Annotated in this window: 48 protein-coding genes and 2 riboswitches (2 of these 50 running past the window's edge); of the genes, 13 read left to right on the forward strand and 35 right to left on the reverse strand. The window is 48.7% G+C overall.

What is annotated here, in order from left to right; translation table 11 throughout:
- The 3 genes in view from IEW26_RS05440 to IEW26_RS05450 are tightly spaced (at most 17 nt apart) and all read right to left on the reverse strand, a layout consistent with a single transcriptional unit that may run on beyond the window.
- On the reverse strand, window positions 1-144 hold the 5' portion of the coding sequence (locus tag IEW26_RS05440; RefSeq protein ID WP_229729666.1) for a response regulator. The gene continues 1,116 nt to the left of window position 1, outside the view; 144 of the gene's 1,260 nt are visible here — the first part of the coding sequence; it begins with the start codon at window positions 142-144; its stop codon lies off the left edge, out of view.
- Window positions 145-161: 17 nt separating this feature from the next.
- Window positions 162-2,138: a cache domain-containing sensor histidine kinase gene (locus IEW26_RS05445; protein WP_373288432.1), complete on the reverse strand. Its 1,977-nt coding sequence runs from the start codon at window positions 2,136-2,138 to the stop codon at window positions 162-164.
- Window positions 2,119-3,126, reverse strand: a complete 1,008-nt coding sequence (locus IEW26_RS05450) for a substrate-binding domain-containing protein (protein WP_188591549.1) — start codon at window positions 3,124-3,126, stop codon at window positions 2,119-2,121. The genes IEW26_RS05445 and IEW26_RS05450 overlap by 20 nt, the downstream gene beginning before the upstream one ends.
- A 372-nt stretch (window positions 3,127-3,498) precedes the next feature.
- Here IEW26_RS05450 and IEW26_RS05455 point away from each other — a divergent pair, with 372 nt between their 5' ends.
- Window positions 3,499-4,095: a LysE family translocator gene (locus IEW26_RS05455; protein ID WP_188591550.1), complete on the forward strand. Its 597-nt coding sequence runs from the start codon at window positions 3,499-3,501 to the stop codon at window positions 4,093-4,095.
- Between the two features lie 18 nt (window positions 4,096-4,113).
- Window positions 4,114-4,893 carry an AraC family transcriptional regulator gene (locus tag IEW26_RS05460; protein WP_188591551.1) on the forward strand — a complete coding sequence of 260 codons (780 nt, stop codon included), beginning with the start codon at window positions 4,114-4,116 and terminating at the stop codon, window positions 4,891-4,893.
- 123 nt (window positions 4,894-5,016) lie between these two features.
- On the opposite strand, the gene IEW26_RS05465 is transcribed toward IEW26_RS05460, so the two are convergent.
- On the reverse strand, window positions 5,017-5,592 hold the full coding sequence (locus tag IEW26_RS05465) for an LPXTG cell wall anchor domain-containing protein (protein ID WP_188591552.1): 576 nt from the start codon (window positions 5,590-5,592) through the stop codon (window positions 5,017-5,019).
- A gap of 170 nt (window positions 5,593-5,762) precedes the next feature.
- Here IEW26_RS05465 and IEW26_RS05470 point away from each other — a divergent pair, with 170 nt between their 5' ends.
- A complete protein-coding gene (locus IEW26_RS05470; RefSeq protein WP_229729667.1) occupies window positions 5,763-6,431 on the forward strand; it encodes a phosphatase PAP2 family protein in 669 nt (222 codons plus the stop codon).
- A gap of 90 nt (window positions 6,432-6,521) precedes the next feature.
- On the opposite strand, the gene IEW26_RS05475 is transcribed toward IEW26_RS05470, so the two are convergent.
- Window positions 6,522-7,955: a glycoside hydrolase family 1 protein gene (locus IEW26_RS05475; protein ID WP_111270081.1), complete on the reverse strand. Its 1,434-nt coding sequence runs from the start codon at window positions 7,953-7,955 to the stop codon at window positions 6,522-6,524.
- Between the two features lie 133 nt (window positions 7,956-8,088).
- On the opposite strand from IEW26_RS05475, the gene IEW26_RS05480 reads away from it, so the two are divergent.
- The 3 genes from IEW26_RS05480 (at window position 8,089) to IEW26_RS05490 (ending at window position 10,777) form a co-directional block, all read left to right on the forward strand.
- The gene (locus tag IEW26_RS05480) at window positions 8,089-9,081 is read left to right on the forward strand and encodes a helix-turn-helix transcriptional regulator (protein WP_229729668.1); all 993 of its coding nucleotides are present in this window, start codon (window positions 8,089-8,091) and stop codon (window positions 9,079-9,081) included.
- 167 nt (window positions 9,082-9,248) lie between these two features.
- Entirely contained in the window at window positions 9,249-10,067 is an 819-nt protein-coding gene (locus tag IEW26_RS05485; protein WP_188591553.1) for a class I SAM-dependent methyltransferase, read from the forward strand.
- 32 nt (window positions 10,068-10,099) lie between these two features.
- Window positions 10,100-10,777 carry a hypothetical protein gene (locus tag IEW26_RS05490; protein WP_188591554.1) on the forward strand — a complete coding sequence of 226 codons (678 nt, stop codon included), beginning with the start codon at window positions 10,100-10,102 and terminating at the stop codon, window positions 10,775-10,777.
- A 104-nt stretch (window positions 10,778-10,881) separates the two neighbouring features.
- On the opposite strand, the gene IEW26_RS05495 is transcribed toward IEW26_RS05490, so the two are convergent.
- The 3 genes from IEW26_RS05495 to IEW26_RS05505 all read right to left on the reverse strand — a co-directional run bounded on the left by IEW26_RS05495 (window position 10,882) and on the right by IEW26_RS05505 (window position 14,603).
- Window positions 10,882-11,676, reverse strand: coding sequence for a hypothetical protein (locus IEW26_RS05495; protein ID WP_145406126.1), 795 nt, complete (start codon window positions 11,674-11,676; stop codon window positions 10,882-10,884).
- Between the two features lie 209 nt (window positions 11,677-11,885).
- Window positions 11,886-12,305, reverse strand: coding sequence for a hypothetical protein (locus IEW26_RS05500; protein WP_188591555.1), 420 nt, complete (start codon window positions 12,303-12,305; stop codon window positions 11,886-11,888).
- 1,014 nt (window positions 12,306-13,319) lie between these two features.
- Window positions 13,320-14,603 (reverse strand): XRE family transcriptional regulator, encoded by a 1,284-nt coding sequence (locus IEW26_RS05505; protein ID WP_188591556.1) that lies wholly within the window; start codon window positions 14,601-14,603, stop codon window positions 13,320-13,322.
- A gap of 354 nt (window positions 14,604-14,957) precedes the next feature.
- Here IEW26_RS05505 and fabV point away from each other — a divergent pair, with 354 nt between their 5' ends.
- The gene (gene fabV, locus IEW26_RS05510) at window positions 14,958-16,154 is read left to right on the forward strand and encodes an enoyl-ACP reductase FabV (protein WP_188591557.1); all 1,197 of its coding nucleotides are present in this window, start codon (window positions 14,958-14,960) and stop codon (window positions 16,152-16,154) included.
- Between the two features lie 102 nt (window positions 16,155-16,256).
- On the opposite strand, the gene brfA is transcribed toward fabV, so the two are convergent.
- Together brfA and IEW26_RS05520 are read right to left on the reverse strand one after the other, a co-directional pair.
- Window positions 16,257-16,502, reverse strand: coding sequence for a ribosome rescue factor BrfA (gene brfA / locus IEW26_RS05515; RefSeq protein ID WP_188591558.1), 246 nt, complete (start codon window positions 16,500-16,502; stop codon window positions 16,257-16,259).
- A 155-nt stretch (window positions 16,503-16,657) separates the two neighbouring features.
- Window positions 16,658-17,248, reverse strand: a complete 591-nt coding sequence (locus IEW26_RS05520) for a restriction endonuclease (RefSeq protein WP_145406121.1) — start codon at window positions 17,246-17,248, stop codon at window positions 16,658-16,660.
- Between the two features lie 249 nt (window positions 17,249-17,497).
- Between IEW26_RS05520 and IEW26_RS05525 the strand changes: the two genes are divergently transcribed.
- Window positions 17,498-18,769, forward strand: coding sequence for a hypothetical protein (locus tag IEW26_RS05525; protein ID WP_188591559.1), 1,272 nt, complete (start codon window positions 17,498-17,500; stop codon window positions 18,767-18,769).
- A 77-nt stretch (window positions 18,770-18,846) separates the two neighbouring features.
- Here IEW26_RS05525 and msrA read toward each other — a convergent pair whose 3' ends face one another.
- The 7 genes from msrA to IEW26_RS05560 all read right to left on the reverse strand — a co-directional run bounded on the left by msrA (window position 18,847) and on the right by IEW26_RS05560 (window position 24,928).
- Complete coding sequence (gene msrA, locus IEW26_RS05530) at window positions 18,847-19,377, reverse strand: peptide-methionine (S)-S-oxide reductase MsrA (protein WP_268237022.1); 531 nt, start codon at window positions 19,375-19,377, stop codon at window positions 18,847-18,849.
- 12 nt (window positions 19,378-19,389) lie between these two features.
- Window positions 19,390-19,623: a hypothetical protein gene (locus IEW26_RS05535; protein WP_229729669.1), complete on the reverse strand. Its 234-nt coding sequence runs from the start codon at window positions 19,621-19,623 to the stop codon at window positions 19,390-19,392.
- Between the two features lie 22 nt (window positions 19,624-19,645).
- Window positions 19,646-19,903, reverse strand: coding sequence for a GlsB/YeaQ/YmgE family stress response membrane protein (locus IEW26_RS05540; protein ID WP_145406117.1), 258 nt, complete (start codon window positions 19,901-19,903; stop codon window positions 19,646-19,648).
- Window positions 19,904-20,220: 317 nt separating this feature from the next.
- Window positions 20,221-21,534: an AAA family ATPase gene (locus IEW26_RS05545; RefSeq protein ID WP_188591562.1), complete on the reverse strand. Its 1,314-nt coding sequence runs from the start codon at window positions 21,532-21,534 to the stop codon at window positions 20,221-20,223.
- Window positions 21,534-22,997 (reverse strand): RtcB family protein, encoded by a 1,464-nt coding sequence (locus IEW26_RS05550; protein ID WP_188591563.1) that lies wholly within the window; start codon window positions 22,995-22,997, stop codon window positions 21,534-21,536. The genes IEW26_RS05545 and IEW26_RS05550 overlap by 1 nt, the downstream gene beginning before the upstream one ends.
- Before the next feature lie 523 nt (window positions 22,998-23,520).
- Window positions 23,521-24,339, reverse strand: a complete 819-nt coding sequence (locus tag IEW26_RS05555; protein ID WP_188591564.1) for a TerC family protein — start codon at window positions 24,337-24,339, stop codon at window positions 23,521-23,523.
- 274 nt (window positions 24,340-24,613) lie between these two features.
- Entirely contained in the window at window positions 24,614-24,928 is a 315-nt protein-coding gene (locus IEW26_RS05560; RefSeq protein ID WP_188591565.1) for a DUF3817 domain-containing protein, read from the reverse strand.
- A 223-nt stretch (window positions 24,929-25,151) separates the two neighbouring features.
- Between IEW26_RS05560 and IEW26_RS05565 the strand changes: the two genes are divergently transcribed.
- On the forward strand, window positions 25,152-26,255 hold the full coding sequence (locus IEW26_RS05565; RefSeq protein ID WP_188591566.1) for a glycosyltransferase family 4 protein: 1,104 nt from the start codon (window positions 25,152-25,154) through the stop codon (window positions 26,253-26,255).
- 24 nt (window positions 26,256-26,279) lie between these two features.
- Here IEW26_RS05565 and IEW26_RS05570 read toward each other — a convergent pair whose 3' ends face one another.
- The 12 genes from IEW26_RS05570 to IEW26_RS05625 form a co-directional block, all read right to left on the reverse strand.
- A complete protein-coding gene (locus IEW26_RS05570; RefSeq protein ID WP_188591567.1) occupies window positions 26,280-26,642 on the reverse strand; it encodes an HIRAN domain-containing protein in 363 nt (120 codons plus the stop codon).
- 37 nt (window positions 26,643-26,679) lie between these two features.
- Window positions 26,680-27,651 carry a helix-turn-helix transcriptional regulator gene (locus IEW26_RS05575; protein WP_145406114.1) on the reverse strand — a complete coding sequence of 324 codons (972 nt, stop codon included), beginning with the start codon at window positions 27,649-27,651 and terminating at the stop codon, window positions 26,680-26,682.
- Between the two features lie 312 nt (window positions 27,652-27,963).
- Window positions 27,964-28,485, reverse strand: coding sequence for a hypothetical protein (locus tag IEW26_RS05580; RefSeq protein WP_188591568.1), 522 nt, complete (start codon window positions 28,483-28,485; stop codon window positions 27,964-27,966).
- A 230-nt stretch (window positions 28,486-28,715) separates the two neighbouring features.
- Window positions 28,716-29,351, reverse strand: a complete 636-nt coding sequence (locus tag IEW26_RS05585) for a 50S ribosomal protein L25 (RefSeq protein WP_111270097.1) — start codon at window positions 29,349-29,351, stop codon at window positions 28,716-28,718.
- A 233-nt stretch (window positions 29,352-29,584) separates the two neighbouring features.
- Window positions 29,585-32,464, reverse strand: coding sequence for a type I pullulanase (pulA, locus tag IEW26_RS05590; protein ID WP_188591701.1), 2,880 nt, complete (start codon window positions 32,462-32,464; stop codon window positions 29,585-29,587).
- A 363-nt stretch (window positions 32,465-32,827) separates the two neighbouring features.
- The gene (gene pulA, locus IEW26_RS05595; RefSeq protein ID WP_229729670.1) at window positions 32,828-34,924 is read right to left on the reverse strand and encodes a type I pullulanase; all 2,097 of its coding nucleotides are present in this window, start codon (window positions 34,922-34,924) and stop codon (window positions 32,828-32,830) included.
- 162 nt (window positions 34,925-35,086) lie between these two features.
- Entirely contained in the window at window positions 35,087-36,619 is a 1,533-nt protein-coding gene (locus IEW26_RS05600; RefSeq protein ID WP_188591570.1) for an extracellular solute-binding protein, read from the reverse strand.
- Between the two features lie 123 nt (window positions 36,620-36,742).
- Window positions 36,743-37,846 carry a glycoside hydrolase family 88/105 protein gene (locus IEW26_RS05605; RefSeq protein ID WP_188591571.1) on the reverse strand — a complete coding sequence of 368 codons (1,104 nt, stop codon included), beginning with the start codon at window positions 37,844-37,846 and terminating at the stop codon, window positions 36,743-36,745.
- Window positions 37,847-37,869: 23 nt separating this feature from the next.
- Entirely contained in the window at window positions 37,870-39,369 is a 1,500-nt protein-coding gene (locus IEW26_RS05610) for an extracellular solute-binding protein (protein ID WP_111270101.1), read from the reverse strand.
- A 122-nt stretch (window positions 39,370-39,491) separates the two neighbouring features.
- Window positions 39,492-40,364 (reverse strand): carbohydrate ABC transporter permease, encoded by an 873-nt coding sequence (locus IEW26_RS05615; protein WP_111270102.1) that lies wholly within the window; start codon window positions 40,362-40,364, stop codon window positions 39,492-39,494.
- Window positions 40,365-40,409: 45 nt separating this feature from the next.
- On the reverse strand, window positions 40,410-41,363 hold the full coding sequence (locus IEW26_RS05620) for an ABC transporter permease (RefSeq protein ID WP_188591572.1): 954 nt from the start codon (window positions 41,361-41,363) through the stop codon (window positions 40,410-40,412).
- Between the two features lie 294 nt (window positions 41,364-41,657).
- Window positions 41,658-44,000: a helix-turn-helix domain-containing protein gene (locus IEW26_RS05625; protein ID WP_186323196.1), complete on the reverse strand. Its 2,343-nt coding sequence runs from the start codon at window positions 43,998-44,000 to the stop codon at window positions 41,658-41,660.
- Between the two features lie 511 nt (window positions 44,001-44,511).
- On the opposite strand from IEW26_RS05625, the gene IEW26_RS05630 reads away from it, so the two are divergent.
- A complete protein-coding gene (locus IEW26_RS05630) occupies window positions 44,512-46,737 on the forward strand; it encodes an endonuclease MutS2 (RefSeq protein WP_188591573.1) in 2,226 nt (741 codons plus the stop codon).
- A gap of 445 nt (window positions 46,738-47,182) precedes the next feature.
- Entirely contained in the window at window positions 47,183-47,428 is a 246-nt protein-coding gene (locus IEW26_RS05635) for a cysteine-rich CWC family protein (protein WP_111270105.1), read from the forward strand.
- A gap of 742 nt (window positions 47,429-48,170) precedes the next feature.
- Here IEW26_RS05635 and IEW26_RS05640 read toward each other — a convergent pair.
- The 6 genes from IEW26_RS05640 to gcvH form a co-directional block, all read right to left on the reverse strand.
- Entirely contained in the window at window positions 48,171-48,317 is a 147-nt protein-coding gene (locus tag IEW26_RS05640; RefSeq protein WP_188591574.1) for a hypothetical protein, read from the reverse strand.
- A 16-nt stretch (window positions 48,318-48,333) separates the two neighbouring features.
- The gene (locus IEW26_RS05645; RefSeq protein ID WP_188591575.1) at window positions 48,334-49,479 is read right to left on the reverse strand and encodes a mannitol-1-phosphate 5-dehydrogenase; all 1,146 of its coding nucleotides are present in this window, start codon (window positions 49,477-49,479) and stop codon (window positions 48,334-48,336) included.
- Window positions 49,476-49,910, reverse strand: a complete 435-nt coding sequence (locus tag IEW26_RS05650) for a PTS mannitol transporter subunit IIA (protein ID WP_145406106.1) — start codon at window positions 49,908-49,910, stop codon at window positions 49,476-49,478. The genes IEW26_RS05645 and IEW26_RS05650 overlap by 4 nt, the downstream gene beginning before the upstream one ends.
- A 1-nt stretch (window position 49,911) precedes the next feature.
- Window positions 49,912-52,017, reverse strand: coding sequence for a BglG family transcription antiterminator (locus IEW26_RS05655; RefSeq protein WP_188591576.1), 2,106 nt, complete (start codon window positions 52,015-52,017; stop codon window positions 49,912-49,914).
- A gap of 65 nt (window positions 52,018-52,082) precedes the next feature.
- A complete protein-coding gene (locus IEW26_RS05660; RefSeq protein WP_188591577.1) occupies window positions 52,083-53,546 on the reverse strand; it encodes a PTS mannitol transporter subunit IIBC in 1,464 nt (487 codons plus the stop codon).
- A gap of 441 nt (window positions 53,547-53,987) precedes the next feature.
- Complete coding sequence (gene gcvH, locus IEW26_RS05665; protein WP_188591578.1) at window positions 53,988-54,377, reverse strand: glycine cleavage system protein GcvH; 390 nt, start codon at window positions 54,375-54,377, stop codon at window positions 53,988-53,990.
- Window positions 54,378-54,722: 345 nt separating this feature from the next.
- Window positions 54,723-54,846, forward strand: a riboswitch (glycine riboswitch).
- Between the two features lie 3 nt (window positions 54,847-54,849).
- Window positions 54,850-54,950: riboswitch (glycine riboswitch) on the forward strand.
- Window positions 54,951-55,179: 229 nt separating this feature from the next.
- Here gcvH and gcvT point away from each other — a divergent pair.
- Both gcvT and gcvPA read left to right on the forward strand, forming a co-directional pair.
- On the forward strand, window positions 55,180-56,322 hold the full coding sequence (gene gcvT / locus IEW26_RS05670; RefSeq protein WP_188591579.1) for a glycine cleavage system aminomethyltransferase GcvT: 1,143 nt from the start codon (window positions 55,180-55,182) through the stop codon (window positions 56,320-56,322).
- On the forward strand, window positions 56,319-57,671 hold the 5' portion of the coding sequence (gcvPA, locus tag IEW26_RS05675) for an aminomethyl-transferring glycine dehydrogenase subunit GcvPA (protein ID WP_188591580.1). The gene runs 6 nt beyond the window's last position; only the first 1,353 of its 1,359 coding nucleotides appear in the window; it begins with the start codon at window positions 56,319-56,321; its stop codon lies off the right edge, out of view. The genes gcvT and gcvPA overlap by 4 nt, the downstream gene beginning before the upstream one ends.

Below are 57,671 nucleotides of genomic sequence, written 5' to 3' on the forward strand. Positions count from 1 at the left end.
CTCGGCTTCGCCGACCACCTGCATGCCAAGCGCAGCCCAATCCATGGCCTCCCGTATGCCTTCCCGAATAATCGGCTCATCGTCTGCAATCAGCACACGATACAGCGTATCCGCTGCATTTACGGGTGTTTTTATATCATCCACGACCTTGTTCACTCCTTTTACTGTCGCTCCTGGTTATCTTCTCGCTTAGCTGGGGGAAGCACAACTGCTGGCAGCTCCCGCATGAGGGGATGAACAATCGTAACACGGGTTCCCGCACCAGGGCTGCTATGCAGCGTAATACCGTAATCCCTTCCAAACGCCAGCCTTAACCGTGCCTGCACATTCAGCATGCCGTAACTTTTCCCCGTCCATTCCGGCGAACTCGATTCCAGGCTTTCCATGGGCATATCCAGCAGCTGCAGCATCTCGGTCAGCCGTTCGCTGCTCATGCCCGCACCATCATCCTGAATCGTCAGATGCAGCCTGCCATGCTCTATTTTTCCCTCTATCCCGATATGGCCCGGGCCTCGTCTACCCTTGATGCCATGGTATATGGCATTTTCCACCAGCGGCTGGAGCAGCAGCTTCAGTACATACAGGCCCTGTATTTCTTCAGGCACGTTTAACGTATATTGAAGACGGTCACGATATCTTGTCTGTTGTATCTGCAAATAACTGTGGATATGCTCCAGTTCAGAGCGGAGCGGAATATAGTCCTGTCCCTTGCTGAGTCCGATACGGAACAGGCGGGACAACGCAGCAACCATATCCGACACACCATCTGCCCCTTCCTTACGAGCCATCCAGTGAATGGTATCCAGCGTATTATATAGAAAATGAGGCTTGATATGCTCCTGCAAGCTGCGCATCTCCGCATCACGCTTCTGCCGTTCCCGCAGCTCATTCAGCGAGATCAGCTGACGAATCTGGCTGAGCATGCGGTTAAAGCTGTTTCCCAGCATACCGATCTCATCCGTACGATCACTCCAGCGGCCTGCACTGAGGTTGCCTGTCTCCGCTCTGCGCATATAAGACATCAGCCGGAAAATCGGCTGGGCAATCGAGCGGGAGAACCACAAGGATGCGCTCAGACCAAACAAACATACAACGAAGACAAAGCTGACCACATAAAACTGAATCTGCCTCACCTCGGTTATCGAATCTTTGGTTGGAAATACCCCGACTGTTCTCCAGCCCGTAAAGGTAGATGACTGGTACATGAACAATAATGTCTCGCCCTCCACCACCTGAGTAAATGTTCCGCTTTCTCCCGCCGCAAACCAGTTTGTCGGGATATGATCAATTAGCGGATGTTCCGGCTTGTACACACTCCTTCCCGCAGCATCTGTAACCATAACATAACCGGATTTCCCGAGAGTGACATTACGTGCTGCCTGCGACACAGACCTGAGCTTGAGATCAATCAGCACTGCACCCTTCACCAGTCCGGTCGTCTCATCCGTAATCGAGCGGGCAACAGATACAATCTCATCCTCCTTATATCGCACATGTGTTGTCATATTACGCTCCCGCGGCTGACCCAGCACCGTAAAAATACCTGGTTGTGCCGCGGCTCGTTTATACCATTCCTCCCGGGTCAGATTGACCGCGGTTCGCGGATACATATCATTACTGACGTAATCCCCTTTCCCGTTCACCAGCACGATGCCAGCAATTTCAGGATATAACGTTGTGAAGCCCTGCAAAGTCTGCTTCATGCCATACAAGCGATCCTGATCAGACTCTGCATCCCCTTTACCCATGAATGGTTTGTTGCTGTTGAGTCGATCCCCGTCTCCGGCAAGCTTCTCATCCATAAAAGCATCCACATCGGGTTCAAACGCAATCAGATAGGTCATATTTTGCAAATTTTCCATCTTGGTGTTCAACGCTTCATTCACCTTGCCAATCAGCTGCATCGTATGTCCCTCGACCTGCCGCTCCACCACCCGTTCTACCGTCCAGTTGACGAGCAGGCCCAACCCTACAGATGGCACGATCGCAAAAAGCAAAAACAGCAGCATCAGCTGATACCGCAACGGCATATTGCGTAAACGCAAACGGCGGACATACTCTCCGGCTGCAGATCGCCACGTTCTGCGAATTCCGAAGTTATTCTCAACTTCATGATCGTTATTTGGCATAATAATCATCCACATTCGAACGTGTCACTACGGAAATCCCCGTATCCACCGTAACTGGCAGCGGCGCGTTTTCCCCGGAAGACGATGGCGCAGGCACGGTCAAGTGATGGTGCAGATGGAACAGGTATTGAAGCGACCAATATCCCATGTTCCAGGTTCCCTGAGCAATCGTGGCGGATATCGTCCCGTTTTTGATGAGATCCAGCGTTGCTTTGTTGGTGTCAAAAGTAATAATATGCAGCTTCTGTGCATTCCCTGCATTCTGAACAGCTTCTCCAGCCCCGGCCCCTCCCGTTGCCTCGGTTACAAATATGCCCGCAAGCTTCGGATGCGCCTTCATCATACGCAGCGTCTCGTCCCGGGATTTTAGTGTATCCCCATGTCCATCTGCGACTTCAACAACATGCATCAAAGGGTAACGCTGCTGAATGGTTTCGCGGAATCCTTTTGTACGTTCCTCATGGTTTTGCTGTCCCGGGGACGTTAATACACCCACTTCTCCTTCTCGGCCCAGCAGCTCGGCCATTTTATCCGCTGCCGTTACGCCCGCCTTGTAATTATCTGTTCCGAGAAAAGAATACGCCTGACTGCCCGGGGCATCCGAATCGAACAGAATAACAGGAATATCTGCCTCCACCGCTTTGTTAATGGCTGGAATTAACGACTTCGGGTCAATCGCTGATATGGCTATACCCGCAGGTTTACGCGCAATCGCCTGCTCAATCACCGTTGTCTGCTCCTTCGCGTCATATCGTGTAGCCCCGCGATATTCGACGGTTACTCCAAGCGCATCCGCAGCATCCTCAAACCCCTTCAAGGGACTTTTCCAATATTCCAGCCCCGACTGGAACGTAATCATCATGTACGTCTCGCCCAGATCACCGCGCAGGCCGCGATTCTCCCACGAGCTGTTCACCCGACTGGTATATTCAAACCTCAATACATACAGAGCAAACGCCGCAATCAATACAACATAGACCAGCAGCATTTTTTTCATCTCGTTCACTTCCTCAAGTGTTCTATATCTATTACCCCTCACTTCGTTATAGATTGTAAACGCAATCATTCAAAAAGGGAACCTCTCTGCAATAATGTACTATAAACGAACGCCTGCTTCGCCGTATGATTACGAAAATGATTGTGAAATTTAAAATCTATTTAATTTGAACTACTCTTTTACACGTTAACGGAGAGGACAGAAAAAACCTGAAAAAGCGGAGCGGTCGCCTTTATCACCGGATTTTCCCCTTTAGAAAGGGGAATCAAAAAAATCTGGGGATAACAGCGATTGGAAGGTTATTCTGTCATCGGAGTGGTGTGTGTAAAATCTTTAGTTGAAATTAAGATATCATCCAAGAAGGAGCTCAAGATGAATATACTATCTTTTTTAATCTACTGTATCGTTGTCACCTTCACCCCCGGCCCCGCCAATATTGTCATTCTCTCTTCCACCCAGAAGGTAGGCGCGCGCCGTACCATGCCCTATGTATGGGGAGCTACGCTGGCGTTTGGTCTGCTGCTGACCGCTTCTGCTTTTCTGAACCAGGTACTCGCAGACGTTCTGCCGGGAATATTACGGTTCATGAAGGTCATTGGCAGCATCTACATGCTGTATCTCGCTTATCAGGTCTATCGCATGGGCTCTACCGAGGCTGCTCCACAGGCCATTTTAGGCTTCTGGAACGGATTGATGATGCAGTTTGTGAATCCCAAGGTGGTGCTGTTTACGTTTACCGTCATTCCGGCCTATGTACTTCCTTATGTCGCTGCAGAATCGTGGTCTGCGTTTGCATATGTTATGCTGATTACATGTATCGGATTTTTGGCGTATTCGAGCTGGGTCGTGTTCGGCTCCGTTTTTCGCTCCTTGCTGAATCGGTACCAGCGGACATGCAGTGTGCTGATGGCTCTTTTTTTGATATACTCAGCCATTATAGTGTCAGGTCTTATCTCAGACACGCCCTAATCTGCGGAGGTGTGCGGCATGGAACAGTTTAGTTACAGAAGATCACAAGACGTGCTGGCCCTGTCCGCCAGCTTCACCGATTTCACCTATAAAAAGCACTGCCATGAGGAATATGCTGTAGGGGTAACGCTGCGCGGTATCCAGCAATATAATCTGGACGGTCACTATCAGGCTTCACATCCGAACGGTGTCATGCTGTTTAACCGGGAGCAGCTCCATGACGGAAGCTCCTATGATAAAGAGGGCATTGACTATGTCATGCTCTACCTGAAACCCGAACTCGTTGAAGAGATTATGGGTAAAAAAGAACTTTGCTTCTCCACTCCCATCGTCTATGATCCGAAGCTTGCCCGAAGCATTCTGATGCTGAACGATGCCGTGCAGCACAGACAGGACGAAGCCGAGTGCAGCACACGGCTCTATGATCTGGTGCAGATGCTTGCCCGGGAAGAACAGCCCGCCAAGCTTTGGAAGCCTCAGGACAGCCTCGTTCGCAAAGCTAAAGAAATCATGTACTGCAGCACCGCAGACGTGCTCAAGCTGGACGATCTTTCTGCGGAATTCGGCTTATCCAAGTTTCAATTCATTCGGGAATTCAAAGCCTGTGCCGGGATTTCACCCTACCAGTTTTTCTTGAACTGCAAGGTTGAACACGCGAGACAAGCACTGGAAAAGCAAAAGGACCTCTACGCCGCTGTAGCCGACTGCGGCTTCGTGGATCTGACACATCTGAACAGACATTTCAAGCGGGTATTCGGCGTTACCGCATATGAATACATGCTGCAGCTGCAGCGCTGAATTGAAGGTCAAAATCCCCTTACAGAACGCATTTACGTTCATAAGGGGATTAATTTAACAAACAGCTATGATTGCTTGCGCAGATTATGCCACAACACGTTATTTTTTTAATACTTGGGCAGGTTAAACTTGCCTTTTCTTTCTTCTCCACAGCCAGCCGCCTGCCAGTCCAAGCAATGCAATTGTGCCTCCAGCATAAAAAGCAATCATCCAGGAACTGCGGTACCCGCTGCTGAATCTGAAATCATCGGAGCTGACAGAAGTCCCCTTGCCTAATATTTCTGCCGCATCTTCAGCTTTTTCCAGCCGGGTGTTGAAGCTGCACAAGCTGCTGTAAAGCTTGCCATCCCTCTCATCCTTACTGGCAAAGATCAGATACAGCTGATCCTTCTCCAATGTTGTTCCACACACGGCCTCACCCATATCACTGATCAGGACCTTCATCCGTTTTGCATCCACACCCTTCCATGCCGTATCCACATCCAGCGTGTATGTCTTGTATTGTTGACTGTTAAATATAGATATGAAGTTACCGCCAATATCTACGACTTTCCCCGTAAACACCGCACTGTGCGTCTCCAGTCTCTCCTTGGCCGTGGAATTCACGCAGCTGCATGCATATGCTCTTTTCCCCGACCAAACAAATAAGCTTGCTGCACACACCATCAGAATCAGAACAACTGTGACAACCTTCCTCATCCTCCATCTCCCCCTCTTATAGGTTGCCTTTATCTTTAAGAACACCTCCATTTGATTTTTGTTTGTTTTGTTGTAAAATGGTTAACACTATGCTCAGGAAAATCAGTATATACATGATTTCTTGAACAGCTGCAAATATAAGAATCATATATCACGGAGGATTTGAATTATTGAAGAACCATTGGACGTCAAAAATTTCATTTTCGCTGCTAGCTGCAGCATTATGTTTATGCTCTTTTATCAGCATTGCGCTATCGATCAGCGACAACCAGATACATCGCTTTGATGATGTGCTGATCAACTGGATTCAGGGGATGGAGTCCCCCGGTATGACCCGATGGATGCAATTCTTCACCTGGATTGGCAGCGGGCGGCAAGTCGTCATTATCACGATTCTTGCTATGCTGGTGCTCTATCTCTACTTGGGGCACAGACGCGAGCTGCTGTTTCTTACCAGTGTGCTTGTCGGCTCTACCGTGTTAAATGCGCTTCTCAAAGTTGTATTTGGGCGGGCTCGCCCCACCATTCACCGCATTATCGAAGTCAGCGGATACAGCTTTCCCAGCGGACATTCTATGGCCTCATTCAGCCTATACGGCGGACTGGCTTTTCTGATCTGGAAGCATATCCCCAGCTTTACGGGACGGGTATTCATGATGGTAGCCAGTGCAGTCTTTATTTTGACCATCGGTATGAGCCGTATCTATCTGGGTGTGCATTATCCCAGTGATGTCGTAGGGGGTTACTTTATCAGCGGGTGCTGGCTATTCACCTGCATCTGGTTCTACAGACGCTATTTGCAACGGCTGTCCCGGTTACAAACCAGCAGCATCGTCTAAAACACAACAAAGCACCCGCACGTTCCTGAATACAGGAATGGGCGGGTGCTTTGCATTAACAATAATTTTTTCCTATGCCACCTTCCGGCTTTACAATTCCTCACCGTTGGATGCAATCACATTTTTGTACCAATAGAAGCTCTTCTTCGGCGTGCGGCTTAGATCACCGTTGCCATCATTATCTTTGTTAACGTGAATAAAGCCGTAACGTTTCTTCATCTCCCCGGTCGATGCACTCACAAGGTCGATACAGCCCCACATCGTATACGCGATGAGATCTACGCCGTCCGCAACCGCTTCTTTCATCTGCTCAATGTGACCTTTGAGGTAATCAATCCGGTAGTCATCCTGAATCGAGCCGTCCTCTTCAATGACATCTACCGCACCGAGACCATTCTCAACAACCATAAGCGGAATCTGATAGCGATCATAGAGATGGTTCAGCGTATAGCGAAGTCCCTTGGGATCGATCTGCCAGCCCCAGTCCGAAGCTTCGAGATACGGGTTTTTGATGCCGCCCAGCAGATTACCCTCCGCTCTCTCCAGCGATGCATCGGCGCTTTCCACCAGAGACATGTAATAACTGAAGGAATAGAAATCTACACAGCCTTCGCGCAGTGTTTGCTCGTCTTCCGGCTGCATCTGAATCTCGATGCCTTCTTCTGCAAAGAAACGTTTGGCAAAGCCCGGATAGGCTCCGCGAACCTGCACATCACCGCAGATCATATTGGACAGCTGGTCCTTTTTCTGCGCAAGCAAAATATCGTCAGGGTTACATGTGTTCGGATACGTGGTCATGAACGCAACCATACAGCCGATTTTGAAATCCGGGTTGATCTCATGCCCCAGCTTCACCGCTTTGGCACTGGCGACGAATTGATGGTGCAGCGCCTGAAAGCGGGTCTGCGGCTGATCTACCCCATCGGTCAATGTTTCTTTGCCTTCAAACAGCAATCCCCCTGCCATATATGCCCCCAGCGGCATCGTCAAACAGTTGATTTCGTTGAAGGTCAGCCAGTATTTCACCTGATCCTTGTACCGGTTGAACAGGGTTTTACAATAACGGATGTAAAAATCGATTACTTCACGGGAAGCCCAGCCGTTATACTTTTGCGTCAATCCAAATGGAGTCTCGTAGTGGGAGATCGTTACCAAAGGTTCGATGTTGTATTTTTTCAACTCGGCAAAGACGTTATCATAAAATTTCAAGCCCTCTTCATTCGGCTCAAGGTCGTCACCGTTCGGGTAAATGCGGGACCAGTTGATTGACATGCGGAACATTTTGAAGCCCATCTCGGCCATCATGGCAATGTCTTCTTTGTAATGCCCGTAGAAATCCACTGCTTCATGGCTCGGATAATACGTTCCCTCTTCCAGTACAGGTGTAATCCGGCGCGGTGTCGTGTGTGTGCCGCCTGTCATCATATCCGATGTGCTCGGCCCTTTCCCGTCCCGGTTCCATCCGCCTTCAAACTGATTGGCCGCCGTTGCGCCGCCCCAGAAAAATCCGTCCTTCATTTTCATGCTGCGTTCCTCCTCTTTAAGTTAACTCCTGCTGGAGCAAGTCTTTGTTTCTTAGCTTCACTGTGAAATATAACGTTATACCCCAAGTCTAGCACCCATACCCTGACAAGGGCTGTCATGATATAATTTTGTCATGGAACATAACCGATTATTTCAAATGCTGCTGCTGTTGCTGGAAAAAAAGAAAACGACCGCACCGGAGCTTGCCCGCCTGTTCGAAATTTCCGTTCGTACCGTATATCGGGACATTGACCGCCTGAGTGCGGCAGGTATTCCCGTGTATACGACAACTGGCAAACATGGCGGCATTCATCTGATGGACCACTATGTCATGGACAAGTCACTGCTGAATGAGGATGAGCAAAATGAAATTTTGCTGGGATTGTACAGCGTCAGTGCTATTCCTCATCTGAACAGCGCCCGGATGTTAGGGCGATTAACGACCCTTTTTGATCATAAACTGGACTGGATTGAATTTGAGTATTCTCCTTGGGGCAGCATTCCCGAGCAGGAGGTGCAGCTGTTTAACCAAGTAAAACAGGCGATATTCGCCAGCCAGCTGCTTTCATTCCATTATGTGGACTCGAACGGGGAGGAGAGCGAAGAGACTGCTTTACCGATCAAGCTTATTTTCAAGAACAATACATGGTACTTCAAAGGTCTGAAACGTGATCCGCATAAGCCAGATACGCTACTGACTTACAAAATCAAGCGTATAACAGAACTTCAATTCGTACCTGGTGCATATGAACGTACGCTGTCAGCGCCGATGAAAGAAGAGAATATAAACGCAGGAAGAACACCCGCTGAGGACAAACCTGCCGAGGAGCAGCCTGAGCTGATTCAATTGGAGCTGTTGTTTGAGCAATCCGTCGCCTACCGTGTCTATGATCTGCTCGACCCCGCTTTGATTCAGCAAGAGGCAGATGGAAAGCTGCGCGTTTCGCTTCAGATTGAAGAGGGTGAGCGATTATATTCGTTCCTGCTCTCCTTTGGCTCAAAAGTAACGGTAATCCAGCCTTCGGCAGTGCGCAAGGAGCTGCGCCGCAGACATCAGGATGCGGTGTCTCATTCACTCTTGCTGGAAGATGATGGGCACGAAGCTGCGCATGATGATACAATATAATATATAGCTATATTATAAAGCTATTAAGGGAAGCAGCAGGTTCAACTTTTGAGCTATCGAGTTTGCTCAGATATTGAGCTGTTCAACTTCTCAGGATTTGAACCGTTGATGTACTGAGGTATCCAAGAAACATGGATAGCCGTTAAACGTTTTTGGGAGGCATGACGATGAATCAGCAAATCAGGCTTAATAATGTGGAACGCTTTAAAGGATTTGGCACACTCTATGATCAAAACAGGCCCTCTGCTCCCCGCGAAATTGTCGATATACTTACGAATGTTCTGGGAAGCAAACCTCGCTTCGTCGCTGATGTCGGCTGCGGCACAGGATTATCCACCTGGATCTGGCTGAACGATGCCGAGCGTATTATCGGTGTGGAGCCTAGTGACGATATGCGCAGTGTGGGCATTGCCAAATGGGAAGCAGCAGGCAAGCCGGATCAGCTTCGCTTCGCGGCAGGCATGTCCCATGACCTCGGCTTGCCGGATGACAGCGTGGATATCCTGACCTGCTCCCAATCGTTTCACTGGATGGAACCGGCATCCACCCTGCGTGAGTTTGCACGGGTGCTGCGTCCTGGTGGCATTTTTGCCGCCTACGATTGTGACTGGCCGCCAGTGCTGGACTGGCAGCTCGAAGCAGCCTACCAGCAGTTGGTAAGCACTGCAGACGAGCTTGCTTCACGTCTGTCGAGTGCAGAGCAGCAGGCACATAAATGGAGCAAGGAGGAACATCTGCAGCGCATTCGGCAGTCAGGTCTGTTCCGCTACAGCCGCGAGATTGTATTCCATCATTACGAGCCGTTTACCGCTGACCGTTATGCCAATCTGGCGCTCAGCCAAGGTGGTCTGCAAACGGCGCTGAAGCTCGGTGCAGCAGAATTGAATGAGCTTGCGGATGACTTCAGACGCCAGGCCGAGCTTGTTTTTGATGGAGCCTCCAAAGAAGTTTTATTCTCTTATCGCATGCGGATAGGTATTGTTTAAAGTGTATTGTAATGCATTTGATGAAGTGAAAAATGGAAACCAGAAAGGCTGTGAACACGTTGGGTGACACACAGATACTGAAAGAGGATCGGCTGTATATCCAAAGCTGGCTCGATGCATACTTTGATTCCCCCCACCGGGATATACTGATGTCCCTTCCAGCCAAAATGAATGAAGATGACGCGGGCGTGCCTGTGGAGATGCAGGATGGTGAGGTTGACGAAGAGGGCTGGGTTCACTGGAGAATGCTGGATTCGGCAGTTACCGAGGAGCAGATTGACGAACTGGCTGAAGCTTTGATCAGACCTCGCTCTGATGCGTGCGGTGCCGCTTTTTCTGTGCCGCCGCTGTACGCCGCTTATCTGAGCACTAGATACGTTCTAAACGTATATCTCCGTTACGATGGATGTACAATTGCATTGCCCAACCTGCCTTCGGACTCCCCTCTGGAGGAAATTCGTAAGCTTTGGTCCGCATGGCCAACACTGATTGAGGCGGGATATATTCCTTTTGCTTCCTATGAAGATGGAGCAGGTCCCGTGTGCTGGGATGCTAATAAGCCTGATCAAGAGCGAGACTATGCTGTCGTATGGTTCGATCACGAATCATTATTGGATGAACAGCAGTACAGCCGGGAGAAGCTTGAACTGCATGCGCAGACTCTTTGCTCCTCATTTCGGGCCATGCTGATGCAGTCCGCTTCCAAATGACTTTTCACGTTTCTGACCTTCTCTATGAGACCGTTGGAAAAATAAAAGCCTGCTCCGGTCATCGTTCTGACTTGGGGCAGGCATAGCTTTAATGACTTGCAGGTTCAGGACGAGAACAGCTGATTCAACTGCTGCTCCTGCACTTGAAGTGCGAGGGCGACCTTGGAAGGGTCCTGTCTGGAATAAAAGACGTTAATGATATGACCCTGCTGGACCTGAGCCAGCGCAGACGGAACAATTTCTTTTTGCGTGGTCACCTCAAAGGTTTCCCCGTTCGGCTTCGTAATACTTAATTTCAGCTGCAGCTTGATGTTGCCGTTGCTTCCATTGCCGAGTGGAGTAACATCTACAATCTTGGCTAGTCCCTTCTCTCCTGTACGTGCAATATCCACCATTTCGGGCGCGATGCCCTGCTGCATCATCTTTTCATTCAACAGCTCCTGCATATGTTCTTGTGATACCGTTCCATGCTGATCCAGCCCGACCTTGCGCTCATCCTTCTCGGACACGACAAGCGGAATAACACTGCCCGGCTGAAATTGGGACAACGAGGTCAACGGAATGACACTTCTCAGCTCCGCATCATATGTTTCCCGTCCCTGGCGAGATACCTTCAGCGTCATTCGCACTTCAGGCTGCTCATTAATATAGATACCCGTCTGCTGTATACTTTGAATGACGCCAAGCGCCGGCAGTCCTGATTTGATCTTGCGCTGTCCCAGACTTGTACCCAATATAGATGTCAACACCATCAGCCCAATTCCGCCAAAAATCATCGGTTTAAACCACCACGCCTGCATGACCATAAACGGATCATCCCAGAGCCACTGCGCTACCACGGGAGAGATCCCCGCCCCCAATACCATAAGCAAACCGATTAATCTGAAAAAACGACTCATATCAATCACCCTTTTTTATGTCTATTTAACGTTGTTATCTGTAACAACTTATTCACCATCTCTTATTTCCCCTACAGTCCTGTCCATGAAACGATACGTCCTGTCGCATTTATTATCTACATGTGCTCACAAATGGCACTGGCACAACAGTATCGGCCTGATCCTAGATAAACTTGATCCAATCTCGAAACGCCTTCACGCCGCTCTTCCTACACCGACAGCAGCCCCATGTAGATCAGTTCAGACGGATTTGCCGGATTCTGCCCCAAACCAACAAGATCACCGGTACGCGGAATCTGCAGTTTGGACACCAGTGTTTCCATCGTGCGCTGATAGGTGAGACCGTTCGTTTCAGTTACCTCGAGCACAAGTACCACAATCGGATCAAAATTAATTAATTTCCCTGTATCCGATACACTGAGCACGGTCCCGGTTGCCGTCAGGGGCAGCGAACCGCTGGCAGCCAATTGTGCCTGCTTAGCCGAGTCCAAACTTTGATTGATGGCATCCCGATGTTCTTTAGGTACAAAACCTTTCATCAGCAAACCCGTAAGCCCGCTATTTATCGTGCGATCCGCTTTGGCAATCGCATCTTCCTGTTTATTTTCACGTGTAAACCATCCCATCATATCAAGCACCTCATTTGTTTTTTATTGGGTATGCTTAATTATAAACACAACGTGACAGCCCTGAATACACATCCGGACACATACAAAAAAACCGAGGAAATGCGTCTGTTACAGACACAACTTCATCGAGATATTTGCCCCTGTGCCCTGCTTTCCCCAATAAAAATGAATATTCGGCCTGACTCAATGAGCATTCAAGCGTTTATTTTTGTAACATTACCTTGAATTTCAGTTGCTCATCCCAGCCCGACACCCATTTTTTAGATACATATGTACCCATGTACGCCTGCAAGTAACCTGCAAGAATGCCTCAGAGCGGTTCAATATGAAACCTAAGATTCACTCTCATATTGAACATGAGCCAGACGCAGCTAATGATTCTAACGAATCCAGATAAGCTTATTGAAGCGATATGTGGCGTTCTAAAATTGTAACGATCCCCAGAAACCTTATTTCACTCAAATCGCCAGAAAATTGCCCATTTCCACATCAGAATTCCTAAATAGGGCTTCCTCAAATCGTTAGAAAATAAAAACGTGTGATATCGCTCAAATAGCGTCTCCTGAAATCGTTAGAATCATAAAACCCATCATGTCGGAGCATTCTAGCCAAAGTCTCCCCATAGAAATCTTTAAAGTTACTTTGTCTCACCGCTACACTTTCGCTTTCGCTACTTACTTTACCTTACTTAGTTTATCCAGCCACGCTTCACTTTCTTTAGTGCTTTCCTGCCACTCGCCGCCCACTATCTATTACTTTACTTTCCTTCATTCCCTCCTACCATCATGCTTGTCCATATTCTTACTTGCTCTATATCCATCTCCCCGCCCCCGACGCCTATAGCTTTACTTTCCTTCATATCCTCTCAGCCCTCACCCGTCCACAATCCACAGCTTTACCTTCTAAATGTCCCCCTCCCCCTTCATTTCCTTCGAGCACTTCACCGCACCAACTAGCTCTCCAGACCTTACTATTTCTCCAGATTTCAACACACCTTGCCACCTCGTCCGACCTTTAGCGGGAATTGCGCAGCAAATACACCAGTTTGCGATAATACGCTGCTGCTTCCTTGTACCGCCGCTGATCCTCACTCACTACAGCCAGTCCTTCATATAATGACTCCAAACGCATCGACTGCTGGATACTCTCGAAATAAGGCAAACATGCCTGCGCATGCGTCAAAAACACATCCTGTTCACCGTGCGCCAGAGCCAGCTGACTCTGATAGAAGACGGCATTCATCCGCTGATCCTCTGTGCCAGCACAGCTTAACAACTGATGTACCCCTTGCGCCAGCACGCCCCAGCTTTTTCGGGCCGAGGCTACCTCGCAGCGGTACACCCAGAGCAACGGCTTCATCGCCTGCTGTGTCTCCTCCGTTTCGGCACGGAGCAGGTTCTCGAAGCGCTCAATCTCCGCTTGTGCCTGGTCGAGTTCACCTGACATCGTTAACATCACAATCCGGTTATTCGCAATCGCAGTCACCAGATCCCCCGGATTCCCGGCATATACCAAATTCGCCTCGGCCATCGACAAGGCGGACAGCGCTTCCTGTACAAGCCCCATCGTAAAACAATAGCCACTGTAGGCCACATACAGACTGGACAATCGGTGAAACAAACGCTGATCATAGACATGCTTCATCGTCTGTTCAAACGTGTTTTTCGCCGCCTCGTACTGCCGGGTCTGAATATATGCCTCCATCTGGACATTCTGAATGGACAGCCACAGTTCACTGCCCGGCTCCGTCAGACTGCTCAGTCTTGTCACGTGAGTCAGCACATCCACATAGGCCAGCTTGGAGCGATAATATTGAATTTTATAGAAAAGCAGCGCTTTGCTGAGCGGCCGGGGAAGCTGTACATCATCCGGGCGGCCAAGCTTCTCCAGATAAAAATTGAGATACGATGTATGAATATATTCATGCGCCGCAGCGTCATTTAATTGCTGATAATATACTGCCTTCATGAGAGCCGTTGTTAACTCAATCACGAGTGAATCATGCCGATCCTCCAGTGCATGCACCTCTTCCTCCTGGATCATTGTGGCCGGTACGGACATCTGTGCAAAAATCTGCTCTGCCCGCGCCATCGTCTGCTCGTCTTGTGCATTGGCACTCAGCAGATAGGGGGCGCTCACCCCCAGACGCCCGGCAATACTCTCCGCCAGATCCTCGGGCAGCGGATACCGTTCTGCGAGAATGTTGGCAAAATGAGCTTGCGTAACCAGACCTTCTACAAGGTCTTTGCGTGCAATTTGTTTTCGTTTGCTCAAATACTCAATCCGTTCTTTTAACATGCCAAGTCTATCCTTTCATCATCACGTTATAACCTTTTCATCAATAAAAATAATCTTATACCTTCTCACTCCGCAAGAAGTCTAATCATTCTGATAAAACCTATCATCCCAAAATAACTCCTCAATAGCCAGACTTGCAGTAAAAATGATCAAAACGGTTTCCGTTTCGAACATAATTGTTTTACAATAGGGAAGATGCATACCCACATTAGAGCATTCATTCAGAGTCTGGAACGATTAGAGCATGAAGAGTATGGAACATGTGGAGTATGAAGACAAGCAGCAGCACAAATGAAACGATTATGCTTTGACCATGATTAAAACATGAATTGAACACGAAAGGGTGTCACAATAATGATTATTAAACCAAGAACACGTGGTTTTATCTGCACAACGTCCCATCCTGTCGGCTGTGCGGCACAAGTTCAGGAGCAGATTGATTATGTAAAATCCCAGCCAGCCATCCAGGGCCCACGCAACGTGCTTGTCATTGGTGCGTCTACAGGTTATGGCCTGGCTTCACGGATCGTATCCGCTTTTGGAGCAGGAGCCAATACAATCGGCATCTACCGCCCGTCCAGCTCTACGGACAAGCGTACCGCTTCTGCCGGATGGTATAACTCTGCAGCCTTCGAGAAGGCTGCTGACGCCGCAGGCCTGAAATCGTATAGCATCACGGGTGATGCTTTTGCCAACGAAACCCGCGACAAAGCCGTCGAGCTGATCCGCAGCGAATTCGGTCAGGTGGATCTGGTCGTTTACAGCGTTGCTTCCGCGCGCCGTACCGATCCAAATACAGGTGAAGTGTTCAACTCGGTGCTGAAGCCGATTGGACAATCCTATACGAACAAAACCGTAAACTTCCATACAGGTGAGATCAGTTCGGTCACGCTTGAACCTGCTACAGAAGAAGAGATTCGTCAGACCATCAACGTGATGGGCGGCGAGGACTGGGAGCTGTGGATGGATGCACTGCAGCAAGGCGGCGTACTTGCAGACAACGCTACGACCATTGCTTTCTCCTACATCGGGCCTGAGCTGACACATGCGATCTATCGTGAAGGCTCCATTGGTCAGGCGAAGGACCACCTGGAAGCAACAGCACGCAAAATGCATGAACGTCTGAGTGCAACAGGCGGACGTGCCTACGTTACCGTAGCCAAAGCGCTTGTCACCCAGTCCAGCTCTGCAATACCGGTTGTGCCGCTGTATATTTCCGCTTTGTACAAAGTGATGAAGGAAAAAGGACTGCATGAAGGCTGCATCGAACAGCTGCAGCGGCTGTTTGCAGATCGTCTGTATGCGGGCGGTGATGTGCCGACCGATGAGCAAGGACGTATTCGGATCGATGATTGGGAGATGAGAGCAGACGTGCAGGAGGAAGTTGCGAAGATCTGGAACGAGCTGACAACCGAGAACATCTATGACCTGTCCGATCTGGAAGGCTACCGCCGCGAGTTTTTCCAGCTATTCGGTTTTGAAACCGATGGGGTCGATTATGAAGCTGACGTTGATCCAAACGTAGAAGTTCCACATCTTGTTCAGTCATAAAATTGATGTTGTTTTATTTGGGGGAGGAGCTGCACGGCTTCTCTCTTTTTTCATTTTAATGCAGCATTTATACCATATTTTATGCAGTATTCACTCATACAATCAGCCTTCCTGGTGAACGCCTCCTAACACACTCCGCTCCAAGACAAAATAAAAAGAAGCACCACCATCCTGGATGATCTGCTTCTTGTGTTTGACCTTTTGCAATTTTTCCTGTTTGGTTGGCGTCAGACGAACATGCTGGGATAACGCCCCATAATCTCCATTGATTCTCCGGCTTTGCTCGGGACACCACTGCCCTGACCGTGCTGCTTTGCGCAACGCTTTTTGTGTCTGTGTACGTGCCATAACCCATTACACACTCCTTCTTCAATTGATATACGTTCAATATATCATGTGCAGCGTTACAAGTGAAGGTGCAGCTAAGCCTGAGACCCGTTTCACATCCCTTTTATGTAAAAGAAACCCTCCATCCCCGCGCTCAAGGCCGCGCCCGTCTGACATCAAGTGCGCCTTCGCCGGGATTGCCACGTTTCAATGGGCTCGTGATCCTCCTCTTCGATCAGTTCCAGCGCCTCGTCCAGCCTGCGCGATTTGAAGAGACGGATCAGCTCCATCAAATCCTCGCGGTCCAGCAGCTTTACCCCGTTCACCGCTGCCAGTATTCGGCAGGACTCCGTATACCGGGCAGAAGTCAGTACAATCGAACGTTCTGCCTCATAATAACGCATCGACGTGTAGATTTCCTGCACCGCGCCCAGACCCACTGGATGATTTGCTCCATAACGCTTCGCTTGCACAACACTTCTTCTGCCCAGTCTGTCCACAAAAACGAGATCTGCTCCGAAATCCCGGCTGCCTGTCGTTTTGTGAACCTCATCGTAGCCTAGCTGCCCTAACAGATTGTATAGATACAATTCAAATTCGGAGCCATCCTGCATTTGATCAATATCCTTGATCGTAATTTTCTGAGGATTCGCCTCGCTCCGTATCCGCTGCCCGCGATATACTATTCTCCTTATGATCCAGGTCAGCAGTAACAACAGGGCGATGCCTGCGAGGATCAATAAAGTCAGGTTTTCACTCCAATTCATGTCTGTTCTCCTTGTCCGGCTTGCTCCGTACCTTCCGTGCAGCTCATGTTACAGCACTAAATATATCAAACTTCGAAACACATCGGAAGAAGATGAATGCGCTGTAACTGTTCCGCTTCTTTAAACAACGAATTTACATATCAAAAGTACGAAAAGGTTACAACGTGCCTGGTTGAATTATACTAGAATATAATGGTAGAATTCTTCCATCGGTTCTATTTTGACCGAAGACGAAAGGTGGTTTCTCACTTGTATCCAACGAACAAACACAAGACGACAACATGGGCTGCCCTGCTGCTCAGCAGCATGCTTTTCCTGAACATGAACACAGCAGCACACGCGGCGGCAGCCACAGAATCTCTTCCAAAACCAGCCTGGACCTCATCTTCTCTGATGCTGACAGAGGCCAATACAGAGAAAGAAGTGATGATCCACAATATTTACGCTGTACCATCCAAAAATCTGGTCTACGTTCACTCCTCCCAGCCTGTGATCAAAACGAGCAGCAAAACGACACTGGATTGGCAGCTTGATTCACTGCAGGCACTGGATGCCAAGACAGGTCAAGTCAAATGGAGCACCATTTTCCATGAGAAAAGCGGGCCTTATACGACCTACTCCAATTCCTGGTATACAAACAATGGTACAGCCTATGTGTACATGGAGTATTCGGATAAAAGCAAAAAACTCTACTCCTTCAACACTTCGGGTAAGACCAATTGGGTTAAAAATATAAATGCTTCAGCCAATATATCTCTCATGAATAATGATAATCTGCTGGTGGCTTCAAGTCAGGGGGTGCAGGCAAACGGCTCTGTGCGCTCTACACTCTCGCTGTATGACAGCAAAGGAAAACTGCTGAGCGAGAAAACGATCTCAGGCACGGTGCTTCAGGCAGGTCATGACCGAATTGTCGTTGATGCAAGTAAACAGGTGAAGTCAGGCAGCTTCTGGCAGCCCGCTGCAAACCCTAAAATTGAAATTTACGATGCCTCGTTCACCCGTCTGTCCTTCTATCAATTCCCGGCAGATGCAAGTACACAAGGCGATGGCGGCGGTGATTCACTGGCTATTCTGGAGGACGGCTCCATCATCATGCGTGCCAACTTTGCAAGCACAGGCAACCGACTGATGGGGTTTGGCACGGATGGCAAGCTTGCATGGGGTCGTGCCATTGCTGGCAATGCCTTCATCCAAACGTCAGGGAACGGTTATACCGTACTCACTGGACCGAAGCTGGAACTGTACACGATGAACGGCAAGGTAACTGAACGTTTATTCCAGGATGCGAAGCCAGTGCTCATGAATGTGGACCGGACACAGGACGGACTATATCAGCTGGATTTTGCCAAAACAGGATATATCCTTGATCCGCAGACCTTGGAAGACATACACGTATACACCGTCAGCACTGCTGTTCCGTCACTGGATCATGTATCGGCTTACGCGAACGATGTCATCTATTCCATGAAGGGTGATGCGCTGTCCAAGTATGCACTAAAGGTTTCATCCGCCAAATAATTTCCATCGAGTCCCGAACACTCATGATGGAATGAGGAAAGCCGGATAAGCTCCTTGCGGAGCCGCTCCGGCTTCTCTTATTTCCAATTTGTTTGAATGAACTCGTCTCTGCCGGACATCGCCCGGTCTTCTTTATAATGCTTCTCGTTTTTCTTGTGATAGTCCTGATGATAATCCTCTGCGGGGTAAAAGGTTACAGCATCGCGAATCTCGGTCACGATCGGCTGGGTGAACCGACCACTGGCAGCCACATCCTGCTTCGATTGCTCGGCCAGCTGCCGCTGACGTTCATTGTGCACAAAGATAGCTGTACGATACTGCGTCCCACGATCCTGAAACTGCCCTCCGTCATCTGTCGGGTCAATCTGAGGCCAGTACAGCTCCAGCAAATGCTCGTAAGGGAACACCTCTGGATCAAACGTAATCTCGACCACTTCCACATGTCCGGTTTCCCCGGTCTTAACCTGCTCATATGTCGGGTTTTCGACATGACCACCTGTATATCCCGATATAATACCGTGTATGCCTGGCTGTTCCTCAAACGGAGTGACCATACACCAGAAGCATCCACCGGCAAACGTTGCCTTTTCTAATTTTTTCTCTTCAATTCCCAAACCTCTTCATCTCCCTGTGCTCAGACTATGCCTGCATTCTTCCATTGTAAAACAAACAAGAGGTTGATGGAAAGCCGCCGCAGGCAGCTCTTCATCAACCTCTTCATCAATCTCTTCATTAACCTCTTCATCAATCTCTTCATTAACCTCTTCATTCGGCTTCGTTTGGAAGCACTCATATGTGTATGTTTCGTACAGCTTCATGCTGCACAGCAAACGTTTCAAATGCTGCTTCATCAAAACATTGTAATCATTGCGCCGTTTATCCGCGGCTACGTCCCATGGAACGGAAGATCAAGCTGACGATAGCTACAAGCACGATCGCACCAATCAATGCAGGTACAATGTGGAAACCACCCATCTCCGGTCCCATGTCTCCCAGAATCACTCCGCCTAACCATCCACCGATAAATCCGGCAACAATGTTACCGATAACACCGCCCGGGATGTCACGACCAACGATCAGACCTGCGAGCCAACCAATGATACCACCGATAATTAATGACCATAACCAACCCATATCATTCACCTCTAATTTTAAGTTTTTGTTGCGTCTGACTACTATTAACCGCTCAAGAGGCATTTAAACAATTGGCATAAAAATTGTTGCATATTACCATGATCCAAATGCTTCCTTCTCTGCTAAACAGACGTTCCGTTGAGGCATGGCGACAGGCCGTGTCAGTATCCGGCATTTCATCAGCACATGGCTGCGATAGGTACCTCCCGAAAGTCATTCTATGTTATCAGAGACAAGGTTAGTATACCCAGACCAGATGAATTTATATTTATGGCAGGTGCAATTGTGCCGAAAGATGCATCATCATCTTCATCAAATCAATAAAATCCTGCTCGACCCTTGCCCGGCTGAGCAAGCCAGTTGTGTTTATGACTCTTGTCCAGTTCCCCACGCATGGATTGAATCACCTGAACAATGTCTGTGCGCCCATTTTGATGCCACTCCAGCGCTGCACTGACATACAATTCCCCGAGTTGTGCAAGCGAGAACGTATCTGTCAGACGTGCCGCCTCTATGGTGCCTTCTTCACCCGCAAATGCGCCAAATCCTCGCTGACGCAAATATTGTAAACGCAAGGCCTCATCTGGCAGCGGAATTTCATAAGCCCGGTCGAAACGACCAGCACGGTTCATCAGACCCGGATCGATTTTCTCAGGATAATTGGTTGTGCCAATGAGGAAAATGCCTTCCTTGGACGTCGCGCCATCCAGTGTATTCAGGAAAAAGGAACGCACCTCATCCGGCATCGAATCAATGTCCTCGATAATCAGCACCATCGGTGCCAGTCGTTTGGCTGCGTCAAACACTTCACGTACCGACTCGCTGTTGGTGTATTCGGTTATTTGCCAGTAAGCAGCCGGTCCGGGAATGCTGCCTGCGATTGATTTTACCAGTGTGGTCTTTCCGTTTCCCGGGTGACCATAGAGCAGTATGCCGCGTTTATAAGGAATATCATAATCGCGATAGAAGGAGCGATCCGCTTCAAAGAACTGGTCCAGCGAGCGGAAAATATCCTGCTTGATCTGTGCAGAAAGGACTACATCTTCTCTGCTTACTGAACGTGTGATGGACTCTACATGACGGTCACTCCCGTTGCGGGCATCCGTATATACCGTGACCTTTTTCATATTTTGCTGACGTTCCCGTTCCCGTACACTGCCAAGAAACTGCTTCATCTCTTCATCGCCGATAGCAAACACAAAGTCCTCACTGTAGATCCCGTTCTCGCGGAAAAAAGGAACGCGGACCAAAGCCACACCCCACTTCGGATAAGCAAACACGTTGTTGCGGATGGAGTAATGCACACCGTACGTAGGCACATCCCCATCGTCATCATAATGCAGGGTTTGAAGCTCAAGGTCCTCGAAGATACGAGCGACCAGTTCCACCTCTGCGCTGCCGTTCTGTAAATCCTCACGCAGCAGCTCCCAATATTCGTTATTCGGATCCGAGCTTGAATACAACTTGTATTCCACGCCGTACCGCTTCAACAGGGCTTCACCGATGCCACGGATCAGTCTGGAATAAACCGCATATCCTTCAACCCGAATTCGGTTATCATGCTGCTCGTCATAGGTGTAGATGGCCTTCATTGCTTCTTCTTTTTTCATCTGTAGTTCATTTTGGTTCATCATTTCGCTCCTTTTACCGCAGCAAGCGGCTTGCATTTGGCTACCACTTGTGCTAATCCGGCACCAGTAACACTATCTATAATTTCATCGACATTTTTATAAGCCTGAGGTGATTCATCGATAATTGACTCGAGAGACCTCTGATTTACAACAATCTCGTCAGCTGTACCTACCCCTAATGCTCCGGCAAAATCCTCCACAGTGACCAGACGTTTAGTCGCTGTACGGGACCGGGCACGGCCCGCGCCATGACATATTGAATAATAATTGTCTGCTCCTTCAGGCTGACCCACCATAATGTAGGAGGCCGTGCCCATAGACCCCGGAATCAATGCCGGATGGCCCGTAGCCATGTAAGGCTTGGGATTATCAGGATGACCCGCAGGCAATGCGCGAGTTGCCCCTTTGCGGTGTACAAACACGGAGCCTCGCTCTGCATGGGACTCCTCCCAAGCATAATTATGCATCAGGTCGTACAAGGTACGGAATTCACATTTAGACCCGAATACATCACGAAATGCTTCGCGTATGGAATAAGCAATCAGATGACGATTCACCACGGCATAATTCAACGCAGAGTACATCATGTTTACATAGTGTCTTGCTTCCGCGTGCTCCAGCGGGGCGAATACCAGTCTCGGATCAGAAGTTCCAAGTCCCAGCCGCTGCATCACTTTGGCAATGGCAGCCGAGCTCGTCTGGCTCACATGCCCGCCCCATGCGCGGGAGCCTGAGTGGATCATGATTGCGATCTGTCCATCCACCAGTCCCCAAGCCTCGGCCACTTCACGATTTTCCTCAGCAATCTCAATCGCCTGAATCTCGGCAAAGTGATTCCCGCCACCCAATGTGCCAAGCTGACGATGAGACCGATGCCAGGTCATATCCGGGACAAGGTTTAACACATTTTCATCGTAAGTAAACTTGCTGCTTTCTACATGTGTAAGTGAAGTCGATTTCTTGGGAGTGTAGCTGTCGGGAATGTATTTTTTCGGGAGTCCGTGCAGTCCTTTACGTACGACGTGCTCTAGTCTGATATCCGAGTAATGTCCCCGCTGGTTTGCCTCCATAGGCAGTACCTTTTCAATGGCTTTGACCAGTTTGCGACGCAGCTTAACCTCTTTCAGATCATCCTTGTGCAGATTCGTCAGATGCACACGCATGCCGCAGCCAATGTCACTTCCTACGATGGACGGCGATACATATCCACCCTGTGCCTCCCAGACAGCCGTTGTGCCGGTACATGTTCCTACACCGACATGCACATCCGGAGTATACCCCATATAAGAAATGCCGGGAATTTGCAGATTATTGTTGGCCATCTCGAATACTTTATAATCCAGAGAAGAGAACAGCTGCTGAGCAGCATATACGGTGAGTTCTCCCGCTGGTAGATGAACTTGATGGCGAAAGCCTTCCGTTGGCTCGCTCAAGTTTGTAAATGGATTGTTCTCAATATTCATAAAAGTTTATTCCTTTCTGTGCGTTCAGCAAATTCAGTTTGCTGTTATATAAGTTGAAAACAATTCAACTTGTGTAATTATTTAAAAAAAATATAAAAAAAACCATGGACTCGTCGTCCATGGCTTATACTGCATGACAATAATGGGTAACAGGACAAATCGAGTCTGTACCTGTCATCCATCGCTTGATATCGCGAAGAACACATATTGCTCATAGAATGTCATGTCATTCCATAATCAATATGCCTTTTCTTTTATGTCGACCGTATGAGGCCAAAAAGACGATGAGCCGGATATGCAGTTGTGTCCAAGTTACGTTGTGTCGAATTCAAATTATAACCAAGCGTCATGTCTCTCGGCCTCCCTTCATCATTGATAGTACTATATTAAGGGCACATCTTTTCGGTTGTCAACCCTTTCCTTGGAAAATATTGATGTACACGTGAAACCCGTGTGCACCTGCGCAAAAAGAGGAGGTCGTCCGAAGACGCCTCCTCCATAGCCATTTTTCTTCAGGAGAACTTTACAATTCAGTCTGCTTCTCCAGTTCTTCAACCGGGTTTTCATTCTCCTTCGCTGGAACCTTGGATGACAGGAACCATCCACACACAGCAATCGCAATTAACACAATATAAAATCCGAATTTCCATATTTTATTTTCGGGGAAATGCTCATCCAGAACACCGAGTGCCGGGTGAGCCAGCGTAATTACGGATAACTTGACCCCTACCCAACCTACGATGACAAAAGCAGCTACTTCGAGACCCGGACGGGAATGAAGCAATTTTACGAAAAATGAAGCGGCAAAACGCATGATCACAAGCCCGATAAAACCACCCAGGAAAATGACGATAAACTGACCGCCATCCAATCCGCCTATTGGCGGCAAACCACTCGGAGGCAGAGCCACGGCCAACGCTACAGCAGCCAGAATCGAGTCCACTGCAAAGGCAATATCCGCTACTTCAACCTTAAACACGGTCATCCAGAAACCGGATTGTTTTTTCGGTTTTTTAGGTGTATCTTCCACAGCTTCATCCGTTTTATTGCGGCTGCCTATAATCTTCTTAACGATATGGTTAATCGAGATGTACAGGAGATAAAGTGCTCCAATCGCTTGGACCTGCCATACATCGACCAGGAACGAGATAAGGAACAAAGAACCAAGACGGAAAATAAATGCGCCCAGCAAACCATAAAACAACGCTTTTTTACGCTTCTCCTCTGGCAAATGTTTGACCATAATTGCAAGCACCAAAGCATTATCTGCTGCAAGCAATCCTTCAAGGACTACCAGGACCAGAAGCACCCACCCGTATTCCAATAATAATGCTGCATCCAACATTGACTCCTCCTTAATATCCTTATAATGTACAAAAAAAAGGACCTTTACCATTACTGGCAAGGTCCTTTTATAACCACAAAAAGAAACCTTTACCGAGCATGTATACTTGGTAAAGGTCTCGCTAACAACGAAATGCTGCCAATAAAGCCGGGGATGTGATCCCGAATTGACGACTTTATTGTAAAAGCTACTCCCCTTTAACAGGAATATGTAGTTTTAGTACAACCGATGAATAACATGTAAACATCATATTTCATAACATAAAATAAAGTCAAGCTTTATTTACGGATTCACGGTACAATTTTCGAAAAACAAAAAAGTCGTAAATCATGTTGCCCAGTGGTACAAATGACACGAAAAAGAGTGCTATGGGACGGCGCAATTGCCATTTCTGAACCGTGTATAAGGACACCATAAACAAAAGGTACATCAAAAACAGAAATCCGTATAAATTGCCAAACCACGTGACGGCTTGAGGCATGATGCCTGCATCACGCAGGGGAAAAGCAACAAATAATAATAATAGATACGATATTCCCTGTAACCACAACATCAGCCGGAAACGCCCCAGCATTGAACGTAACATTTTTTTATCCCCCTGCTTCTATATGCAAGAAACGCATAGTATATCCTGTACAGTATATCACAAAAGCACTTCCAATCTGCAGCACAGGTCGACAGCATAATATTCCATGTATGAAGCGTTGACCACTGCTATGTTCAAGCGACGCACAGGAGCCAAATGGCTGCTTCACACATACAATACATAACGAAGGTTGTTACCCAGGTCGGACAAGGAGGAGCGAAACATGCAAATCGTCATGATAGCACCAGAGAAACTGCCTCTACCCGGCAATGGTTCAGTCGAAATCTGTATTTTGAGCATTGCACGCGAGCTTGCCCGTCGTCATCAGGTAACCATTATAAGTCGTTCTGTCAAAGGCTCTCCGGCGATGGAGCGGATTGACCAGATCACCATCAGACGTGTCTCCGCTACCCATGCGGCTGACTATACACGATCTGTTATTCGCTTGCTGCATACACTGGAGTTGCACGTTATTCAAGTGGATAACAGACCCCACAGTATGGCAGCGATTAAAAAGGCATTTCCCCACATCCCCGTTGTGCTCTATCTTCACTCTCTTACATTCGTTAAACCCGGCCCAGGGAAGGTGGCCGCACTCAAAAAAGCGGATTGCATAGCTGTGAACAGCCACTCTTTAAAGCGCAGACTCTCTCAGCGTTTTCCTGCTATCAAATCGCGTCTGCATGTTGTCCCCCTAGGTACGGATGTTGAGCGATTCAGACCAGCAGTTAACAGAGATGAACAGCTTCGTTTGCGCAAAAATGTTGGCTTAACCGATCGTTTCACTGTGCTGTATGTCGGTAGAGTAATTCCTGGCAAAGGGGTCGATGTTCTTATCCGTGCCATTGCTCTCTTACAGAAACATCTGACTGTCCAGCTGGTCATTGCAGGTAAGGGACCTCAGCAATTTATACGCTACCTGCGTAAATTGGCACGTAAATATAATGTTCAGGTGGTCTTTCTCGGTCAGATGAAACATGAGCAGATTGATCAGCTCTACCGAAGCGTGGACTGTCTCGTATGCCCTTCACAGAACCATGAAGCCTTTGGCCTCGTTAATGTGGAAGCGATGGCCTCCGGCATTCCCGTCATTGCTTCCGATAATGGGGGGATTCGTGAAATCATTCAATCGGGAAAGAACGGATATTTGATATCCGGCTACGGAAAGCCGCAGCCGTTCGCAGCCGCTTTATCTCAGCTGGCAAGCAGCCCTGCTCTTGCACAATCGCTTGGGGAATGCGGACGTGAAACCGCTGCTGCCCAATTCAGCTGGGCAAGGACAGCCATGCACCTGGAGGCTGCCTACACAAGGCTCATCCGTGCATGAGCCTTTTTCTATTTTCATCGATACTCAGGCTTTCTCACGAAACTGCCAATCCGCGATCATTGAATCCATCTGTGGCACAGGTACATGTGTAATCTCAATCAATTCAATAATGAGCATATCCTTCATCATAAATCTCACTTTTGCACAGGTTTGCTGATAGAAGGCTTCATAGAATCCCGCCCCGGTCCAGCAGCCATGAGGGACCTTGCCCGGATGGTTGATAATGTATCCTACCTCTCCGATTGGTGGTACAACCACTTTAATTGCCTGGTGATCCAGGCGATTATCGGGGTCTTTTACAAGATACAGCGTATCTCCTACATGAAATGCCTGAGCTCCATGATAATTATCCATGCCACTTACTGCAGCAAATATTTTCACACTCATATAACTACTCCTTTTATTCCGTTATTTCCTATGGTGACTAGAGTGCCTCTTCATCCTCATATCGTTCCAGCCATGCCAAAAGTTGTTTACGAATCTCTTTTCGATATTCGCGGGGTTCAAGCACCTCCGCCTCAGGACCAAACTGATATAACCACTTCAAAAATTCACGACTGCTATTCAGAGTTACCTCAAACAACAAGCCGCCATCCGCAAGATCTGTCATGCGCGGACGAACAAACATCTCTTCTTCTTTTATGTAGGGGGCAACTTTTTCAGAGAATCTCACCTTAAAATGAATATGTTCGTCACCCCGATCCACGGACCAGGTATTTTTCATATACTGATTTATGTTGAAATCACCCATATCAAATACAGCATTGGTTTTTGTAACATCGAGAAAACGGCTGATGCGAAACAAACGAACTTTCTGCTGCAGATGACAATATCCTATCAGATAGAAACGTTGATCGCGCGGCACCAGATAATAAGGGTCAATATGTCGAAATGTAATCTCATTATTGGCGAGCGTATGATATTGAGCCTGGATTGTCCTCCCATCTATAATTGCCTCCATGATAGGGATTAACAGGTTGGGATCCTTCCCTTCCTCACGGTATGCAGGTATTCCCATTCGGATGATGCCAGCAATATTTTCCACAATTTCACTATTCCTTGTTTTAAGTTTGGTGTGTGCCGATATAACTTTATCAAAAGCTGAATCAAACTCAGCAGGTAATTTAGAAGTATCGACCAAGGCCGGAAGCATGCAAAAAAGCATGGCCTCCTGTTGGGTAAAATCTAGCGGATACATCGCGAATTCACCAATAAATCGATAGCCCTTTCCATATCCTTCGTTCATTATGGGAGCAACCCTGTCCAAAATCCGGAGATCACGATAAATTGTACGTACAGTTGTACCGCATTTCAGGGCCAATTCCTTAGCAGAGATTCCGGGATTAGCTTGTATAGCCTGAAGTATACGCAGCAGACGAATTAATTTCTCTGTCATGTAGTTTCTCCCCTTCGATATTTTATCGGCAAGGAAAACTAGTTCCTTTAGTTCATATCTAAATCTTTAGTCCCAAATAAGTTTTCGCAAATTCACCTTTTATTGCTAGTTCAGTTGCACTTTTCCCCCCTTTTAATATACATTCTCTTACTCGCTTGCGTAAATTAATAACCCAAAATCGAGTTCACCTAAGCCTGAAAGCCTATACAAAAATCTAAAAATAATGCAAAAAGCCCTGATTCTAAACGAGGCAGGGCTTTGAAAAGTTCAATTTATACGATACATTTTTGTTTTTCATCTTTTTAAAATTCTTTATTTTTCCATTTTACCCAAACTGTGCAGTGCATGAAGCATGTGATCACATAGATCCGGGATATCCTGCATCTGCTCTTCATTCACTTTGCGATCAAAACACACGCTGGAGGCAATGGTGAATGTTGTCGGCGTCTCGCCAAATACGTAATGAATTTGTTGTACAGTCCGCTGAGTTGGCCAATTTTCCTGCAGGATAGCCTGAATGCCATGACAAAGAAAATCCGGCTGCTTCGTCGTAACAAGTTCAAAGCAAAGCTCCAGACTACAACCAGGATGGCTGCCTGGTGTCTCCAGAATTTCTGCGGCCGTATCCTCCAGCGCACTTTTCAGCACCAGTTCAGCAGAAATGCCAGCTTGCTCTCTGAGACAAAATTGCAGGGTAAATACTCTGGACATGCTGGCCATGTCGAGTTGATCTCTTCGATGAGTGACATGAATGCGTTCATCCAGATTGTCCAGATCGTAAATATAATTTTCAATGGCTACTTTGAGATTATCGTAGATGGTAGGATCAAACATACAGAAAACCTGCTTTCTTTATCTTTATCTTTTTCTTTTTCTTTTTCTTTTTCTCTTTTCTTCGCTTGCTTCGTTTTCTCAATTTCGTCCGTCTTCACGTTGTACCACAATTCCCTCCGTTATTCCAATGATAGCTGAACCCTGCTGTAAAAAGAAGAAAAGCCCAGCCCACAACATGTGGACTGAGCTTGATCTGTTCAACGAGCATCCGGCAGGATGCCAGCGTTCAATTATTCTTCTGCGGCTTCGCCCTCTGCCTTGGCCTCCGGCTGTGCTTCATCGGCAGAAGCTGTTGGCTCCTCTTCAGCAGCTTGTGGCGGCATCACCGAAGCCACAATAGAATCGGGTGACGTGACCAAAGTCAGGCCCTTATCGAGCTTGATCTCACCTGCGGTAAGACGGTCACCAATCTCCAGGCCGCTGACGTCAACTTCAATGGAGGTTGGCAGGTCAGCTGGCAAACCTTCCACTTCCAGCTGCGTTTCCTGTGTCTGGAATACACCGCCTGCTTTGGAGCCGGCAGCAGTTCCCTGAAAATCAATCGATACACTTACAGTGATCGGTTTGTTTTTGGAAATCTGCAAAAAGTCTACGTGCAGCAGACGACCGTTGCGCTCCTGCTGATCCTTGATCAGCACAGGAATCGTTTTGCCACCCTCCACATTCAGGTTAAACATCTCGGAGCGGCCTGTACGTGCCACTTTAAGCACTTCTTTCTCGTCCACATGTATGGCGGCGCCTTCTTGTCCCGGTCCGTATACAACGGCAGGAACTCGTCCACCTTGTCTTAACAGGCGCAATGCTGCACCTTTCTTTTCTGTTCTTGGAGTTGCTGTAAGTTGAGCCATTTTTCCGTTGGATTTCATGATTGAACATCCTCCTTCAAGGGTTCCCTACTTTGATTTTGTTGGCAAGCTCTGCATCTTCTCTATTAGACCGGAATGGCCTTTTTTCGAAGGCCGTATGTTGGGCCATATCTATATTTACCCCAATGACCTCGCATCTAAAACATTAAACCGAAGATTTTACCCTTTTTTTGTTATTTCACTCTTTTTTATGCACAAAAAACAGCCGGAATTGCTTCCAGCTGTCAGTTCACTCAAGCGCTATTCAGGTCATCATTGTCACGAGACTCGCGCATAATGTGCATCTCATCTGATCCGCTCCGCACGTTAATCTGCACGTCACCATCCTCAGGCGCGATATCCACATAGCGGTCTCCACACGTATCCTTGGCCTCCCATTCATTCAGGCGAATGATAAAGCCCAAATGATGCAGACCTGGAGCCACACGGAATCGCGCCTCAGCCCCACTGCCTGCCCGTTCCAAACGAAACGCACCGTCCTGCATGCCTGTACCCCATACCCAGACATCCCAGCCATCGTAACAGTGATCCTCTCGTTCATATCGGATGGTGATCACTCGCGACAGATGTCTGTGAACCGTTACATTATATACAGCCCGGACATTCCCGGCTTCTGCGATAATATGTGACGTGCCTGCCGTCACCCCTCTAACAAGGCCAGCATGGCTCACAGCCGCTATATCCGAATGTGAAGAACTCCAGCGGATATGTGCATCTGTCAGGGGCTGCCCGTATTGATCCAGCACCAGTGCCCGAAAACGACTGATTCGTGTCGTGTATAATACCGATTCACCTACAATCTCGATTCGATCTGCAAACCGGGCCTCGACCTGCACCATGCAGGACGCTGTGATCTGGCCGCAAACGGCCGTGATTGTTGCGGTGCCCCGGGTCTTCGTATGCATCGTACCGTCGTTATCCATATGCACAATGTCCGGTTCGGACGAACTCCACAGCACATGCATATTTTCCAATACATTTCCCATACTGTCTCTCACAACGGCTCGCAGTTGCGTTATCTCCTGTGGTGCAAATACCCGCCGCGGAATGCCAATATCCAGCGCAGCAGGTTCTGCCCCGATTGCATGCTCCTGATCATACAGGACCATAAGCGACCATCGTTCCACCTGAACCTCTCCTGTGACTGTCTCCAGTACGTCCGTGCCAGCCGTATGGTGGTTCACAACCACCTTCCATTCTCCCTCATGCAGGTGAATTGTCTGAGCCTCATCACAGCCATTATAAATGATCATAATTTGATGCCACGAATCCCCGTTAGCCCCCTGCTCAAGCATATAGGCCACTACGTTTCCATCTGTACGAATAACCCGAAGATGCCTGCGTACCTGCTCTGCCTCCGTCATGCGAAATGCCGGATGTGTGCGCCGCAGATGAATTAACCCTCGATAATAGTCAAAGACAGGTCTGAAGCGCTCTTTATTCGCCCATGTTATCCTGTTCACTGCATCGCCGCTGCGATAGCTGTTATGGTCTCCGGCCTTGGACCTTAATATTTCATCTCCGGCATGCAGAAACGGTATCCCCTGTGACGTAAGCAGGATGCCGGAAGCAAGCAGCGAACGGCGAACCATCTCACTCTCCATCAGATGAGCTTCGTGCACATACCGATAAGCATCGGCTGCTTTCACCGCAGATTCTGCGCTGCCGCCGCCTATCGGCTGACCGTCTTTCCATACGGGAAAACCCAGATCATGACGCAGATCAAGGCAGGTTGCAATTTTATCCCATAGATTCAGGTTATCATGAGCGGTTACATAATTAACGGTTTCAGCAGGAGAAGAGGCGAAATCGTCCATTGCCCCTGCAGCACCCTGCATAATGGCATGCTCCTGACCCTCAGCTCCTGTAGCGAATCCCCTTCCGCTGCCGTCACTGTCTCCCTTGATTGCACTGCGAAAATGATCATTGAATACAGCAAAGCCCTGACCTCGCTGCGTTCCTTTGAGGGTTTGGCGTGTCAGTGGAGAAGCACCGCCAGTCCAAGGCTCTCCATAGATCAGAAAGGCGGGATCATGCATCAGTTCTCTTAATTCACGGGTCAGTTCAATCATCGTATCCTGATCAATCAATGCCATCAGATCAAATCTGAACCCGTCAATATGATATTCCTCGGCCCAGTAACGTAATGAATCCAGAATATATTTTCGTACCATCGGGCGTTCTGTCGCCAGTTCATTACCCACGCCAGAGCCGTTGCTGAGTGTACCATCCTCATAATGACGATAGAAGTAACCCGGGACAATTCGCTCAAAAGGGCCCTTTTCCACGCTATACGTATGGTTATAAACAACATCCAGCACAACGCGCAGCCCCTGCCTGTGCATCGACTGAATCATCGTTTTGAACTCGCGGATGCGGACAGCGGGGTCGCGTGGATCGGTCGCATACGAACCTTCAGGCACATTGTAATGCTGCGGGTCATACCCCCAGTTGTAGGGGGCTTTGACATTGATATCGGGATTCGCAGTCGCCAGCTCGTTTACCGTCTGATAATCGGCGACAGGAAGTAAATGAACATGAGTAACACCGAGCTCGGTCAGATGGTCAATCCCGATCCGGTTGCCTGCCTGATCTGTAAGTCCGGTCGCTGTAAAAGCCAGATATTTCCCTTTATACGGAAGTTCTGCATAAGGATCAGAAGAGAAATCACGAACATGCAGTTCATAGATAATGGCATCAACCGGGTGCACAAACGCGGGCTTTACATCCTCATCCCAACCCTCTGGATGTGTCTCGCTCCAATTAATGATTGCCGTACGCTGTCCATTCGCTGTAACGGCTTTGCTGTACGGGTCTGCAACGATATGCTCTCGCTGATTATCATGAACGATACGGTACATATAAAAGTGTCCTGCCCAGTCGCCCGCAAGCGTCGCCTGCCAGATGCCATCTGCATCACGGACCATCTCATATGCCCGGCCCTCATCATGCCCGGTTACAAACCCGAGCTCGTCATACTCACCTTCATTTTCGAAAATCAATATATGGACCAGCTGTGCTGTGGGCGCCCACAGTTTGAACGTACTCGCAGCACAGGTATAAGTTAAGCCAAGGTCGCTGCCTTCATAACGAAAAGAAGTCCATTCCGGCATCATGCCACCGCCTTTATATCCTTTAATTTCGTGTTTTCCCGATGTTACGAAGCTGGAAGCCATTTGTCAACCCGGGGTTGTCTGTACTGAACATATCGGTCAAAGCGACGTATTCGATGAGCGTTAATCGGGCTTTTAAGAGCTTTAATTGGGCTCTCATTGGGCTTTCAATGAGCAATCGCTTTCATCTACAGCATATGTAAACAAGCGCTGTGGTTGACAGCTTCTGTACCTGTACAAACAAAAAAACACTCCCTCAAACCTGCAAGAGAGTGTCTTGACGCATAGGCATATCATACATGTTTACTACATTATCCTGTATATATTTTGAAACAGATATTACTCATGTAACCGAATGAAATATTATACTGAATATAAAATGGTCATAGATAAACCTTTGACCTTGATCTTTCCGTTTTCTCCGTAATAGCCGTTCTGACGATCTTGCACAGTACGAAGCGAATGCGCATCCACTCGCCCATCTTCAACAGCGACATTCCACACACCTGAAGGGATGGGGATCAAGCGAGCACGCATGGCCGCATTATAGATCACTACTATCCGCTGCCATATATCCTCCACCGCAGCACCTTGCAGCTCATAAGCAAGAAGTCCTTCTTCTTGATGCAAAAGACAAACATACTGCTCAATCGCTTCGCGTGTACGCAGGCGAAATGCCGGATGCTCCCGCCGCAGCTGAATCAGCCCCCGGTAGTAGTCGAACACCGGCTTAAACCGCTGTTTCTGTTCCCAATGGATCGCATTAACCATATCTCCGCTCTGATGGCTGTTCATATCCCCGTATTTGCTGCGCAGCAGCTCGTCTCCAGCCGCAATCAGGGGAATACCTTGTGAGGTCAATACAATGCCGTTCGCAAGCAGACAGCGTCTTACCGTCTCGTTCCCAAGTACATCATGCGGATCGACCTGAAGATAGGGATTGGCCTTCCTCACCGCCTCCTCCACGCTGCTGCAGCCCTTTAGGCTTCCATCCTCGTTATACTGCAGAAAACCCAGCACCTCCTGCAAACCCTGTGTTCGTGCAACCTTATCCCACAGATTGAGATTATCATGTACGGTTACATAATTAATCGTCTCGGCTGGTGCTTCCGCAAAATCATGAATAGACCCTTGCACCCCTGTCCATAAATCGGCTGCCTTCCCTTCTTCACCTGTCGCAAACCCTTTGCCATCTCCATCACTATCCCCTTTAATGACGCCTCGGAAATTGTCGTTGAATACTGCAAAACCTGCTCCGCGCTGCGTTCCCTTCAAGATCATCTCATCTGCCAGCGGGGATTCCAGCGCTCCCCAAGGTTCCCCGTATAACAGGATGGAAGGCGACACGCGAGTATGCAGCTCAGAGGCAAGCTGTTTCATGGTGGTAATATCCATCAGCCCCATCAGGTCAAAACGAAAACCATCCACATGATACTGCTCGGCCCAGAATCGAACCGAATCAATGATAAACTTGCGAACCATCGCTCGTTCTGTTGCCACCTCATTCCCGGTGCCTGAACCGTTGCTATAGGTTCCATCTGCATGCTGGCGATAATAATAGCCGGGAACCAGCTTCTCAAACGAGCTGCCTGCTGTATCAAATGTATGGTTATAAACTACATCCATAATGACCCCGATCCCTTTACGGTGGAGTGCAGCAATCATGGACTTGAATTCACGAATACGTGTCTCGGGCTCGTCTGCACGTGATGCATACGAGCCTTCCGGCACATTGTAATGCAGTGGATCATATCCCCAGTTATAGTTGGAAGCATCATGCATATGATCATTTACACTTGCTTCATCTACCGTGGCAAAATCAAAAACAGGCATCAGGTGCACATGCGTAATGCCCAGTTCAGCCAGATGATCAATGCCAAGGGTATGGCCTGCTTCATCACGCAGCCCCGTTTCCGTGAATGCCAGATATTTGCCTTTGTTCACGATGCCTGATGAGGGATGAATGGAAAAGTCCCGAACGTGCAGCTCGTACAGCACAGCATCGGTGGCATGATGCAACTCCGGGCGCTGGTCCTCATGCCATGCTTCAGGATGGGTCTGCTCCATATCTACGATAACCCCCATCTCCCCATTCATGGTAACTGCTCGTGCATAAGGATCAACGGCTGTAGTTGAGGTTCCATTGGCAAAGGTGGGCCGGAACATATAACGATAACCTCGCCACTCCCCCGCTAGATCAAGAATCCACACCCCCTGCTCATTGGACTGCATCGGCATAACCTGCTGCTTCATTTGTTCTGAATGTTCATCAGAACTTTCGCCTGTTAGTGGCGGATATAGAAGAACCTGCATCTGAACGGCCGCTGGAGACCAAACCTTGAAAACGCACAGATTCTCTCCAAGTGTAACCCCGAGATCTTCTCCTTCATATGCAGCAGTGATCTGGACTGAACTCGCTTTTTTGGCGGCTGGCTGTCTCTTCTTGTCGTCAATCATCATCGTTCTCCTCTCGGCGAGTTAAGTGTAATAAGTGTTTATAAAAAGAGGGCTCTTTACCCTTTATACCCGTTCTACGGATAAGCCATAATAGATTAGCTCAAAAAGAAGCAGCCGTGATGTATACTTCCATCACAGCTGCTTTCTCGCAGGTTTGATCCTGTTTTATTTACCATTCAGCTCTTTATACGATGCCTCCAGTTCAGTAATGAGCTGGTCACCGCCTGCTTTTCTCCAGCTGGCAACTTCCTGCTCCCAGCCAGCATCATCAATTTTACCCATGATGTATTTGGTCTGTGCATCCCAGATCATCTGATCCAGTTCCTGACCACGCTCAGTGTAAATCTCCGAGGACAGGGTCAGTGCAGGGTTAGCGATGGCATACTGCTCATTTTCACGAGCCATCTTGGTTCCTTTCATGCCAATCGGAACATCGACCAGTTCAGGCACATTATATCCTTCTACGCTAAGCAGGTTATCCCGATACGGCTTGACCTCGCGCTGATACGCGTCGAAGTCTTTTAATTCCGTTTTTCCATCCGCTGTTTTGCTGTAATGTACATCAAGCAACCCACGCAGCTGAAGCGTGCTAAGCTCCTCGTCCATCAGCTGGTCCAGGAATGTGAGCACTTTTTTGAGCTGCTCTTCATCCTGTACAGAGGCCTTAGGAATGACCAGCATGCCGTAGTTTCCTGGCTCACCCGCAATGCGAATGCCTTGCGGTCCCTGGAATGGTGCTACGTCAATAATTCCATCCGGTGCATTCGGTGTAAGACGCTGCTGAGAGGATTTTCCGTTCTGGGCCACACCGTTCAGCTTCATGGCAACGAGCCCCGAATCCATTTTTTTGTCCGCATCGGAAGGGTCGAGTGCAGGGAAATCACTGTTAATCAGCCCCTCATTAAACAGACGCTTGAACAGCTTCATCGTATCCACATATTCGGTGGTCAGAAATTCCGGGGTCAGTTTGCCAGCATCATCCACACCCCATTTGTTAACTCCGCCAATGCTTACAGCAATCCGGGTCAGCGGTGAGGAGACGCCCTCATTATACTTTTTGAACAGCAGCGCACCGTACGTATCTTCCTTGCCATTGCCATCCGGATCATCCTTGCGAATCGCACGCATCACCTCATACCAGTCATCCAGCGATTTCGGGACACCCAGCTTCAGCTTGTCAAACCAGTCTTTGCGATACACAATCGCCGTCCGGCCGATATCCCGGAAGTTCGGAATGCCGTAGATTTTTCCCTCGATCTTGATATTGTTGAAATGAGCCTCGGACTGGGCAGACAAGTTCTTGTAGTCTTTCAAATAAGGCCCGAGCTCCCAGAACAGCCCTGTCTTCGCTGCATTAAATGTAGTAGGCACATAATTGACACGCATAATCGTTGGCATCTCCCCTGATGCCACCATGACATTCACCTTGTCATCAAACGCCGACTGTGGAATCCACTGCACGTTTACATCCGTGTTGGTATATTCCTCAATCTTCTTCTCAATCGCATTTTCCTTGGCGGGCACATCTCCCACCTGCATCAATGAAATGGAAATAGGCAGCTTGCCTCCTTCTGCAGCCGGAGCCTTTTCTCCCCCGCATCCTGCCAGCAGTCCGGCAGACATCGCACCTACAATAACGAAGCTTCCTATGCGAAGCATAGCATTATTCTTTGAAATTCCTGGACCTTTTGGACTCATGAACCATCTCTCCTTTTTGGATAAGCCTATTGTTCAGCGATCTTGCCCTCATCCCCACTCATAGATGCCTTCAACCTCAAAAATGTATGCGCTATCATAAATATCGGAAGAAAAGAACCAGCGTTATGCCAGTTCCATCTCTACCCCTGCCAAAATAAACGGAGCAACCGATTTCGGATCATTGATACGAATCGATTCGGTCACATAGTATTCGTAAGATCCGTCACGGTAAGGCGTTCCCCCAAGTCCCGCTCCCCCGTTGCACTGTGTCAGGGAAAGCATGCCCTCCTGATCCGTTTGCAGCAGATGCCGCAGCAGACCTTGATACCCTTTTTCCGCAATCGCTTTGAACTTGCCGCTCAAGTAACCTTTGCGCACACCCTTCGCCAGAGCATAAACGAACATCGACGTACCCGACGCCTCCAGATAGTTCCGCTCACGTCCCGGCTGATCGAGCAGATGCGGCCATAACCCTGTCTGCTGATCCTGTACATGTACAAGCGCATTGGCAAGCCGCTCGAAAATACCGATAATCTGGCCGCGCTGTTCATGATCCACTGGCAAATAGTCCAGCGTATCTACAACGGCCATCACATACCAGCCTACTGCCCGGCTCCAGACATGCGGAGAGCACCCTGTCTCGCCTGAGCTCCAGCGCTGCTCCTTGCTCTCATCCCAGGCATGGTATAACAAACCGCTTCGTGCATCACGTGTGCGCTCTTCGACCAGCAGCAGCTGCAGGGCAGCCTTGTCGAACCACTTCGCTTCACCATTCACTGCCCCGTATTGGGTCAGATACGGTGTTGCCATGTACAATCCGTCCAACCACATCTGGAACGGATAAATCTTTTTGTGCCAGAATCCACCCTCACGGGTCCGCGGCTGTCCTTTAAGCTGGGTCATCAGCAGCTCGGAAGCTTTGCGATACTTCTCTTCTCCCGTTTTCTCAAGCAGGAAAAACAGTGATTTACCCTGATTAATCTGATCCAGATTATATTCCTCTATTGTGTAGAACCGAATGGAGCCATCTTCCTGAATATAGAGGTCCATCAGCTCCTTGATGTAATCAAAATATCTCTGCTCACCTGTGGTCGCGTACAGCTCCTCCAGTGCTTTCAGCAGACAGCCGTTCTCATAATGCCAGGTGGAATACAGCTCATGATTGCGGTAACTCTCCATAAACTGGTCAGCCATGCGCATAGGTGTATGTTGCAGCGTTTGCTTCATGCTTCATCCTCCGATTCTGCTTTTTATTGAGCCTGCTTTTTATAATCCTCGGCGTATTCCTCACGAATTTTGTCTCCGCCAGACTTGGCCCAGTTCTCTACTTCCTTTTCCCAGCCGCTTTGATCGATCTTGCCCATAATGTACTTGGTTTGTGCATCGGCAATCATCTGATCCAGGTCTGCTCCGCGATCACCGTATGTTGGTGAATACAGCGTCAATGCAGGGTTTGGCACGGCATGTTCAGCCAGCTCCTTCACCAGGGCTGTGCCCTTCTCTCCAAGCTCCGTATCCTTCAGCTTAGGTACGTTGTAACCCTCTACATAAGGGAAGTTATCACGATAAGGCTTTACTTCACGCTGGAACGCATCGAAGTCACTCATCTCTACTTCATTGTCACTTAACTTGGTGTAATGCTTGCCTTCCACACCCCGCATCAGAAGTGTAGCCATCTCCGGGTCCATCAGTTTGTCAATGAAAGCAAGCAGGCTTTTCAGCTCTTCTTCTGATTTCACCGTTGCTTTCGGGAATGCAAGAATGCCGGAGTTGCCTGTCTGTCCAGCTACACGATCGCCATTCGGCCCTAGCAGACCCGCAATATCAACAACGCCGTCCGGGTTGTTTTTGGACAAACGCTCCTGCTGGCTTTTACCGTTCTGGGCCACACCAACACGCATGCCCACAACGCCGGAATCGTACTTTTTCTCCGCTTCGGTCGAATCAAAAACGGCAAAGTCCTGGTTGAGCAGCTTCTCTTCATACAGTCGTTTCAGCAAATCCATCACCTGTTTATATTCGGGTGTCATGAATTCAGGTGTGAAGCTGCCATCGCTTTCCACCTTCCACTTGTTCGGAGCACCGAAACTTACACCGAGACGTGTCGTGAAGGAGTATTGATCCTCGTTATACTTTTTAAAAAGCATTAATCCAAAGGTATTGTCCTTACCGTCTCCATCCGGGTCAGAGGTCGCCAACGTTTTGATCGTGTTGTACCACTCATCCGGTGTCGTTGGCACTTTCAGATTAAGCTTGTCGAACCAGTCTTTGCGGTATATAACCGTTGCCCGTGCAATATCAGAAAATACCGGTACACCGTAGATTTTGCCGTCAACCTTGATGTTGTCAAAGAAACGTCCATTCTGGGCAGAAAGGTTTTTGTAATCGTTCAGCAATGGCCCCACTTCCCAGAACACATCATTGCGCATTGCACTGGTCACCGTCGGGTTATACTGCACCTTGACGATTTTGGGCATATCGCTGGAGGCAATCATGACATTGATTTTGTCATTGTATGCAGAAGCGGGAATCCACTGGATATCCAGCTTGGTATTGGTGTACTCTTCAATCTTCTTCTGCACCTCGTTGCCCTTGCCTGGCACATCACCCACCTGTGCAATAGCGATGGATATGTTCTGTACGCCACCCTCGGCAGCCTGACCCTCATCTGATCCGCATCCTGCCAGCAAACCGCCCACTAACGCCAGTGTGCTCAAGGCAGCTACGGCTTTCTTTTTCACTGCTCTCATTTCATGAAAACCTCCCTTTGGATATACAGTCACACTTTATTGAAATATTTCAATCCAATCTCAATCCGTCTCACTTCATTTACCCAATCTCACTTCATTAGTACATTCTCAATCCAGCACCATTAACCTTTGACCGAACCAAGCATCACTCCTTTGGCAAAATGCTTTTGCAGGAATGGATACACCAGCATAATCGGAATCGTAGAGAACACGATAACGGCCATACGAATTGTCAGCGGCTGAATTTCGGTTTCTTCAATGCTCGTATCACCGATCCGGCTTTGTGCCAGTATGACGATCTCACGCAGCCAGACCTGAACAGGCCACTTCTCACTATCGTTAATATAGATAACGGCACTGAAGAAGCTGTTCCAGTGTGCCACGGCGTAAAAGAGGGAGAAGGTAGCCATCGCTGGCATCGACAGCGGCAGCACAATGCGGAACAATACGCCAACATCGTTACAGCCATCAATCTTCGCTGCATCCTCCAGCTCATCCGGAATGGCCTGGAAGAAGTTTTTGAGCACGATCAGGTTGAACGCACTGATTGCCGTTGGCAGCATCAGGGACCATAGCGTATCGGTCAGATGCAGAGATTTAACGACAAAGTATGTTGGAATCATACCGCCGCTAAACAGCATCGTGAACAGCACACCCAGCAGAATCGGCTGGCGTCCGCGCAAATATTTTCTGGAGAGCGGATAGGCCATAAGCGACGTAAACAGCAGGTTAATCAGTGTGCCGACCACGGTAATGTAAACCGAAACGCCCAAGCTGCGAATCAAGGTGTCCGTGGAGAAAATGTAACGGTATGCCGCCAAAGAGAATTCTTTTGGGAAAAGGATAAATCCTCCCTTGGCTACTTCATGCGGGCTGGTAAAGGACACAGCCAAAATATAAATGAACGGGATTACGGTCACAATGCCGATGAGCAGCAGCAACCCATGATTCACAAAATCAAAGATCCGGTTGCCCCATGTTTTATCCTGTTGCATCTGAATGTTCACTCCTGTCTGATGAAAAACGTCTGCTGTAATGCATCAATAGACGCCTTCCTCCCCGAATTTTTTGGCCAGCGTATTCGCACCAAGCACCAGCGCCAGTCCGACAATCGACTTGAACAATCCGACGGCAGCACTGTAGCTGTACTGTGCCTGAGTAAGACCTTTGGTGTAAACGTAAGTATCAAATACCTCGCCCACATCACGATTGGTCGGTGTCAGCATCAGGAAGATCTGTTCAAAGCCTGTGTCCAGGAAGTTGCCCAGACGGAGAATAAGCAGAATAATGATGGTACTGCGAATCGCAGGCAGCGTAATATGCCAGGTCTGACGCCAGCGGTTAGCACCGTCGATCCGTGCAGCTTCGTAGAGCTGTGTATCTACACCAGATAGTGCGGCCAGGAAAATGATCGTGCCCCAGCCTACCTCTTTCCAGATGGATTGACCTACAATCATGGACCGGAACCATCCTGGCTCAAGCAGAAAAGCTATTTTTTGCCCTGTCAAATTATAAAGCAGTTCATTAATGGCGCCGCCTTCTGTCGTGAAGAGCATGTAGAACACACCAACAACAACGACCCAGGAAACAAAGTGTGGAACGTAAACCAGAGTCTGTACAAATCGTTTGAACCGCTCCCGCCGAACCTCATTCATCATCAGTGCAAGTACGATTGGCAGTGGAAAAAAGAAAACCAGATTATAGATGGCAAGCAAAAACGTATTTCGGAACAACGTCCAGAACTGCGGTTCTCCAAAGAAACGCTGGAAGTGTTTGAAGCCTACCCAATCACTCCCCAGGATACCTTTGTACGGTGTGTAATCCTGAAAAGCCATGGTAATGCCATACATCGGTATGTATTTGAAAATAACAAAGTAAAGCACTCCCGGAATGAGCATGATATACAGCCACCGGTTTTTGATGATGTCCCTCCACAGCAGGTTTTTGTCACTGCGGGTAGCGGGCCGTGTCCGAGCCGCCGTTTCGGCTTTCATAGTGTCTTCCTCCCCACGTTGGAAACGATTACAAAAGATCACTTCCTGAATTCATGTCTCCATTGTGGCTGATAATCGAATCACTGGCTATCGTCTCGTTTTAGCCTCTTGTTTATGCTTATGTATCAAGGGTTACAGCGTTTGGAGGCCGGCTGGATGCAGACCAAATGAACTGTTTTCAACCTGCATATTCCTCGTTTAACTCTGGCATATAAGCATGAAACAGCCCTGGATAAATCTAGCTTATGTTGCAAAAAAGCCTGTCTGCCATGGCGGGCAGAGCAGGCCTTGTTTTTACCGCTGCTGCTCCCGGTACTTGCCGGGAGTTGTTCCTGTTATTTTGCGAAAAGTACGGATGAATGCCGTTGGATTGGTATAATTCAATTTTTCTGCGATTTCTGCGATTTTCAGATCCGTCGTCTGCAGCCATGTTTTGGCTTTTTCCATACGGTACTCGGCAAGATATTCAGTAAAATTCACCCCTGCCTCCTTCTTGAAAACCCGGCTCAGGTAGACGGGATGGAAGTTCAGTTCTTCCGCACAAGCCTCCAGCGACAAATCCCGATCATACCGCTCCTCGATCAATCGAATCATCCGACGAGCGATATTCATGTACTGAGACTCCTCCTGCTCCCTCCAGAAACGAATGACAGGCAGAAAGAGTCGCTTGCGGAACCAGCTCGTCATCTCATCCAGGGTGGACAGCTTGAGCAGGTAAGCCATGGAAGCCTTCTCCCCCAGCACTTCGGCCACATCTCCCCCCTGCTCCTGCACCAGCTGGTATACCCGGGACAGCAGCTGAACCATAATGACGGGATATTCACTGAAATGAAGCTTCTTGTCTGCCAGCAGACCTAAATATTGCCTGAAGTACATATCTGTTTTCTCCTCATCCCCCTGCTTGAGTGCTGAAGCCAACTGATCTTCGATCATTCGCAGCTGGGTGTAGAGCGCAGCCTCCATCTGACCTCTCGGTTGAATATCCTCATAGTGCAAAATAATCCGGCTGCCCAGGCTGACTCTGCCCTGCAAAGCCTCTCTGCTCTCCTGATACGCTCTAGGCGTAGCTCCAATGCTGGAATACGCTCGACTGATGCCTATACTTACGGGCAGGTTCAGATAGGTCACAACCCGCTCGCGTATCCAATCGGCCTGTTTATGCATCCATTCCTTCAGTTGCAGCTCATCCTTCAATGATGACGCAAGCACGGTAACCTGTGCATCATCCAGCATGACTGGTGTGAAGCGAATTTCAGAAGGCAGCAGCTCACCGACCATATTATTTACGGCAAACAGCAGCAGATCGCGATCCTTCTCCTCATACCTCGTACCTTCCAGGGTATCAATCTGCAGCATGAGCACACCCAGATGTGACCAGCCGGTTGGAAAATCGTATAATTCCCCCTGATATCTGAAATCCTCTTCCGATATTTTGCCTGTCAGCAGCTTGGTCATAAAGAACTCCTGCAGATGCACATGCTGCCCCTTCATCTGCTCGCGCATCGTTTGCTCCGAGCTGAACAGGGTGGACAGGCGTTCCTCGATATAAATAAACTCATCCTGACGCCGTCCTGCTGGAGGGAGAGGTGAATCCAGGCCCTTGGTAAATTGCAGCAGTCTGGAGATGGGTGAGTACATACGCCTGCTGCCATATATCGCCACAAGCCCTGTCACACATAACATGATTAACGTAGCCACACCGGTGACTACAGCAATTTTCTGCGATTGGGCCGTAATCTGCCCCAGAGAGACCACAGATACATATAACCAGCCATTAAGCGGTGACTGTCTATAACTGACTGCTACAGGTTTGTCTTCTACTTCTGCACTGAAAAAACCCTGCGATTCACCTGACATCTGAACCTTCTCTTGAATATCCTTGTTCAGTTGATCGTACTTGCTGCCGTAATTGGTATCGTTCAAAAAATATTGCTGGTCCTGGTCCAGCACGTACAGATCACCGGAATTCGGATTCCGGCTCAGAAAGCTGCTGAGCTCTGCATCCGCAATATCAATGACAAGAAACCCTTTCGGTTTGACATTGGTGGGAACCATCGGAATTTTAAAAACCATGCTCACAACGTTATCGGAAGATATCAAGGTTGGAGGTTGGGCCTGTTCCGTCAAAGCCTCGCCCATGCCTGCCGATACGGGCACGCTCTCTTTGGCTGAGCTTTTATTCTGAGTCACCCAAAATAAACTGTTGGTATATGTAAGATAAGTCCCAATCCGATCTCGAATGCTGAAGTCACTCAGTTTGCCAAATGAACGCATCGACACAACCCAGTCTTCGTCCAGATTCACAAGATATGCCTGATCAATACTTGTCACCGCCTGCAGGTTGTTAAACCCTGAGGTCAGATCACGAATCTCCTGAAATTCGCTGCTGTCCAGCGGTTGCTTCATCGCCCGCAGCACCAGTGGTGAATTGACGTACTGAATCGAGGATAACTGTAAACTTCTTAATACTTGCTCCACCCTCATCTGGGTCTGATGCAGTATTTGAAGATTGCTCTCGCGCACCTTCTGTTCGATATCCCGCGAAGCAATCGTATAGGAGACGGAACCAATTACGATGACTGGCAAGGCTCCAAGAATCATGGTAAAGCAGAGCAGACGCAATAGATATTTAGGCAAGAAGAGCATCTCCCTTTTAATAAAATCGCTTTCATTGGATTAAATTACTATTGTTATTTTAAAACCCAATCATAATCAAGTCCACATCTTTATTACGATTCATTGACTTTGAAGTGATTTCCAGCTTATATTACATATATATTCCTCAGGTTGAAGGAGAGATTTTGATGTCGGTGAGCGTTCTTAACTAATCAAGTTTCATATTCAGGAGTTTGGCATTTCATGACGCTTGTGCCCTTGTGGCATACGTGTATTTCATGATGCGCCAGAGCCCTGTACTTAGTTAAGAACAGCGGAAATCAAACATCGCCTCCGGGATTGCCAAATGTCCGGGTCTATTTCCGCGCTGTGTTCAGCGCGGATTTTTCGTTATAGGCCCATAATGGACTCTGCTTTCCCATACATTCCGGGCGGAGAATGACGTTTGTTCATTCTCCGCCCTTTTTGTGTTTTCCATGAGGAATATTGGCAATACAACACCCCAAAAACGATATTAAGGAGAGATTTAGACATGAATCCTGATCAAAACCAGAATCATATTCAGAACCAAAACCAGAACCAGAGCCTTGCAACAAATATCAAAAATTCAAACGAACACACCCTGACCAGTCTGGGCTTCCAGCATGTTCAAAAACATGTTGCAGACTGTGCCCTCTCGTACCTCGGCAAACGTTATGCCAGAGAAATGCAGCCGATGACCGATGCCCGCCAGATCCAGATACGACTGAATGAAACCGCAGAAGCCGCCGCTCTCGTCCGTCTCGGAGCAAGTGTACCCATTCCTTCGCTCGATGGTATGGAGACGATTATGGACCTGCTTGGAACAGGTTACCTGTTCAGTGAACGTGATTTTAGTCATCTGGTGCAATTTCTCCGCAGCAGCGCACAACTCATGAAATACATGGAAAGCAAATCCGGCATTGCTCCCCATGTTAGCGGTTATGCAGCTTCCATGATGCTAATGGAACCACTGCTCAGTGAGATCGAACGCTGCATCCATCATGGAAGCATTCAGGATCAGGCGAGCAAAGAACTGGCTCGTATTCGAAAAAAGATGAGCGTGACGGAAGAGCGCATGAAACGAAAGCTGGATTCCCTCGTTAACCAACACCGTTCGATCATGCAGGAGCAGGTCGTAAGCCAGCGTAATGGAAGAAATGTATTACCGATCAAAAAAGAATTCCGCAAGCATGTCAAAGGCGCTGTGCTCGACGAATCGGGCAGCGGGCAAACCGTATATATTGAACCTGCCGAGCTGACAGGTCTGCAGATGGAGCTTACCTTATTGCAGGCCGAGGAATCCAGAGAGGAAATGAAAATTCTTGGTGACCTGACCTCCCTCACCGAATCGTACAGCCGTGAAATTACACTGAATACTGAAACGATAGGTGTTCTGGATTTTCTGTTTGCCAAAGCCAAATATGCAGCAGCTATAGACGGACGGCCTGTACAAGTGAATACCTGCGGTAAGGTAAAACTGCGTCGAGCGAGACATCCCCTGATGGGGCCGTCCATGATTCCGCTTGATTTTTCCATCGGATATACGTACATCTCTCTCATCATTACAGGTCCGAACACTGGCGGCAAAACCGTTGCACTTAAAACATTGGGGCTGCTGACGCTGATGGTGCAATCCGGACTGCTTGTTCCCGTAGATGAAGGTAGCGAGATGGCAGTATATGATCAGATTGCCGTCGATATCGGTGATGGTCAGAGTATGGAGCAAGCGCTGAGCACATTCTCGGCGCATATTCGGAAAATGATTGCGATTCTGGAGCAGGCCAATCCTTCAACACTTGTGCTTATTGACGAGATGGCGTCAGGTACTGATCCCGGAGAAGGGGTCGGACTCTCTATAGCCATGCTGGAGGAACTGCACAGTCGCGGAGCAACCGTTGTGGCTACAACACATTTCGGGGAAATTAAACATTTTGCCGCAGCCACACCAGGTTTTGAAAATGCACGTATGGAGTTCGATACGGTCACGCTCCAGCCTCTGTATCGCCTTCGTATCGGGGAAGCCGGGGAGAGCTATGCTTATTCCATCGCACTGAAGCTGGGCATGCCTGAGCATATTATCAACCGCTCCAAATGTGTGTCGGGTAAAGCTTTGACAGAAAGTGCTGTACACGTTGCTCCAAAGCAACCGCAGCTGCGATCGGATAATGAAGCGCACACTCCGGCAACCGCTTCTAATAAACGAGCTGATTCTGCCGAACATAATGTCCCTGTGGAGGAGGATACAAGTCTTGCCAGGGCTGTCGTCCCTAAAGAGCATACGACCCTCGAAATGGAAATGCATACAGCCCTTCACGAACACAAGGTTCCTAAAGCGTATAATTCGCATCCTGCTGTCCCAAATGACACTACGGCATCTGCTTCGCAACATTCTTTACCAGTGGGTACTGCTCCAAAGACCAATGATACGGCCAGCTCTAATGTCTCGCCAGTTCGTGCTTTTCGTAAAGGGGACCGTGTCTATGCGGCCTATTTGGACCAGGCGGGTATTGTAAGTGAAGAAGAGGACAATCGAGGTCAGATTGGGGTCTTGATCCGCGGACGCAAGCTGAAAATTCATAAGAAACGCCTGCGGCTGCACATCTCTGCGGATGAGCTGTACCCGGGTAACTACGATCTGGACATTGTGCTGGAGACCAAAGAAAACCGTAAAAAACGCAAGCTGATGGGGCGCAAGCATATTGAAGGGCTGCAAATTGAACTGCCACCGGAGGAATGAGGAAGGGGGATGAGCCCCTTCACATTCATTTCCCGGTAACTTGTACCGCAATCAAGTCAATGATCAATGGAAATGCGGTGTATGAGCGCTTGTATTTGGTATACTGGAATGAACAAGAATACCACGGGTGGCGGGAATGGATGAATGCAAAGATAGATTAATGTCCAGATATCAGATGCAGGTAAGATAGATGTATGATGAACAATGAATGGTAGCTTATGGCTGTATCGATGTATGGTCGGGATGAATTCGTAATGTATGGATGAATGGCTAGTAGGAATGCATTGGTAGATGGATGGCTAGATGCGTCAGTAGATGAATGGCTAGATGGATGAGATATGTATGAAAGTAGGAAGGTTTGGGTAAATGTGTTCATCAGTGAATGGTGGATGTATAGATGAGCAATACAGCAACGGGTTGGGTATGTAGAACAAGGAGGAACAATATGAAGGATACACAGGACAGTAATCACAGCAATCAAAGTAAAACAAATGCGGTCAACGAGCTTGTATGTCCACTTTGCGGAGAAAGCAACGGTTGTTCCTACGCTGCAGGCAAGCCACATTCAGAGTGCTGGTGCAATAAAGCCTCTTTCCCTGAAGGTGTGTTTGAGCGTATCCCGGCTGAGCAACGCCGCAAATCCTGTATATGTCAGCGATGTCTGGACACCTACGTACGTGAACAGGTATAGCTGTGGCGCAAACTAGCGAGTAAATTAGATCGGCTGAGGTCGCAAAGGTCGCTGGTAACATAATTAAATGTAACTTGTGGAACGACGCTGAGCTGCAACTCTCCAACATCTTGGTCCAGTCACATTACTGTCCAAGGCTAACGATTCGTGTACAGGTATAACTGTGGCGCAAACTAGCGAGTAAATTAGATAGGTAAAGGTTGCACGGTTCGCAGGTAACATAAATAAATGTAACTTGTGGAACGACGCTGAGCTGCAACTCTCTAACATCTTCGTCCAGTCACATTACTGTCCAAGGCTAACGATTCGTGGAGACGTTATTTCGTTGATTTGAGGCCATTCTCAAACCTAACGATTCTGAGAAACGCTATTTGCCGATTTGAGGCTGCAAATCACCACTTTTTGCTCATTTTGAGGCAAATAGCGTCATTAGGATTCGTTAGATGTGCAAATTCATTAAAATCACCCAAATAGCGTTCGTACGATTCGTTAGAACTCGATTTACCCAATAACGAAAGAAACCCCTCTCGCAGCAATGGTGTGAACTTCAGTGCAACAACCATTACAGAGGAGGGTTTCTTTATTTCTATATAATGAAGATGATCGGCTGTACGAAAAACCTTTCAGTACACTCTCTAACTTTCTTATCATATCTATAATTCCGTATAAATAGATGATAAGTGTTTAGCACTAGCTAAACTTATAGCGTTATCCCCGTTTTTCTACCTTAGAATGAATTGAATTATCTTGTTCCTTCTCCTTTTTCACCCACCATATGCTCAATACACCAGCTACTGACCTGGCAGACTGTGACACTGGCATTGCTATTGACCAGTGCAGCTCCCAGCACGCAGTGCCCTGCTTCATTGACGAGGGTGGTCAGCCACAAGCAAGAGCATCCCCCATCACATCTGATGGTACTGTTTCACCGCTTCCACCAGCACCGGATGTCCTTCTTCTATACCGGTATAGTGTGACAAGGCTGCCGCCACGTCCCTTTCGCGAATCAGGCTTTGCAACTCAACTGCTTCGGGGTCATCGGAGACATCGAACTTGCAGGCCGCTGCCATGCCCGTAGCCAGATGAGTCACAGGAATTCCTTCAGCATAAGCCAGCAGCGCCGGGCGAACGAGACGATCATTCGGGGAAAGCTTGCGCAGCGGCGAGCGTCCCACACGGGTTACCTCATCGGTCAGATAAGGGTTAACGAACCGGCCCAATATTTTTACAATATACTGCTCATGCTCCTCCGGGTTAAAGCCAAAGCGTTGAACAAGCACCTGCCCCGTTTCCTGCAAAGCCCCGTATACAACAGATTTTACTTTTTCGTCGGCGATGGCTTGCTGAATCGTATCATATCCGTGCACATACCCGATGTATGCGGCAACGCAGTGCCCGGTATTGACAGTAAACAATTTGCGCTCAATGTACGGCTCCAGATCATGCACATAGACGACACCATTTATTGGTTTGAAGGCAGGCGCCATCTGGGAGCGATCCACCACCCATTCGTAAAAAGGTTCCACCTGGACATGCAGCGGGTCTGCATGATTCTGAATAGGTACAATCCGGTCTACCGCCGAATTCGGAAAGTAAACATATTCATCAGCAAACGCGCGAGCCTGCTCATCCAGCAAAGCATACACATGCTCTTTCAGCTGGGTGCTTCCACCGATCGCATTCTCACATGCGATAATATGCAGCGGCTTGTGCACAGTACCGGCTTGCCTTCTTTGCTCCAAACCTTTCGCAATGCCTGGCGCAATATGTTTCAGTACCCCCACACCAACTGCGGTTGTCACCAGGTCCGTTTCAGCTACGGCCTCTGCGACCCTCTGCAGATCGCGGCCGTCAATAGCTGTTACTCCGCTCACCGTCTCCTCATCCTTGCTCTCGTTGGCAAGCTCCACAGTGTATCGCCCTCGCTCCTGAAGAGCATGCACCAGCTCCTGATTCACATCCGAGAACGTTACCTCATATCCCGCACGGGAGAGAAGCAAGCCGATAAATCCACGTCCAATGTTACCTGCGCCAAAGTGGAGAGCCTTCATAGCTCCATTTCACTTTCGAGAATAGTGATGACTTCCTCTGCTGTTTTCGCCTGACGCAGTGCTTCCATATTTTCTTCCTCGGCACAGATGACCGCAATGCTGGTCAGAATCTCCATATGCTCTCCGCCTTGTGCGGCGATGCCGATGACCATGTAGGCCTTTTCCTCTCCAAAATCAACCCCCTGCGGGAATTGAATTACCGAAATGCCTGTAGACAGGATGGCCGATTTGGACTCCTTCGTACCGTGTGGAATGGCAAGCCCGTTGCCAACATACGTGGAGACAATCTCTTCACGCTCCAGCATTTTGTCAATATAATCCGCCGTAATATGCCCTGCGTCCTTCAATATCTGTCCTGCCATACGAATAGCCTCATATTTATCCTGAGCCGTTGCGTTCATGATGACTTTGTCTGTTGTTAACATACTCATGTTAATGCCCTCCAATTTCGTTTTTGCTGCGATAAAATCCAACCAGCTCCCGGGACAGATAATGAATAATTTCATCTCTGCTCCCTTTACCCAGCAACATAATCATCTCTTCCTGTAACAGTAATGCGCTAATCTCGCTGAGAACCTCGAGGCTTTCCTTGGACAATTCCTTCGGACCCAGCATCAATAACACATGACTGACGCCCTCGGGATCATCCATCGTCTGAAGCAGCGGTTCCTCAAGCTGGAACAGACTGATGGAAGGCCTGTAGATGCTCTCACTTCTTGTATGGAACAGAGCCAGCCTGGTGCCGGGAATCTTCTGACTTCCCATCGACTCACGAACCTCCAGCAGCTTCGCAACCTCTCCCGGGTCCTTCAGTACACCTGCTCGATGTGCAACCTTACACATGGCAAGCACACTTTGAGCAAAATCAAGATGAGCATTATCCAGGGCATGTACCTGAAACTTGCCAATGACACGTACAATCTCAAGCAGTGTTGCCTCCATCGTATCCGGGTCAGAATAACGATTCAGGGTCTCGTTTCCCATCTCGCGAGGTTTGCGGTGCTGCCGCTGTAACGTTGTCGTTTTGATAAAATGGCGCAGCCGCTCACTTTCTTCTGCGGTTAACAGCGGGCTGACCTTGTAATACTGATCTTCCTCCATCGGCAGATCAACGGTGGATAACACAAGATCATATTCCTCAGCCGGAACTCGGGCGGCCTCGTACCAGGACACGCTGTCTATAATCTGAATTTCCGGGAACTCCTTGGACAGCCGACTGGACAGCATGCGGGACGAGCCTATGCCGCTGTTGCACACCACAATTGCACGAATGTCCTGCTTTAACGCGCGCAGCCGCTCAATGGACGCGCCAAAATGCATAACCAGAAAACCGATCTCCTCGTCCGGTACCTCTGCTGCCGGCCATGCTTGTAACACCGCCGTTCTTACCTGCTCGAACAGTAACTCATAATCCTTGCGAATCTGCTGTAACAGCGGATTGCGTATGACCTGATGCCCTTCAAGACGTTCCATCACCGGAATCATGTGAGCAATCAGGCCTTCCCGAAGCAAACGATCCTCATGAAAGGCATACCCTGTTCTTTCCTGCATCTGATCCGTAAGCGAATGCACCCGATCCATCAGAATCAGATCATCAATCGGGAGCAGACCGGAGGAGTGAAGCTGCTGCTCGGTCTCGATTAGCAACTGGTGAAAATAGTTCTGCTCCTCATCGGAGAAGCTCATGCCAAGCCGTGAGGATAATACACTGCATAGACGGGAAGCCATAAATGCGGGTACTCGTGCTTCATGCGTCTCTGCCATAGTGCTGACAGCTGCAGCCGATCCTGTTCCTGCACGTTCTATATGGAACCCTTTGCGTATACGAACAACTGCCGCTGATAGTTGAATAAGCAGCTTCATATACTGCCGTTCAGGAATTTTTTCGAGCCATTCGATATCCGGCTGCCATAATGCATTTTCAATCGTAAGCACATCGCTATGCCCAATCATTCGCAGCAGCTTTTGATTCACGATGGAACCGCCCTGCTCTGGCTGTCTGCCGAAAAGGTCCGACTCATCCAGCACTTCCAGAGCCAGCGCGGCAATCGCTCTGCGGTGAACCGCCTCACTGCCGGTAATTTTGACCCCGTATCCTCGCCTTCGTACCAGCTTCAGCCCCGCCTGACGAATGCGGGATTCCAGATCATCCAGGTCGGTCGTGACGGTAGACACCGTCACCTTCAGATCAGAAGCAAGAGCAAGCAGCTTGACTGGCTCCGCCTCTTCCAGCAGGATGCAAAGCATGAAGAGCTTACGCTCTTCCGGCGTAAACTCTATATATTCATGACCTTCCAGCTTCTGGCGTAATGCACTGAGGTCGTCTGAACCGGAACCGGAATCAATCCGAATGCCGGTCCCCGATTTTTTTTCCAATCGCATACCGAGCGGCTCAAGCCATTGTTCGATCATCAGCAGCTCACGATGCACAGTACGGGTACTCACTTTTACTTCAACGGCGATTTCGCCGGCCGTGACTTCATGAGGATGCTCCAGCAGGAACTCCACAATTTCACGTTGTCTTTTGGTAATACTCATATCTCAGCCTCCGGCTCTTGGAAAACGGCTGCTTAGTTTAAAGCTGTATCGCAGTGGATCACTGCTTACTTCAAACGTTCAACAAGCGCATCGTATTCCGGGCTTTTTAGGAAGTTGTCAATGGATATATGCTCTGCATTCGGTGCGACTGTACGCGCTCGATCCGTTAATGTTTTTTGCGTGATTACAACGTCAGCATCCTGCGGAATCTCACTGATCGCCGTGTTGGTTACGGCAACGTCGATTCCCTCGGCTTTCATCTTCTTGCGAAGAATGGAAGCGCCCATGGCACTTGATCCCATACCTGCATCACAGGAGAATACAATCTTTTTCACATCTGCTTTGGCTTTGGCAGCTGCAGAGATACCGATATTTGCTGCTCTGTCTGCATCACGGTTATCTGCCGTAATGGCTGCATTTGCCGTATTGCCTTGACTCTTCATGTCCTTCATTCGGCTGGAGGCCGATTCCAGATCTTCATCCTTCTGTTTACCCGTTTTGAGCAGCAGAGAGGCCACCAGGAAGGAAACAACCGCAGCAACGATAACTCCTGCAAGCATCGGGATGTATCCACCTTTCGGCGTCAGCAGGAAATAAGCAATGATACTGCCCGGTGACGGTGCCGACACCAGTCCTGCTCCTGTCAGCATGAACGTCAATGTCCCTGTTACACCACCAGCGATAGCGGCCAGAATCAGAATCGGTCTCATCAGAATGTAAGGGAAATAAATTTCGTGAATTCCGCCGAAGAAATGAATAATGACCGCACCCGGTGCAGATGATCTCGCTGTTCCCCGTCCGAAGAAGCAGTATGCCAGCAAAATCCCCAGACCCGGCCCGGGGTTGGATTCCAGCATATAAAGCACGGACTGACCCAGTTCTCTTGCCTGATCTGTAGCAATCGGTGTCAATATCCCGTGGTTAATTGCATTATTCAGGAATAATACTTTACCTGGTTCAATGATCAGGTTGACCAGCGGCAGCAAACCCAGGTTCATCAAACCCTGTACGCCTGCAGACAGCACCTTGCTGATGGCCTCTACGGCAGGTCCGATCCCCAATAAGGCAATGATGCCCAAAATACCGCCGATAATTCCGGCCGAGAAATTGTTGACCAGCATTTCAAAACCGGCTCTGATCTTGCCCTCTACCGATTTATCAAATTTTTTGATCACCCACGCCCCGAACGGCCCCGCAATCATGGCCCCAAGGAACATCGGAATGTCACTGCCTACAATGACACCTATCGTCATAATCGCCCCGACGACCCCGCCGCGTGTTCCATGCACCATCGTACCCCCGGTATAACCGATCAGCAGCGGCAGTAAATATTTAATCATCGGATCAACGAGCTGTGACAGCGTTTCATTCGGGAACCAGCCTGTTTTGATAAACATCGCGGTGATTAATCCCCAAGCAATAAACGCGCCCATATTAGGCATAACCATGCCGCTCAGGAATCGTCCAAAGCGCTGCACACCGACACGTAACCCACCCTTGGAATTGGACGTTTGGTCCAAATTACTCATTGGTTTATCCTCCTTGAATCAAGTCATTATAAATTTGAAAGGGGTGTCATGCATCCCTGCTGTAATCCTAAGCGAGAAACCGCTGCTGTTCAATCAAATGAAAGCGTACTTTCGTCATGAACAATGATGACAACATTAGATTATGTAATCGCTTTTTTGCATTCATATTCCTTTAAACCCTTGATACACAAGGTTTTCTCGAGCTATGATCCAGATCATATACAGTACAGGAAGCAGTATCATAGCTTGGTCCGCACTCCCCATTTTTATCCTGAATTCATATGATTAAGGCTCAGAAACCGTTCATCTACTCCTGCAAAAACATCAAAAAACCTGCATGAGCTGTCAGCCCACACAGGTTCAAAGAACATCATTTTTTAAGTTTATATGATAATATATATGTCAGTAAGTACAAATCAATCCGATCATGCAGTGCATCATCTACTCGATATGCTTCTGATAAGCGTCCGCATTCAGAAGTGCGGATAGAGCCGCCTGCAAATCTCCCTCAACACGGATTTCAATCATCCAGCCTTCTTCATAAGGAGAGCTGTTCACCAGTTCCGGCGAGTCCTGCAGCGCTTCATTGACTGCAACAATCGTACCGCTAACAGGCGAAAATAAGTCCGACACCGTTTTCACCGATTCAATGGTTCCGATGCTCTCGGCCGCAGCGACACTTGCTTCAAGGTCAGGCAGTTCTACAAACACAATGTCACCCAGCTGATGCTGTGCGAACTCGGTAATGCCGATCCGAACGGTATGCTCTCCAACGGTTTTCACCCACTCATGCTCTTCACTGTACAGGAAATCACTTCTCAATTCGCTCATCCATATCCGCCTCGCTTCTTCAATAATGAGTGCATGCGTTCTTTGACCTTTACCTCTTCCCCAAACAACAGCGTAAATATTTCGCATTCAAATGTCAATATAGCTTACAATTTATTCGAAATTCATGCCGGTGTTCCCATCACCAAAATGCACTCTTTCTACATATACTGGAGAATAATAACATAGTAAACGCACTCATTTTAAATACACGAACGTTATATTCAATAAATAGTATAATATTCGTCTTTTATACAAGTTTAATGATATTGTTCTTGACATCATGATTGGATTCACGTTTTAATGAGAGTAGCAACTGAATTGAATTGCATTACGTATGAACCGCGGATGAATGTAAAGGGAGAGACTGCCTGTGACACCCGTTCTGGGGATGTACTTAAGGCGGCGCCGAAGGAGTAAACCACCGACAAGCGGAGGTGAATCTCTCAGGCAAAAGGACTTTTACAGGACGCAACTCTGGAGAGCATCTAATCGTCCTTAAAGGACGTTATGATCACCCAAGGGGAAACCTGTCTGCACTAGCGGCGGGGTAACTCTCAGGTACAAGGGACAGAGCCTAAGAATACAGCGTGCTATATGGCATGCCGGTTCTTTGGCCTGTCCTTTTCCTTTTTCCCCAAAAAAGAATGCAGGATATCGAATCGTCGGCCTTTGGCAGCGTGTCTTTCATAAAACGACTTCATCCAATACTTATGAATGTGCTTGTTATTTAGCATCTATACCTGATTCACAGATTTCGCGTTTCTATACTTGGCCCGATAACGGCCCTTGACGAGGTGATTGGATGTCCGACTTATTAAGAACACCACTCTTCCCCCTATATGCTCAATATGAAGGCGTACGCTGCATCGATTTTGGAGGCTGGGAGCTCCCGGTGCAGTTCAGCGGTATTCAAAAGGAGCATGAAGCGGTGCGTGAGCGTGCCGGGCTGTTTGATGTGTCCCATATGGGTGAATTCACCGTAACGGGAGAGCAGGCGGAAGCCTTTTTACAACGCATGACCACCAATGATGTAACCACAATCGTACCGGGCCAGGCCCAATATACCCTGATGTGTTATCCTGATGGCGGCGTGGTGGATGATCTGCTGATCTACAAGCTGGCGGAGCAGCACTATATGCTCGTTGTGAATGCCTCCAATATCGACAAGGATTGGGCTTGGCTGCAAGAACACATGACTCCTGGCGTGAACATGACCAATGTTTCGGAGCAGACGGCTTTGCTTGCACTGCAGGGTCCTCTGGCAGTCGAAATTCTCGGCAAAGTTACAGGCACGGGCACGGATGCAGCTTCGATCGAACCTTTCCGTTTTGTACAGGATGCCAGCGTATGCGGGGTCAGCCTGCTGTTATCGCGTACCGGATATACGGGAGAGGATGGCTTTGAACTGTACGTTTCAGCAGAACAGGCTGCTCTGGTATGGAACGGATTGATGGAAGCCGGTGCTGATCTGGGTCTGGTTCCGGCAGGACTTGGCGCTCGTGATACACTTCGATTTGAAGCGAAGCTGCCTTTGTATGGCCAGGAGCTGTCTCCTACCATCTCTCCACTGGAGGCAGGTCTTGGCATGTTTGTGAAGCTGAATGCCGGACCTTTTATCGGACACGAAGCTCTGCTGAAGCAGAAAAATGACGGTCCTGCCCGCAAGCTCGTTGGCATTGAAGTGCTGGAGCGCGGCATTCCGCGTCCGCATTATCCGATCTACACAGGTGACGTGCAGATTGGAGAAGTGACAACAGGTACCCAATCACCAACCTTGAAGCGTAATCTGGGCCTTGCCCTGATTGATGCCAGACATGCCGCACTGGGCACACCGCTGGAGATTGAGATTCGTGGCAAAAAGCTGAAAGCCGAGGTCGTCAGAACCCCTTTTCATAAACGGACACGTACTTCAAAGACCCCTACCCAAGGAGCTGAGCAAGCATGACGAGCAAGCACCGCTATATCCCCATGACTGAACAGGACCAGAGCGCGATGCTCGCCACGATTGGTGTGGATACGATCGAAGATCTGTTCAAAGACATCCCGCAGGAGATTCGTTATCAGGGCGAGCTGCCCGTATCCTCCAAACTGGATGAATATGCCTTAACCCGTCACATGTCCAAGCAAGCCGGTAAAAATGCCAACTTCGAGACACACGCCAGCTTTCTCGGCGCAGGCATCTACGACCATCACATCCCTTCTGTCATTAACCATGTTATTTCCCGTTCGGAGTTCTATACCGCCTACACCCCTTATCAGCCTGAGATCAGCCAAGGGGAGCTGCAAGCGATCTTTGAATTTCAATCCTATATCTGTGAGCTGACGGGCATGGCCGTGGCCAACGCGAGCATGTATGATGGTGCAACCGCATTTGCCGAAGCAGGTAATCTCGCCGCAGCTGCCACACGCCGCAAACAGCTTATCGTATCCCGCACCGTTCACCCGGAGGCCCGTCAAGTATTACAGGCTTATGCACATGGCTTGAGTCTGGAGATCGTGGAGATTGGTTACAAGGATGGTGTGACGGACTGGGATGCCCTGCAAGCAGCCATTTCGGACGACACTGCGGCAGTTATGATTCAAAGCCCCAACTTCTTCGGTGCTGTGGAAAATGTAAAACAGGCTGCTGACCTTGTGCATGCACACAAAGGCCTGCTCGTTGTGAGCGCCAACCCGCTGTCGCTCGGTCTGCTGGAAGCCCCAGGCAAGCTGGGTGCTGACATCGTAGTAGGCGATGCGCAGCCCCTTGGAATCGCCGCTTCGCTTGGCGGACCCACTTGCGGATACTTCGCCGTGTCCCAGGCTCACATGCGCCGGATTCCCGGTCGTATCGTCGGTCAGACCACCGACCGCAACGGCAAACGTGGCTTCGTGCTGACGCTGCAAGCACGCGAGCAGCACATCCGCCGCGAAAAAGCGACGTCCAACATCTGCTCGAATCAGGCCTTGCTCGCGTTAAGTGCTTCCGTTTACATGTCCACTATGGGAAGACAGGGCATGATCGATGTCGCTGACCTGAATTTACAGAAAAGCCACTATGCACTCCAGAAGTTCAAAGCGATCCCGGGTGTAAGCCTGACTTTCTCAGCTCCTACCTTTAACGAGTTTGTGATCCAGCTTCCGGAAGGAAGCGACATGGATGCCCTCCAGCTGAAGCTGCTGGATGCAGGCTTCATCGGTGGTTATGAGCTTGGAAAGAGCTATCCAGAGCTTGCAGGACATATGCTCATCGCGGTTACCGAACGTCGCAGCAAAGAAGAGATTGACGAATTCGCACGTGTATTGGAGGGATCA

Origin of the sequence: Paenibacillus silvae (assembly GCF_014639235.1) — a bacterium.
GTDB lineage: Bacteria > Bacillota > Bacilli > Paenibacillales > Paenibacillaceae > Paenibacillus > Paenibacillus silvae.

Coding starts and splice junctions, on each gene's coding strand:
- IEW26_RS05605 (WP_188591571.1), bottom strand. CDS start 37,846: ATGAAGCAAACGCTGCAACATACACCTATGCGCATGGCTGACCAGTTT.
- IEW26_RS05520 (WP_145406121.1), bottom strand. CDS start 17,248: ATGAATTGGAGTGAAAACCTGACTTTATTGATCCTCGCAGGCATCGCC.
- IEW26_RS05585 (WP_111270097.1), bottom strand. CDS start 29,351: ATGAAATCCAACGGAAAAATGGCTCAACTTACAGCAACTCCAAGAACA.
- IEW26_RS05600 (WP_188591570.1), bottom strand. CDS start 36,619: ATGAGTCCAAAAGGTCCAGGAATTTCAAAGAATAATGCTATGCTTCGC.
- IEW26_RS05540 (WP_145406117.1), bottom strand. CDS start 19,903: ATGGGTTGGTTATGGTCATTAATTATCGGTGGTATCATTGGTTGGCTC.
- IEW26_RS05460 (WP_188591551.1), top strand. CDS start 4,114: ATGGAACAGTTTAGTTACAGAAGATCACAAGACGTGCTGGCCCTGTCC.
- IEW26_RS05635 (WP_111270105.1), top strand. CDS start 47,183: ATGAAGGATACACAGGACAGTAATCACAGCAATCAAAGTAAAACAAAT.
- IEW26_RS05565 (WP_188591566.1), top strand. CDS start 25,152: ATGCAAATCGTCATGATAGCACCAGAGAAACTGCCTCTACCCGGCAAT.
- brfA (WP_188591558.1), bottom strand. CDS start 16,502: ATGGCACGTACACAGACACAAAAAGCGTTGCGCAAAGCAGCACGGTCA.
- IEW26_RS05445 (WP_373288432.1), bottom strand. CDS start 2,138: ATGATTATTATGCCAAATAACGATCATGAAGTTGAGAATAACTTCGGA.
- IEW26_RS05630 (WP_188591573.1), top strand. CDS start 44,512: ATGAATCCTGATCAAAACCAGAATCATATTCAGAACCAAAACCAGAAC.
- IEW26_RS05480 (WP_229729668.1), top strand. CDS start 8,089: ATGGAACATAACCGATTATTTCAAATGCTGCTGCTGTTGCTGGAAAAA.
- IEW26_RS05580 (WP_188591568.1), bottom strand. CDS start 28,485: ATGTTTGATCCTACCATCTACGATAATCTCAAAGTAGCCATTGAAAAT.
- pulA (WP_229729670.1), bottom strand. CDS start 34,924: ATGATGATTGACGACAAGAAGAGACAGCCAGCCGCCAAAAAAGCGAGT.
- gcvT (WP_188591579.1), top strand. CDS start 55,180: ATGTCCGACTTATTAAGAACACCACTCTTCCCCCTATATGCTCAATAT.
- IEW26_RS05465 (WP_188591552.1), bottom strand. CDS start 5,592: ATGAGGAAGGTTGTCACAGTTGTTCTGATTCTGATGGTGTGTGCAGCA.
- IEW26_RS05455 (WP_188591550.1), top strand. CDS start 3,499: ATGAATATACTATCTTTTTTAATCTACTGTATCGTTGTCACCTTCACC.
- gcvH (WP_188591578.1), bottom strand. CDS start 54,377: ATGAGCGAATTGAGAAGTGATTTCCTGTACAGTGAAGAGCATGAGTGG.
- IEW26_RS05475 (WP_111270081.1), bottom strand. CDS start 7,955: ATGAAAATGAAGGACGGATTTTTCTGGGGCGGCGCAACGGCGGCCAAT.
- IEW26_RS05645 (WP_188591575.1), bottom strand. CDS start 49,479: ATGAAGGCTCTCCACTTTGGCGCAGGTAACATTGGACGTGGATTTATC.
- IEW26_RS05610 (WP_111270101.1), bottom strand. CDS start 39,369: ATGAGAGCAGTGAAAAAGAAAGCCGTAGCTGCCTTGAGCACACTGGCG.
- IEW26_RS05570 (WP_188591567.1), bottom strand. CDS start 26,642: ATGAGTGTGAAAATATTTGCTGCAGTAAGTGGCATGGATAATTATCAT.
- IEW26_RS05560 (WP_188591565.1), bottom strand. CDS start 24,928: ATGTTACGTTCAATGCTGGGGCGTTTCCGGCTGATGTTGTGGTTACAG.
- IEW26_RS05450 (WP_188591549.1), bottom strand. CDS start 3,126: ATGAAAAAAATGCTGCTGGTCTATGTTGTATTGATTGCGGCGTTTGCT.
- IEW26_RS05620 (WP_188591572.1), bottom strand. CDS start 41,363: ATGAAAGCCGAAACGGCGGCTCGGACACGGCCCGCTACCCGCAGTGAC.
- IEW26_RS05575 (WP_145406114.1), bottom strand. CDS start 27,651: ATGACAGAGAAATTAATTCGTCTGCTGCGTATACTTCAGGCTATACAA.
- IEW26_RS05655 (WP_188591576.1), bottom strand. CDS start 52,017: ATGAGTATTACCAAAAGACAACGTGAAATTGTGGAGTTCCTGCTGGAG.
- IEW26_RS05615 (WP_111270102.1), bottom strand. CDS start 40,364: ATGCAACAGGATAAAACATGGGGCAACCGGATCTTTGATTTTGTGAAT.
- IEW26_RS05660 (WP_188591577.1), bottom strand. CDS start 53,546: ATGAGTAATTTGGACCAAACGTCCAATTCCAAGGGTGGGTTACGTGTC.
- IEW26_RS05500 (WP_188591555.1), bottom strand. CDS start 12,305: ATGATGGGATGGTTTACACGTGAAAATAAACAGGAAGATGCGATTGCC.
- pulA (WP_188591701.1), bottom strand. CDS start 32,464: ATGCCGGAATGGACTTCTTTTCGTTATGAAGGCAGCGACCTTGGCTTA.
- IEW26_RS05545 (WP_188591562.1), bottom strand. CDS start 21,534: ATGAACCAAAATGAACTACAGATGAAAAAAGAAGAAGCAATGAAGGCC.
- fabV (WP_188591557.1), top strand. CDS start 14,958: ATGATTATTAAACCAAGAACACGTGGTTTTATCTGCACAACGTCCCAT.
- IEW26_RS05495 (WP_145406126.1), bottom strand. CDS start 11,676: ATGAGTCGTTTTTTCAGATTAATCGGTTTGCTTATGGTATTGGGGGCG.
- IEW26_RS05650 (WP_145406106.1), bottom strand. CDS start 49,910: ATGAGTATGTTAACAACAGACAAAGTCATCATGAACGCAACGGCTCAG.
- IEW26_RS05490 (WP_188591554.1), top strand. CDS start 10,100: ATGGAAACCAGAAAGGCTGTGAACACGTTGGGTGACACACAGATACTG.
- IEW26_RS05485 (WP_188591553.1), top strand. CDS start 9,249: ATGAATCAGCAAATCAGGCTTAATAATGTGGAACGCTTTAAAGGATTT.
- IEW26_RS05550 (WP_188591563.1), bottom strand. CDS start 22,997: ATGAATATTGAGAACAATCCATTTACAAACTTGAGCGAGCCAACGGAA.
- IEW26_RS05505 (WP_188591556.1), bottom strand. CDS start 14,603: ATGTTAAAAGAACGGATTGAGTATTTGAGCAAACGAAAACAAATTGCA.